Consider the following 50,000-nt stretch of genomic DNA (forward strand, 5'->3'; position numbering starts at 1 on the left):
TGCAATTAATACTGTACTTTGCTCTTGTTCAAGCAATTCCATATAATATTCTTCTGGCATAACACTCTCTACTTGGCGAAATACCTTACCATCCCCTTTAACATGATCATCATGTCCTTGCCTTACTAAACGATTTACTTCTATATAGTGTTGTTCCGTTGCCTCTTCGATTTTAATACCCATTAAACTCTCCTCCTTTACTTAATTCAGTTCGATCCAAAATTATATTTTCCTGCAAAAATAAAAAAACCAGTCAACTATAGTTGACTGGTGAATGATTTTACATTGAACCGACCGTACCTAAATAAATCAGGAAGAGTACTGCGAAAATATACATAATCGGGTTTACTTCTTTCGCTTTACCTTTTAACACCATTGTTAATGGGTAGAATACGAAACCTACTGCAAGACCCGTTGCGATTGATGATGTTAATGGCATCATTAACATTGTGAAGAATGCTGGTACAGCTACTTCGAATTTATTCCACTCAATTTGTCCAAGCGAAGATACCATTAAAATCCCTACAACGATTAATGCCGGTGCAGTAACTGCGTTTGTTACAACACTTAATACTGGTGATAAGAATAGTGCCAACAAGAAACAGATCCCTGTAACGATTGAAGCGAACCCTGTACGTGCGCCTGCTCCAACCCCTGCTGAAGATTCTACATAAGATGTTACTGTTGAAGTCCCAAAGATCGAGCCTGAAATAGAAGCGATTGAATCTGAGATTAACGCTTTACCTGCACGAGGTAATTTATTATTTTTTACAAATCCCGCTTGGTTGGCAACAGCCATTAAAGTACCCGCGTTATCAAAGAAGTCTACGAATAGGAATGATAGAATAACTGATACCATTGTTAGCGTATAGAATTCAGGATCAGTGAATGCTGAGAATAATTTACCGAAAGTTGGTTCAACACTTGGAGGTGCCGAAACAATCTGAGATGGTAAATCAACTAAACCAAAAATCATACCGGCTATTGCTGTAATGGCCATTGCTATAAATACGCCAGCTTTCATTCCACGAACTAAGAAAATGACTGTAAGCAGAATACCAAAAATAGCTAACAATACTTCAGCATCGTGCAAGTTACCTAAACCGACAACTGTTGCCTCACTTGCAACGATAATACCCGCGTTTTTTAAACCGATGAATGAAACAAATAATCCGATTCCCGCTCCAACAGCAATTTTAAGCTCCATTGGAATGGCATTGATTAATTTTTCACGTAATCCTGTAACTGTTAATAGTAAGAAGAATACGCCTGATACAAATACTGCAGCCAAAGCATGTTGCCAAGGGCTTCCATTTGTTAATACAACCGTATAAGCAAAAAATGCGTTTAAGCCTAGACCCGGTGCTAAAGCTAAAGGATACCTTGCAATAATCCCCATAACGAAACATCCAATTGCTGCCGAAACAGCTGTTGCCACAAATACCGCACCGTAATCCATGCGTAGTGCATCTGGTAAACCTTCAATATCAGATAGCGTTAAAATGCTAGGGTTTACTACTAAAATGTAAGCCATTGCCAAGAATGTTGTAAAGCCACCTAAAATTTCTCGGCGATAATTAGTTCCAAGTTTATCGAACTCGAAATACTTTTTCATAAGAAACTTTCCTCCGTGTTGTCGTCTTCAACATCTAAAGAACACTTAACCTTAAAAACAAAAAAGACACGCAAAGCATAAATGCCGCATGTCCACGATTTAAGGAAAATAAGTATATTACACTCCCATTACAGTAGTGTTGTAACAACTTATTTATAAATCGTAGTCGAATCATTTACGGTGATTCGGTAGAAACTCACGGGCCATATTCCCGACATTATACGACGACGTATTTAATTTACGTTAGTAATATATCATTTCATTTTTTAAATTACAAGCTATTTCCGAACGTTTTTTATATATTTTAGATCATAGTTCGTAAAAACATCCGTAAATTAGCCATTTTCTTCTATTGATGTGTATTTATTTGTTATTAATAAACTTGGCATAATCAAAGATTCAATCTAAAATTCTAGTATATTCATACAAAATAGGGGGACTTTAACTTGAATGAAATTAAGGTTGTTGTAAAGGGTGTTCTTATTAAAAATAATAGATTACTCATCGTGCAGCGTTCTCAAATTGAAACTGTCGGTGCCGGCACATGGGAGACTGTCGGTGGGAATCTTCATTTCGGCGAGTCATTTGAAACTGCACTAAAAAGGGAATTTTCAGAAGAAGTAGGACTGAATATTACTGTTAAAAATCAATTATTTTCAACAACATTCCATACGAGCAAAACACGCCAAATTGTACTACTCACTTTTTTATGTGATACAAAAGAAGAGCAAATTACGGTTTCCGATGAACACGAACAATATTTATGGGCGACAAAGGATGATCTGCTCACTTTATTGCCGCAAGAGATTATCGAAGACTTCTCCCAGCATAATGTATTAGATTTATTAAACTAATAAAATAATTTTATAAAAAGTTTATAGAAATGTTATATAACTCCTCTATAGTAAAGTTTGAACAAATAGAGGGGGGATTTTTTTGCACCAGCAACGAAAATGGGCAATGCATTTAATTCGCTTTGCAGCTGTTTCCGGTTTTATCGGTGTATTAATCGGATCAATTATGAGCGGTAACATGAACTTCGCTTTACGGCCAGTCCACGCACACATTGTATTAGTAGGTTGGTTATCAGTCTTTGCTTGGGGGATTTTCTATTATTCAGTACCTGTCCGCAAGCTAATCTTAGTTAAAATCCAAAGTATTTTAGGCATGATCGGAGCTTTTGGTTTATGTGTAGGAATGTGGTTACATTATTTAAACCCGCTGCACACAAATGAAACAATGAACATGGTGTTCTTCATCGTAGGCGGCACTCTTTTACTAATCGCATTTTTCCTATTTATAATTGTGACATTTTTTGTCGAAAAGAAAGAAAATTAATTATATCTAGCTCTATTAATTAAGTGCATTTTCCTTTAATATGTTAAAATAATAAAAGTAACATCGAGAATGTTAAAGGAGGTTTTTAAATGCCCTATTGGTTACATAACACATTATTTGTACTTTTAATAATCGTTACTTTTGGATGTGTTACTAGTGGAATTGAGTGGAAATCTCGCGAAAAAGCCACAGTTGAAGAATAATTTAAGCTTAAACGACTTACTATAATGTAACTAACATACAAAAAAGGAAGCCTGCGCTAAATAGGCTTCCTTTTTTATGGTTATCTTATAATCCGCGGTTAGTACGTTTTAACGGATCATCATCCAAATGGTCTACATCATTTAAATGATTCGTAGTATTAGTCGTATCTTTAACATCCGCTTCTTCACGACGAACCGTATCTGATACAGTTTCCGTATCTGTTACTTTTCGTTTGCCGACAACAATTTCTTCTGTCACGACATCTTTTTTCGTAACCTCTACCTGTTCTTCAGTTACAGGGATATGGATTTTCCCCTGCTCTTCATAAGCATGAGTGATTCCGTCACGCAGCTGACCATTTGCATTAAGTGTTGTGTCCTCATTAACAGGACGTCTTTCCACATAAACTTCTTCATGTTCTACCGGCACCTCAATCGTTTGCTGCTCTTCGACTACATGTTTATCGACCTGCACCTCACCCGTTTGCACGCGTTTTTTATCTACTTGCAAGCGTTCTTCATGAAGCGCTAAACGTTCTTCATCCGTTTTCTCATAATCACGCTCATAATGATCATTCAAGCCATAATTTTTAGTACCTTCATCAAAATAAGTACCATAATCTTTATCTACATACAATAAGTATTTCCCAGCCTGTAATTCATCATAGTAACGGTTTCGTTCTTCCTCAGAGATACCCATTTGCGTAAAGTGCTGATCGCGTACTAAGTCTTCACCCATCATGAATGCTTTAAAGCGATCCCACCAAGAACCTTCTTTGTAATCAGTGCCATAGCCATCCGTGTTAGTGCTGTAACCTTTTGAGTTTCGGTACATCGATAGTTGATCATTGCGATTAGATACAATATACATATCCTCTTCACCATAACCTTGTGCACGAAGGCGATCCATTTCTGCCTGTAATTCTGCTTCATTATCATAAATACCATATAATTTGTTATCACGTGTTTCCATGTTTCATTCCTCCAGTTTCATTAATTTAATTTTGTATACCTACTGTCTATACTTGTTTGGCATACTATACAATACCTTTCCTCCTAAATAATAAACGTGAGGATAGTAAATTTAACATTCTGTAATAAAAATGAAAGAAAAAGATACACTGCTATGACAATAATTTATTATTAATAAGGGTAAGGCGAAATCAGGGCACAAAAAAACATAGAAAGGTGTTACTCTTCCTATGTTGCCATTCAACCTATTCATCGTTTTGCTTTTGTTTCTTTTCCAAATACTGTGCACGCAATTTTTCAAGTTGCTGCTTTTTATCGAATTGGGCAGGCTTGTTTTTTTCATGATACTTCGCAACAGCTGCCTTACCTTTACTATCCAATTGATATTTCCCCATTTTGTTCACCTACTTCTTTTCGCTTTTTCCACCAATGTTCGTACTCTTCAACTGTCAATGGCTTTGAATAATAGTAGCCTTGGACGATCGGCACTTTCTCCAAGCCCATAATAAACTGAACTTGCTCCTTCGTTTCGACACCTTCTACCAGAACATTTAAATCAAGTGAATAGCACAAGTGAATAATCGATTTTAGGATTGAGGCATCTTTTGCGGAATTGGGCACACCATCTATAAATGATTTATCAATCTTAATAGTGGATATCGGTATTTCTTTCAAATAAGATAGAGACGATAAACCTGTTCCAAAATCATCCAGTGCTACAGACAAGCCCTTTTCCCTGAAAGTTCTTACTGCTGATATAGCATTATGAATATCATGAATGACACTTGTTTCAGTAATTTCCAATTCAATTTTAGATGCTTGAATTTTATACTTAAGCAAACTCCTATTGATTACTTTATTTAAACGCGGTGATGTCAAATACATACCCGGAATATTAATCGATATTTGTGGCAGCTCTATCCCTATATTAGTCCATGCGGCTAATTGTTGGCAAACTCTCTCGATTAGCCAATCTGTCACATCTGAAATACGATTAGCATTTTCTAATATGGGTATAAATACCGCCGGAGATATTATTCCGTACACCGGATGCTTCCAACGCATAAGTGCCTCTATTCCTACTACACTATTTTGCTCCGGATGCACTTTCGGCTGATATACAATGAACAATTCATTTTCATCCATCGCCCGTTGAATATCAAGGCTTAATTGACGTTCAAAATTAAACGTATGAATTTTTGGATCGTACTTAATTATTCCATGCCTGGATTGTGTCGACGGAGCATGTAATACCGCAATTGCATTGGTAAAATGTTCATGAACCGCCTTTTTTTCATCTGACTGCGAAACAGCAAAAACTGCTTCTATCGAAACCATACGTTCATCGATATTTAACGGACGCTCTAACAAAAGACAAATACTCCGCAATCCATTTATTGTATTTTGCACACTTTCAGCAGGTGCATGTATCACCGTAAAGCGATTAGCTTCCGTGCGATACAATTTCGTCTCCTTTGGCAGACTGGTTTGCATTATTTCTATTACACTTTTCACAATTGCATCCCCAAAAGAATAGCCATAAGCTAATATATACTTCTCTACGTTGTTTAAATGAACAATGGCCACCATTTTCGTATTCTTTTTAATATGCTGGTCTTCTGTAAATTGATTATGGTTTGGCAATTGTGTCAACGCATCAAAATATTTCATACGGAAGTCAACATAGCTATCTAGGCGACTGGCTAAAATTGCAAGTCCAAACAAACTGCCAATTCCAATTGTCACAAACAACGCGACTTCAATCATATTGGAATCATGCGTATGTACACGGATCGGCCCCTCCACATAAAAACTCATCGCTAACATACCTGTATAGTGCATGCTTGTTACAGCGATAGCCATTAAAAAAGCGGCGATACTTTTCACCAAAACCTTTTCCATTTTAGTATCAGTAATCGAAAAGATGTACAAAGAGGCAAACGATGCCACAATTGCTATCAAGATCGATAAGCCAAACAGGACCGGATTATAAACAACCTTTGCATCCATTTCCATAGCAGCCATACCTATATAATGCATAAGTGCTATACCGCATCCCATAAAAAAACCAGCTGCGATAAAGGTTTGAACTTTTTTATAGTCGCTATTGATTAAATAAAATGCCATATACGATGCACCAATAGCAGGGATGACAGATATAATCGTCAGTACCAAATTATACTTCATAGGTATGGATATGACGAACGCACTCATTCCAACATAGTGCATTGACCAAATTCCAAGCCCCATTGCCAGTGAAGCCAACACTAACCATATATTTTTATGAAAAAAACCCTTTCCATTGATGCGCCGATTAATATAAATCGCTGTATAGGATGCACCAAAAGCGATAATGAAAGACAATAGCATTACTAAGGGATCATATGTTCCTTCAATAATATGCATGCTTTCCAAGTCAGGTTTTGTAAACAAAGAAATTCGCTCCCCTTATCTGATTGGTAATTAATGTTCCAATTATTCATGTTGACCTCAATTGCTGCATCTTGATAAGAAGTGCATGTTGGCTTCATAAAGTTTAATACATCCAATTTAAATTGAACAGAATAAAAATAATTCTTTTTTTAAGGATAATCTTTGCGAACAAATTCCTCTCTTTCACATCCGATACACACTAGCACAATTGAAGTATGTCTCCCTGTTCTTTCGCATTACCGAGACATAAAAACCCCTGGAGGTTAGATTTTTTCTAACTTCCAGGGGCATTATCATTAAAAGAATGTTTTTTTGTAAATGTAATAGGACTAGAATGATGAATGAGACATTAGACAACTAGTACTATTCCCACTCAATCGTTGCTGGTGGCTTAGAAGTAATGTCATACAGCACGCGGTTTACGTGTTTTACTTCGTTGACGATACGTACAGAAATCTTCTCTAGTACATCGTAAGGGATACGTGCCCAGTCAGATGTCATGCCGTCGATTGATGTTACACCGCGGATACCGATTGCGTAGTCGTACGTACGGCCATCGCCCATTACACCTACTGAACGGATGTCAGGTAATACAGCGAAGTATTGCCAAATGTCGCGCTCCAGGCCGGCATTTTTAATCTCTTCGCGCAGGATGTAGTCTGCTTCTCGAACGATTTCCAGCTTTTCTTCTGTTACTTCACCAAGTACACGGATACCTAAACCAGGACCCGGGAAAGGCTGACGCCATACAACTTCTTCAGGTAGACCTAATTCAAGGCCTAAAGCGCGTACTTCGTCTTTGAATAGTGTATTTAATGGTTCGATTAATTCAAACTTCATATCTTCCGGTAAACCACCAACATTATGGTGTGATTTAATTGTTTGGGCAGTTGCTGTACCTGATTCAATAATATCTGTGTAAAGGGTACCTTGCGCTAAGAAGTCCATATCTTTTAGCTTTGATGACTCTTCATCAAATACGTAAATGAACTCATTACCTATAATTTTACGTTTTTGCTCTGGGTCAGAAACACCGGCAAGTTTATTCATGAAACGCTCACGAGCATCGATTTTGATCAGTTTCATATCGAAATCTTCTGTGAATGTTTTCATTACCTGTTCAACTTCACCTTTACGGTTTAAGTTGTGGTCCACGAACATACAAGTTAATTGGTCACCGATTGCTTTGTGGATTAACACTGCTACTACAGATGAATCAACTCCGCCTGATAATGCACAAAGTACTTGCTTATCTCCAACTTGCTCACGGATTTTCGCAATCTCGATTTCAATGAAGTTCGCCATCGACCAGTCGCCTTTTGCTTCACAAACATTGAATACGAAGTTTTTCAGTAAATCATTTCCGTATACAGAGTGGCGTACTTCCGGATGGAATTGTACTGCATAAAATTTACGAGAAGCATCAGCCATTGCCGCGATCGGGCATGCAGGGCTTGTCGCAATTACTTCAAAACCTTCTGGCACTGCTGTTACATGGTCACCGTGGCTCATCCATACAACTTGATTTTTTGGTAATTCCGCAAATAATTTATTATCTGAAGTAATGTTAATTTCAGCTTTCCCGTACTCACGAGTTGCTGCGCCTTCCACTTTACCGCCATGTGTTTGGGCCATTAACTGCATGCCATAGCAAATACCTAAAATCGGTAAACCTAATTCAAAAATCGCCGGATCTACATGGAATGCTGATTCATCATATACAGAGTTTGGACCACCTGAAAATACAATACCTACAGCATTCATTTCTTTAATTTCTTCAGCAGTAATCGTATGTGGATGTAATTCAGAGAATACACCGAATTCACGAATACGACGAGTGATTAATTGGTTGAACTGACTACCGAAATCAAGAACGACAATCTTTTCTTGTTCTTTTAACAAAGGAGTTGACACTATTTCCACCTCTTCTAATTTTATGCGGCCTATATTAAGAAAAAAAACGCGTAAGAAAATAATTTCTACGCGTTCATATTTCATCTCTTCTTCAAGTGGGTAAACCTATCCCTTATAAGGATATAGTGGGACCCACCGTCATAGATAAGTTATTTAGGGTAACTTAGTAGAAACATCTGGACCATATTACCAGACTTATATGAAGGCACAATACTATTTATTTTTCTAAATTTTACTCTTTCGTCGAGTTAAAATCAACCACTCGTACGATTGATTAAATATTCCCAAATTTCTTTCATTTCAGTCGTGTTCATTTGGTCGGTCTGTTTTGCATAAATAAGTCGCTCATAAAATGCCGTCAACTCACTCATTTTAGCGGTATCCAGCTGTCGATCAACACGCATTGCAAACTGTTGCAATGTTTCGTCTTGTCCTCGTTTCAAATGAACCCGCTCCAACTGTTTTAATAACACAAAATATGCTTCTTCAAATGTTGCTGCTTTATCTAATTTCGATTTGTTCATTTGAACTGCAAGTTTTGGTTGCCATTTTCCGCGTTTTTTCCAAGCAATAATTAACCCAATCACAACAAGAGCCAGTAATCCGTACAGCACCCATTTAAATTTTGACCAGTCCATTCTACTTGTCCCATTAGTTGATTGCTTAGTTGTATCTTGTTCTTCCAACTCCGGCTTTGGTGCTTCCGGTTCTTCCATATCAGGTAGCTGCTCTTCTTCGGGAGCTTCGAAATCTACATCATAATTAATATTCATCGGATTACTAAAGCCAATTGTCGGCTCAAACGGCATCCATCCAATACCGTCAATATACGCTTCCACCCATGAATGGGCATCATTATTCGTCACTTGATACGTAACCATACCGTCTTGTGAATCGATTCGGTCTCCACTTGAAAAACCTTTTACCCAACGTGCCTGAATCCCTATCGAACGAAGCATGACGACCATCGAAGTAGAGAAGTTATCACAATATCCAAGCCTTGTTTCAAACAAAAACTGATCTACATAGTCTTCATCTGCTGATGGAACTTGTACATTTGTCGTTTCATATTGAAAGCCACTACGCGCAAAGTAACCTTCAATTGCACGAGCCTTGTCATATACACTGTCATACATGTCGGTAATTTCAAGAGCTAAATCAGTTACACGCTGCGGCAAATTATCCGGAAGCTGTAAATAGCGCGAATCATTTTCAGTTGAGGATAATGATTCTTTCAAAGCAACGTAACTATATTCCGGCTGTTGAAATGTCATCTCGTATGATGCAGGAGCTACAACATCGCTGTTTATAAGAGGCAGAATTTTTTCATTGCCTGTATTAAATCTCAATCCAGTTTGTGTACCGTCTAGATTATAAGAAGTAATGCCATATGCCTGCAATAAAAACAAGTATTCTTCATTTATAGCCTGCACTTCCACCGACTGAGGCTCTTCACTTCCAGGCTTGATTGAAAGCGGGAGAGGATCTGCAAACTGAAGCGTTTGTTGCAATGACTCATCATCTGATTGCTCCCAACCTTTAGACGTATAAAAATCTTTCGTCTCAACACGCCAATATTGACGGATCGGTGTTTTTATTTCATAGACAATCGTATTATCCCCCGCAAACGGTCCACCCAGTCGCTCATCATTTTCCCCGTAACCAACTGTTGCAACCGATTGACTGGCATTACCCCCAATACCTGCAATATTTTTTACATATGGAACCGGGTCCGACCATTGAGGCTCTGCTTTCGGCATGACTGTTGCAACAATTCCTGCAATCATAACAAAAATGATAATCGGAGTCGCATATTTCAAATAGTTCATCCAATCTTTTTGCATTTCCGCGGCCTGCATAAGTCGTTTTATAAACAGCAACGATGTAAGCACAAGACCTAGTAACATTACTTTAACAATCGCCGCTGTGCCATCGTATTCTGTAAAAGTATCGAGTGTCCCGATGAAAAATACTGTAAGCAGCAGGAAATAGTAAATGCTATAGCGCACACTTACCCAATGCTGAATTAAATAAATAAGCATCCAGATCAATATAAAAAACAAACTTGTCCGAAATGGATCACTCACATAAATCCACTCACCTGCAAGCAATATATCCAAATTGTATTTCAGTTCTTCCGATAAAAATTGCGTCGTCGTCAATGCTTCATCTTTATACACACTGACAACAAACCATGTAATGTATGCAAACTTAATAAACCAATTAACAATAAACGGCAGCGAAAAAATCCCCAGTACTAAACATATCCCTATGAATAATACAAACTGCGTAAAGTAGCCTGTGTTCGTTAACTCCATTACCGGTATTAACCATTCTCGTAAAATCAGAAAAACAATAAAATAAAAAATAGCGAGTTCTATTTTTTCGGCTGTGCTGCGTCTCATGCGTGCTTCACCTCCGAATACGTTCGCTGTAACTCGTCCATACCGACATAATGCAATTCATTATTTTGGCTTATATGCTGCACCGGATCTTTTTGGTCACTTACGACAAAACATATAATTTTGCGAGCATATTTCGTTCCGGCATTTAATACTTCCTGCAGTTCAGGAGTCATTTCCCCAGTAATGATAACAACAACAGAGCGGCTCATCATTTTCTGTTCTTCAAACAATAAACGTTCTACACCAAACTGCGCATCCGGTACGACCGTTGCTAAATGCTGCAGGACCGTTTCATACTGTTTACCTGTTTTAATCACCGGCGTAAAATAACGTTCGACCCCGACACTTAAAAATGAAACATCGCCCTGTTTTTTTACAATTTTATTAATATAGGATGCCGTGTAATCGACAACATCATCGAAGTTCTTCTGCACTGCGCGATCAATTAGCACAAATGTATTTTGTGATTTTTGATCTTCAAATTCCTTTGTACGCAGTTCCCCATTTTTTGCAAAGGATTTCCAGTGAATCCAAGAAAAGCGGTCACCCGGTACATATTCGCGGACACCAGTCGCAACCGTCGTATCCTTAATTAAAGAATAGCGCGATTGACTTGTACCTTGGTCATATTGCATTCCAATCGGCAATAATTTGACATCGGATACTTTTGGATATACTAAAAACAGCTGCGGGTGATTCATTACAACATTCCGTATTGTCCATCCAAAAAAGTCCGTACATGTAAACAGCAATCCTCTAAAATGATGCTCTCCTCGTTTTAACTCCTTCAATTCATAAGTCCACTTAAACTCGCGCTTCCACCCAACCAAAAATAGTTTCGTTACATTTCCGTTCGGTTTTTCAAAATGTTCCTCCCTCATAGGTAATTCTCGGACCATCATAAAAACAAACGGAAACCAGCTCGTATTGCGGAATGTTACGGTAACTTGAACATTGCCCCCACGTTCAACTCGTTCTTTCGATAAAGTACGGGATATTTCTTTAAAACGAATCGGAATAATTGCCAGTAAAATCGAATAGACCAAAAACGGTAAAATCGTGAAGAAAACAAACCAGCTAACAAAGCCCCCTTGGAACATTGCATAGCAATACGTAATTATAAGCAACGAAACAACGGTAATTAAACGCCCGCCATGCTTTAGAAACTGCTTGATTCCCTTCATTACGGCACGTACCTTTTTACTGGAACATGGACATAACGAAGAACACTTTCAATCACTTGTTCTTCCGTAATTCCTTCATAGCGTGTTTCTGGTTTTAAAATAATTCGGTGGCCGAAAACGAATTTCGCTAAATATTGAACATCATCCGGAATAACGTAATCTCTCCCTTTCATAAAGGCATAGCTTTGCGCAGCACGCATTAATGCGATGGAAGCACGAGGACTTACACCTAAATACACATTTTCATGATGACGTGTATGTTGTGCGATGGACACAATATACTCTTTAATATTATTTTCTACATGTACTTGTTTTGCTTGTTCTCTTAAATCGTTCAACTGCTCGATTGTTAATACCGGGAAAAGATCATCTATCGGAACCGATTTTTCGGCACGATTCAGCACTTCAATTTCCTCTTCTTTCGTAGGATAGCCCATCTTTATTTTCAGTAAAAAGCGGTCTAGTTGCGCTTCTGGAAGCGGATATGTCCCCTCATATTCAATCGGGTTTTGTGTTGCCATTACAAAAAAAGGCTTTGGCAGCTGAATCGTTTCACCGTCCACCGTAATTGACCCCTCTTCCATACTTTCCAACAGAGCGGCCTGTGTTTTTGGTGATGTACGGTTAATTTCATCCGCTAACACAATATTGCCGACAATCGGCCCCGGACGGAACTCAAACTGTAATGTTTTCGGATTATATATCGAAACGCCAATTACATCAGATGGCAGTAAATCCGGTGTAAATTGAATACGTTTAAAGCTTGCACCCAGTGACTTTGAAAGCGCACGTACCATCATTGTTTTCCCAACGCCCGGCACGTCTTCCAGTAATACATGCCCTCCTGCTAATAACGAAACAATACTTAGCTCGGCAATCTCTCTTTTTCCTATCATTACTTTTTCGATATTTTTAATTATTCCCTCGATCTGCTCATTCATGAATAGTCCCCCCACCTGAAGTCGTTGCATCTTTGGCATATAGTTTAAGCATAACGAAAACAAAATGCGAGCACAACTAGTTTACCCGGAAATTGGAAAATCACCTTACTTTTCCAGAGAGAAGTAAGGTGATTTATCAGATTTTATCGAATACTATTGTTTCCAGAAATCATCGAAAACTGTAATCGGCATATTGCGTTTATGCATGGAGCGCAAGTAATGTCCTTCAAGCTTTTCACGAGCCTGCTCCGGAATTTCCTTACCTTCCAAATAATCATCAATTTGTTCGTACGTTACACCAAGCGCCGCTTCATCCGGCAATGCAGGGCGGTTTTCCTCTAAATCTGCCGTCGGGACTTTTTCATATAAATGTACTGGACAGTTTAAATGCTTTAAAATCGCACGACCTTGGCGTTTATTTAAACGGAAAATCGGCATTAAATCTGCACCACCGTCGCCATACTTTGTATAAAAGCCTGTTACTGCTTCTGCAGCATGATCTGTACCAAGTACGACACCATCATTCGATGCTGCAATCGAATATTGTACTTTCATTCGTTCACGCGCTTTTTCATTTCCTTTGGCGAAATCACTCAACGTAATTCCTGCTTCCAAAAGTGCATTTACACTTGCATCTACAGCATTTTTGATATTAACCGTATACACTTTTGTCGGCTGAATGAAATCGAGTGCATCTTGGCAATCCTTTTCATCAAATTGTTTGCCATAAGGTAATCTTACCGCCCAAAACGAGTAATAGGATGCTCCCGCTTCTTCGTTCAGCTCATCGATAGCCATTTGTGCAAGCTTACCCGTTAACGTAGAGTCTTGCCCACCGCTAATTCCAAGCACAAATCCTTTTAAGAAAGGATGATATTTTGCATATTCCTTTAAAAAATCAATGGACTTACGGATTTCCTGTTCTACATCGATTGTCGGCTGTACTTTTAACTCTTCAATAATTTGTTGTTGCAACATAGCCAATGTCCTCACTCCTTATCGTTCTTCGAGTTCTGTTACCATATCGCGCACTTCCTGGATATTTCGCATTTTATTATCCCAGCATTTTTGGCTTAAATCGACCGGATATTCCTCAGGATTTAACGAACGTTTATACTCATCCCAAAGTAAATCCAAGTTATTGGACGCATATTGACGGATCTCCATTAAGGTTGGATTTTCATAAACAATCTCACCCTTGTCAATCACTTTCCGATGCAATTCCTTCGCTTCAAAGTTTGTTACGAATTTCGAGACAAATGTATGCACCGGATGGAACATTTTAATTCGTTCTTCAGCAGCAGGATTTTCATCAGCCATTGCGATATAGTCCCCTTCTGATTTCCCGCTTTTCTTATTAATAATCCGGTAAACTCTTTTTAAACCAGGTGTCGTTACTTTTTCAGCATTGGCTGAAATTTTGATCGTATCTTCCATTTCACCATGATCATTTTCAATGGAAACCATTTTATAGACAGCACCTAAAGCAGGCTGGTCATATGCAGTGATGAGTTTTGTACCAATTCCCCACATATCCACTCGGGCACCCTGCGCTTTTAGGTTTAAAATTGTATATTCATCCAAGTCATTTGAAACGATAATTTTTGCATCCGGGAACCCTGCTTCATCAAGCATTCGGCGTGACTCTTTTGAAAGGAAGGCAATATCCCCGCTATCTAAACGAATTCCGATAAAGTTTATTTTATCGCCAAGTTCTTTAGCTACCTGTATCGCCGTCGGGACACCTGACTTTAATGTATTGTACGTATCCACCAAAAACACACAGTCTTTATGACGCTTCGCATAAGAATGGAATGCATCATAATCGTTTTTATACGCTTGAACCAATGCATGTGCATGTGTACCTGATACAGGAATATTAAACAACTTTCCAGCCCGAACATTGGATGTCGATTCAAAACCGCCGATCACTGCTGCACGTGCTCCCCAAACAGCTGCATCCATCTCTTGCGCACGACGTGTACCGAATTCCATCGCAATTTCCTTTTGGACAACTTGCTTGATACGGCTTGCTTTTGTCGCAATCAGCGTTTGGTAGTTTACAATGTTCAATAGAGCTGTTTCAATCAGCTGGGCTTCCACTAGCGGTGCTTCGATTCGTACAATTGGTTCATTCGCAAAAACAAGTTCCCCTTCTTCCATCGAATACATAGAACCCGTAAAACGAATTGTTTTTAAGTATTCAATAAAATCCTCTTTATAATGGAGTTCATCACGTAAATAAGCGATATCTGTTTCACTGAAACGAAAGTCTTTTAAATAATTCAGCATGCGCTCCAAACCCGCAAAAATTGCATAGCCATTCCCAAACGGTAATTGTCTGAAATACAACTCAAATACAGCTTTACGGTTATGCATCCCGTCTGCCCAATAGCTTTCTGCCATATTGATTTGATATAAATCGGTATGCAAAGCAAAACTGTCATCTACATACTTTTCGTTCATCGTAAGTTCCCTTCTTCCAAAACATAATTTAGTCATAGTATACACCATCTTGAATTAATTCGAAGTATGAAGATTCTTTCTTCCATGTTATCTACTTTTACATGGCAGTTAATTTTGCTGTGCTGGTTATATAGTTTTCCCCAATTGACTAAATAAAAAACGTTTCGGAATTTTGTCGGGCAGCCTACTACCGGATTTCACCTGCTTAAAAGCCCTATTCCCCCTTCCTTTTTTTGACATCATCTCACAATGCGATAAAACCAATCGAAAATACATGTTAATTTTCCTAACATTAGTTATTGATTTATCTTAAAATTCAATTTATCATGTTAGATAACATAACACAAGGAGTTGTTGAGCATGAAAAAGATTGAAGCGATTATTCGACCTGAGGTGTTTCCACAAGTTCGAGAAGGGTTAGCTCTTGAAGGAATTGATGGTTTAAGTATTTCTGAGATTGCTGGAGCTGGGCGACAGGAAGGTAAAATCGGATTGTTTCGCGGAAATTCTTTCTCAATGGAATTTTCGCAAAAGCTCAAACTCGAAATGGTTGTTGACAATGCCAAAGTTCAACCGATTATTGATGTATTATTGCGCGAAGCTTCTACAGGGGAAGTTGGTGACGGTAAGATTTTTATATACCCTGTAGAACAGGCGATACGTATCCGCACTAAAGAACTTGGTTCTATTGCAATTGACTAAAAATGTTCCTAAAAGGAGGAGTTTTTAATGACGAATGAAGCATTGGAATTATCGATTAACCTAGTTTGGGTAATGCTCGGGGCGTTTTTCGTATTCTTCATGCATGCGGGATTCGCGATGGTAGAGGCAGGGTTTACACGCTCAAAAAATGCAGTCAATATTTTAATGAAAAACATTTTAACAATTTCAATCGGAGGCCTTGTCTACTTTGCAGTCGGATATGCCATTATGTTCGGTGAAAGTTCAGGCGGATTGATTGGTTCTTCCGGTTTTGCTTTAAACGGTGTAGATGATATCGCATTTTTCGTTTTCCAGGCAATGTTTGCTGCGACATGTGCAACAATCATCTCAGGTGCTGTTGCTGAACGTACAAATATTACGGCGTATATCGCATTGGTCGTTATCATGACAGCTATTATTTATCCTGTTGTCGGCCATTGGGTATGGCAAGGTGATGGATGGTTAACTTCTTTAGGCTTCGTCGATTTTGCCGGATCAACAGTAGTACATTTAACCGGCGCTGTTGGTGCTCTAGTAGTCGCAGCAATCGTTGGTCCTCGTATCGGGAAATATGCTAAAGGTGTCGTAAACGTTATTCCAGGTCACTCCATTCCGCTTGGCGCATTAGGTGTTTTCATCCTTTGGTTAGGTTGGTACGGCTTTAATGGTGCATCAACATTGGCAGCAGATCCGGCATTAGTTCCAGGCGTTATTGCAAATACTTTCTTATCCGCATCTGCCGGTGTAATTGCTACCGCCCTTTATACACGACTTCGTTACGGCTTTATCGATGGTTCTTTAACATTAAACGGTGCCCTAGCCGGTTTAGTAAGTATTACCGCCGGCGCTGCTAACTTAAGCATCGTCGGATCTATTATCGCAGGTGCTGTAGGTGGTGCTGTATTAGTAGAAGCCGTCCGCTTTATTGAACACAAACTAAAAGTGGATGATCCGGTTGGTGCTGTTGCTGTACATGGTGTTGCTGGTATTTGGGGTACATTAGCAGTCGGATTATTCGATACTGCTGGCGGTGGTCTATTTTACGGCGGCGGTGCTGAATTACTAGGCGTGCAGGCATTAGGTGTAGTCGCAGTAATCGCATGGACTGCAAGTACTGTTGCCATTGCAACGTACATTATTAAAGCATTTATTCCTCTACGTGTTACACATGAAGAAGAAGTCCAAGGTTTGGATATTTCCGAACATGGCGCATACGCTTATGAAATGCAGGAAACTTTTAAGGGTCTTTCAAAAACAAATGACAGTTTTGCCCAACGTCTAACGAACCTAGGAAAAGTATCATCTACTTCCAATGTACAGGATAGCGGGACTAAAACTAAAGCTAAAACTGGGTTCCCGAATTCTTTAAGCTCAACTAAGAGCTAAAAGCGAAATGTGTGCCCCTTTCCCCCACACATTTTCGAACCATTCTTTCAATAGATTATCAGCTGAACAAGGAGCTGTTCTGAAAGTTTTTTTCAGGCAGCTCCTTGTTATTTTGCTTTCTACACTTAATAAATATATAGAAATTGACAGTGAAGGAGCAACATATAATTGAACAAGCTATTCACTTTAACAATGTATCGTTTGAAGTGAATCAATCAAAAACTATTCATCCTAATTATTTAATAATCGCATGCAGAAAATCAAAGTGGGTATAGACTAAGACCACTTCGAGTAATTTACGAGAATAACACTATGGTATAATTTTAAGAAAATGACGAATTTTAAGGAGATGTTTTTTATGGCATTACGTGACTTTTTCATTTCATTATCTGAAAACCAAACTCTTAGCAATGCAGCAGGGCAATACGGTTTAAAATTAGGCGCACAAAGCGTTGTTGCAGGGACAACAATTGAAGAAGTAATCGAAAGCATTCGAAAATTAAACGAGCAAGGAATTTCTTGCACCGTCGATAATTTAGGCGAATATGTTACTGATGAATCAGAGGCAACACAAGCAAAAGAAGAAATTTTAGCTATGATCGAAGCCATTCAGGTTGAAGAATTGGATGCACATATTTCCTTGAAACCTTCACAGCTAGGGTTGGATATCGATATCGATTTCTGCTACGACAACTTGTATGAAATTGTAGAACGCGCCCATGAATATGGAATCTTCGTCAATTTTGATATGGAAGATTATAAGCGACTTCAGCCATCCTTCGATATACTGGAGGAACTTGCAAAGTCATTCGATAATGTCGGAACAGTTATTCAAGCATACTTCCACCGTGCAAAGGACGATATAGAAAACTTTAAGGATTACCGCCTTCGAGTTGTAAAGGGTGCCTATAAAGAATCGGAAGAAGTAGCGTACCAGGATAAGCTTGATATTGATATTAACTTTATTGAGCTGATTGAATACCATTTGGCACACGGACATTTTACATCGATTGCCACACATGACCACAATATTATTAAGCATGTGAAGTATTACGTCGAGCAATATGATATTCCGAAAGAAAAATTCGAATTTCAGATGCTTTACGGGTTCCGTAAAGACTTGCAGCTGGAACTTGCACGTGAAGGCTATCAAGTATGTGTGTATGTACCCTACGGTAAAGACTGGTACGGCTATTTCATGCGTCGCTTAGCTGAACGTCCACAAAATATTAGCCTAGTGACAAAACAAGTATTCAATAGAAAGACAAACACTTTACTGGCAGTAGCAGCTGGAGCATACCTCCTTGGACGATTAACGAAAAAGAAATAACTGCCTTGCCTCAATTTAAAAAGACCCCTCATTTTGTTCACAGACAAAACGAGGGGTTATTTAGTAGTGAATTAATTTCATGCGCTTACAACAATCACATTTTCTTTTTATTCCAGCCTTTTTCTTTGAAGCGGGCGATTGCTTCGATTCGGTTGCCGACACCAAGCTTATCAAGTATGACGGAAATATAGTTTCGCACAGTACCTGCAGATAAATAGAGCTCTGCCGCAATTTCCTTTGTTGTCTTCCCTTCCGCAACAAGTTCCAGCACTTGGCTTTCTCGTTCCGTCAGCGGATTTTCACTGTCGTCTTCATAAACAAAATCCACTAGCTCCGGCGCGTAAATGCGACGTCCATCCATAATGATCCGTATGGAATTGACAAGCTCCTCAATTGGACTGTCTTTCAATAAATAGCCGCGCACTCCCGCTTTTCTTGCACGTTCAAAATAACCCGGTCGCGCAAACGTTGTTAAAATAATAATTTTGCATTCGCTTCCTCTTAACGCTTCGGCAGCATCTAACCCCGTTTTAATCGGCATTTCTATATCCATAATACAAATGTCCGGATTCAGTTCTGTCACCATCTCGATGGCTTCTTCCCCATTTTTGGCAAGCCCGACTACTTCCATATCCTCTTCCATACTAAGCAGTGACTTCATCGCCCCAAGCAGCATTCCTTGATCTTCTGCAATTACAATTCGAATCATTTCACGTTCTCTCCCTTTTGATGCGTGATCGCCAACGGTATTTTCAGCACGACCGTCGTCCCTTCATCGCTCTCTATTTCAAGTGAACCATTGATAAATTCAATACGCTCGTACATCCCTTTTAAACCGTTTCCACCAATTAATGTATTGGAGCGTTCAAAGCCAATCCCATTATCCTGAATCGTCATCTTGAATTCATCTTCGCTTTGATAAAAGCTAATACGGCAAATCGTTGCTTCACTATGTTTGACGATATTTGTAACTGCTTCTTTCAAGCACATACTAATAACATTTTCCGCTAAAACCGGCATTTGAATTTCACTTTTATCTCCATTTAACCGCAGCTTAATCTGTGCTGCTTTTAAGATTTGTTCGACCCGGTAAAGCTCTTCTTCAACCCTCACAGCGCGCATATCAGCGACAAGCTCACGTACTTCTTTTAACGCGACACTTGCGGTTTGACGAATATCCCTTATTTCCAAAATGGCTTGTTCAGGATTTTTTTCCACTAGTCGTGCAGCTAAATCACTTTTTAAACCAATCATAGAAAGTTTTTGACCAAGTGTATCATGTAAATCACGGGCAATACGCTGACGTTCCTCAAATACAGTCAATTCAGAAATACGTTCCCGCGCTGTTTCCAGCTCACCTTCCAAGTTTTCCCGTCTCGTTCTTGAAAAGAGCGTAAACGGTAATAGCACAACACCTAGCATATTAATAATAATAAATGGTGTTTGCGATAAGAATAAGTCAAGGAAAATAAAATACCCCCCAACAATAGAAATAACGGTAAATCCTATATGTAAGCCATACATAATATAAAATCCAACCGGCTGTTTAATATTACCAATGAAAAATGCCGTAAACAATGCCAAATATACGTAACCAAAAACTAGTGTCATTACGATATTCAGCAACATTTGAAAGCTGATCCACATATATTTCAGCCCAGGCCTTGCACTGAAAGAGAAATAATGACATAAGAAATAACTCAAAATTAAAGTGATCCCTAAAATAATCTGCCATAATGCGAACGATTGTATAATGAAGAAAAATGGCATTATACAAAAGATTATCCATATATATATACTCAACATCGGACTTTTCGGGATGATACTATACCATGTTTGCATAATTGCCTCGATTCTTTTTTACCTATATTCTATAATAAAACAGGTACCTCAAGCTATAAATTGAGGTACCTTATCTTTTGTATAAAGTTAGTTCGTAACAGTTCGGTCACGCGTTGCCTCAAGTTCTGCCGCTTCTTTAAATGTAATAAAGCGGTAATTTTCGGCATCGTATAATTTGTAGCGAATTGATTCTAAGCTTGTCTTTATTGTAATCGTCGTTGCCTGTTGAAGCGGCTTGATCGACTCATGTGCATCTTCCAGCTTATAGTTCGGTACACGCGGTGACAAATGGTGTACGTGGTGGAATCCGATATTTCCTGTAATCCATTGTAGTACTTTCGGTAATTTGTAGTATGAACTTCCTTCTACTGCAGCTTTTACATAATCCCACTCCGAATCAACTTCAAAGTATGAATCTTCGTAAGTATGCTGAATATAGAACAGCCAGATCCCTAATGAACCTGCAATAAACAATGTTAAACCATGTACTAATAAGAATGTTGACCAACCAAATATTAAAATAAGGGTTGTACAAATAACTAATAATGCGATGTTATTGAAATACGTGTTTAAGCGCTCTTTACGCTTTGCATCTTTACGATTAAAACGATTCAGTATAAGTACCATAAATAGTGGTCCTAAACCGAACAGGACAATCGGGTTACGATATAAACGATAACCTAAACGACCTAATTTTGACTTTTCAAGGTATTCATCAACTGTCAGCATATCGATATCGCCAATCCCGCGCTTATCCAAATTTGAACTTGTTGCGTGGTGAATCGTATGCTCACGTTTCCACTTTTCGTAAGGGAAAGATGTCACAATACCTGTAATATTACCGATAATGGCATTCGCCTTTTTGCTTTTGAAGAATGAACCGTGTGTACAGTCATGGAAAATAATAAATGCACGAATAACAAATCCTGAAGCAAGGATACTACATAACGCCGTATACCATGGAGAGTACTGCAGTAATACATAACCTGCTCCCCAAATTAATAAAAGTGGTACAAGCGTATTTAATATTTGTTGAATACTAAGTCGCGTTTCTGACTTTGCGAACGGTGCAACATCTTTTCTCAGTTGCTTTGTTTTATCTGCATGTGTGCTTACCATGTGTCGATCCCTCTTTCCACAAAAATTATTAACCTAATCATATAAAAAGGAGAATCATGATAAAATGCTCAAACATCATATATTTTTTATGACAGTTGTCATATGACCTGGTAACAACAAGTATTGCTTCTAATTTTCCTGTGGAATTTTTGGTCCATCCAAATCTAACTGGTAAAACACCAGATCCAGCCATTTCCCGAATTTATAACCCGCATTGCGGATTGTTCCGCTATATGAAAATCCGAATTTCTCATGTATTTTAATACTGGCAATATTTTCTTTATCAATACAGCCAACCATCGTCTTTACACCTTTTACTTTTGCTTCTTCAATAATTGCATTCATTAGTTTACTCGCAATCCCTTTTTTATAATGATTTTTATGAACGTATACTGAATGCTCTACTGTATATCGGTTGGCTGGATAGGCACGGAAACTGCCGTATGTCGCATAGCCCGCAACCTCTCCGTCTTCTTCAAATACGAATAGCGGATAATCTGAAGCCTGCTTTTCTTCAAACCATTGCAAACGGTCTTCCAATGTCTGTTCCTTGTACATGTAAATCGCTGTGGAATTAAGAATATTATCGTTAAATATTTCCAAAACAGTCGGTATATCTTCTTTTGTTGCACGTCGAATCATCATTTCTTCCTCCTAAAGGTCGCAAAACCGCCTTACCTCTAAATAAGGTAAAGCGGTATTTTTAAATCAATTATACATTAAAATAACGAGCATCCGGGTGGGCAAATACAATAGCTGATACACTTGCTTCCGGCTCCATCATAAAGCCTTCTGTTAAATGTACGCCAATCTTTTCCGGTTTTAATAAAGAGAACAGCTTCTCCTGATCTTCCAGGTTCGGACACGCCGGATAGCCAAAGCTGAATCGCTGCCCTTGGTATTTTGCCGCAAATCGATCACGCATCGTAAAGTCTGTTGCATCCGGGAAGCCCCACTGGTCACGGATTTCCTGGTGGATACGCTCCGCAAATCCTTCCGCAAGTTCAAGTGCAGTCGCTTGTAATGCATGGCTTTCCAAGAACTTCCCTGCTTGTTTCAGTTCATTTGCTTTTTCACTTACCCCTTTACCTGCTGTAACAACCATTAACGCAATATAGTCCATTTCACCGCTGTCTACCGGCTTTAAATAATCCGACAAACATAAAAATGGGGCTGCTTGCTGGCGAGGGAATGTAAAGCGTTTGATTTCAGTTTTTGCATCGTCCGGGCTGTATACGACAACATCATCGCCATCGGATTGCGCCGGGAAAAATTGATACATTCCAGAAGCACTTAATCCGCCGCTTGTTAAATAACCATTTACTAAATCCGTTAATAAAATCGCGCGTTCATCTTGGTCTGCAAGCAATTGTTCCAAGTTCCCTTTAAGCCCTAAATGGTGTCCGATCAATGTACGCATATTCACATACGGATGTAAATGGGCTACCGAATAATCCGGTTTAATATGCGGCACTAAATCTTTTGGCTTCCATACCGCCGCATCCCCAACTGTTCGTACCGGCTTTTCGAGAACCGCCACCGCTGGACGTGCCGCACGTTTCGCATCTGATTCCAGACGCTTTTCTCGTGCATCGCGCAGTTCTTCTATGAATACATGACGCTCGTTAGTATTCATTAAGCGATTCGCCTGTTCTAAACCTTGCATTGCATCTTTTGAATAGATTACCGGTCCATCATACTGATCGGCAATTTTCGTCTCAGTAAAGCGACGTGACAATGCCGCGCCTCCTACTAATATCGGAATATCAATACCGGCTTCTTTAAAGTCTTGTGCCGTAATGACCATTTGCTGAGCCGATTTTACAAGTAAACCTGACAATCCAATAAAGTCGGGTTTTTCTCTTCGAATTGTTTCAATCAGCTGTGCAGGTGTTACTTTAATCCCTAAATCTACAACACGATAGCCGTTATTGCTTAAAATAATGTCGACCAGGTTTTTCCCGATATCATGAACATCGCCTTTTACTGTCGCCAAAACCATTGTCCCTTTATTGGCACTCGTATCGCCCTTCTCCATAAACTGCTCTAGATGAGCGACCGCTGCTTTCATGACACCGGCACTTTGAAGTACTTCTGCCACAATCAGCTGGTTTTCGTTAAACAGCTTGCCGACTTCCGCCATCCCTGCCATTAATGGTCCATTAATAATATCAAGCGGTGTATCGAACTTTTCGAGTGCTGCATTTAAATCTTCAATTAACCCTTCCTTCGTACCTTCCAATATGTAATACGCAAGACGTTCTTCCACTGTCGCCGGTAATTCTTTTACGACTGCATCTTTCTTTTTATCACGGTAAAAGTCAGTAAATACAGCGAGTGTTTCATCATTTGTATTGAAGATTAAATCGTTCGCCAGCTTGATTTCTTCTTCAGGAATCGATGCATAGCGCTCCAGTTTTTCAGTATTTACAATCGCATAGTCCAGGCCTGCTTGTGTACAGTGATATAAATACACCGCATTTAATACTTCACGCCCAACTGGCGGTAAGCCGAACGAAACATTACTTACACCGAGCACTGTTAAGCAGCCAGGTAAATGTTCTTTAATGAGGCGAATTCCTTCGATTGTTTCCTCAGCGGCACCAATATATTGCTCGTCACCTGTACCTACCGGGAACATTAACGGGTCAAAGATAATGTCTTCTGCTGACATGCCCCATTTTTCTGTTAACAGCTTATAAGAACGCTTCGCTACTTCAAGCTTTTGCTCACGTGTAATAGCCATTCCAGTTTCATCAATCGTACCGACAACAAGTGAAGCCCCATATTTTTTCACTAGTGGCATAACAGCATCGAAACGTTCTTCTCCATCTTCCAAGTTAATCGAGTTAATAATGGCCTTCCCTTGCGAAAACTTCAGTGCGACTTCCATTACTTTTTCATCTGTAGAGTCAATCACGAGCGGAACTTTAACTTTTTTCACAACTTCCTGCATGAAGTTTTTCATATCTTCTACTTCATCACGGTCAGGGTTTGCTAAACAAATATCGATGACATGCGCCCCGTTTTTCACTTGTGCACGCGCAATTTCCGCTGCTTCTTCAAATTTCCCGTCAACAATCAGGTTTTTAAATTTACGAGAGCCGATTACATTCGTACGCTCCCCGATAAATAACGGACGCATCGATTCATCATATTGCAATGGTTCGATACCTGATACGACATGTCCGTGTGTTACATCTTTCGGCTCACGCGGTTTATAGCCATCTACAGCTTCACGGATCGCCGCGATATGTGCTGGCGTTGTACCACAGCAGCCGCCGACGATGTTCAACCAGCCTTTTTCTGCGAAGCCTTGCAGTTTTTTCGATAATGAATCCGGCGTTTCATGGTAGCAGCCTTCTTCGTCCGGTAAACCTGCATTCGGATAACAGCTAATATAGCCATTCGAAAGCTCTGCCAATGAACGGATATGATCGGTCATAAATTCCGGACCTGTTGCACAGTTTAATCCGACAGACAACGGCTTAATATGCTCAATAGAAATATAAAATGCTTCGATTGATTGCCCGGCAAGCGTTGTTCCCATTGGCTCAATAGTCCCTGAAATCATGACAGGCAGCTCTTTGCCAAGCTCTTCGAATGCACGGTGAATTGCAATCGTTCCCGCTTTAACATTGAGCATATCCTGGGAAGTCTCCATTAAGAGCAAATCCGCTCCCGCTTCTATTAGTGCTTTTGCCTGGATATAAAAGTTTTCTTCCAACTCTTCAAATGTAATACCGCCTGTTACCGACAATGTTTTTGTAGTAGGTCCGATTGCACCTGCGACAAAGCGCGGCCATTCTGGTGTCGAAAACTCTTTTGCAGCCTCTAGTGCAATTTCAACCGCCCGCTTATTAATTTCAACCGCTTTGTCACCTAAGTCGTATTCATCCAATACGAGTGGTGTACCGCCAAACGTATTGGTACAAATAATATCAGCGCCAGCAGCTAAATATTCACGGTGGATTTTACCCAATACATCAGGTCTTGTAAGTACCAGGTTTTCATTACAACCGTCTAAGTCTTCTCCGCCAAAATCTTCATATGTTAGGTTTTCTGCCTGAAGCATTGTCCCCATGGCACCATCGATGATAAGTATTCTTTTTTGTAATTGCTCATGAATCGGGTGATTATACATTCGACTGAACTCCTTTACTTTCCACATCATATTGTTTTACATAGTCCATTAATTCCAGCGTCATATCATAGCGTAAAAACGGTGTAATTAAATAAATACCGTTAAAGTATTCACATGCTGTATCGAGCAGCTCTTTAGCAATCGCGATTCCTTCTGCTGTCGATGCTTCCTTGTCATCCCCACAGGCAGCCATGCGCGCAAGTACTTCATCGGACAGTTTAATGCCCGGTACTTCATGATGTAAAAATTCCGCGCTGCGTGAAGATGTTAGTGGCATAATCCCGATATAAATCGGTGTTTCCAAATGCTTCGTCGCCTCATAGATTTCGATAATCTTTTCTTTCGTATAAACCGGCTGTGAAATAAAGTAATCTGCTCCATGCTCGATTTTCTTTTCTAAACGGGCTACAGCACGGTCCAATACACGAACATTCGGATTAAAGGCAGCGGCTACCGAGAAATTTGCCTGTTTACGCAGCGATTTCCCAGTAAAAGAACCACCTTTATTTAACTGCTTAATTAGAGAAATCAGTTCCATTGATGAAACATCATATACGCTCGTCGCCCCCGGGAAATCCCCTACTTTTGTCGGGTCTCCTGTCACGACAAGAATATCATGAAGTTCCAGTGCATCAAGTCCCATTAAATGTGACTGAAGCCCAATTAAATTTCGGTCACGGCACGTCAAATGCGGCAATGAACGAATTCCTTGCTCTTTTAAAATCGCAGCCATCGCGATATTACTGATGCGCGGTGAAGCAAGGGAGTTATCAGCCATCATAATGACATCGGCTCCTGCTTTAGATAACTGTTTTGCCCCTTCTACAAATCCGTCAATTTCCAGATGACGTGGCGTATCCAGTTCCACTATAACTGAACGTTCACGTTTTGCTTTTTCGTGGAGCGGCTCCTGTTTACGTGGCTCCGGAATTCGGACAAATTGTGTAGACCTGTGTTTTTCTTCTTTTGTTTCAATTGGCTGCATATTCACCAAACGTTTTTTTACGGCTGCAATATGCTTCGGTGTCGTCCCGCAGCATCCGCCAATTAAACGGACACCTTGGTTTACGAGTTCAACTGCTGCACGTGCGAAATAATCGGTTTCCGACTCATAAACTACTCGACCATCTTCAATGTCCAATAATGATGCATTCGGATAAGCTGATAAAAAAGCTTTATTCGGTAAATTAACCCCTTCAAATGCCTGAATTGTATGGAAAGGACCTAATCGGCAGTTACTCCCAACAATATCTGCACCTAACCTTTCCAAGTCTTGAAACGCTTCATTTAACGTCATTAAATTTTGAAGGACACCCGGTTCCTGCATCGTCATTTGAGCAATGATCGGCAAATCGGTCATCGAACGTAATAGATGGACACAATGCGATAATTCTTCAAAATCGTAATACGTTTCCAATAAAAATCCATCCGGTTCACCTGCTAGTAATACTTCCGCCTGTTCTTGGAACGCAGCTAAAATTTCATCTAATGTTGCATCACTTTTACGAATTCCCCGAATACCACCGATCGTTGCAAGAACATATTGCCCATCCAGGGAAGCTGCCCGCTTTGCGATCTTTAACGCTGCTTCATTAAACTCCTTCACACGATTTTCATAACCATAACGTGCAAGCTTAATGCGGTTAGCTCCATATGTATTGGTCTGAATAATATCTGCACCTGCCGCAATATATTCACTATGAATTTTCTCTATAATATCAGGACGGGCAATATTCATTTCTTCATGGCAATAATCCAACCCATATGAATAAAGAAGTGTCCCGATTGCTCCGTCGGCTGTTAAAACCCGTGTTTGTAATTCTTCAAGTAAACCCATTGCCTTCACTCCATCATTTACAGTATTTTCAGTATTTTTACGATACAAAAAAGCCTTCTTTCATTAAAGAAAAGAAGGCATAGTAGTTATCGACTTAATCCCTTCTCATCTTCTGGCATTCGCCACTGGATTTAGCACCTGACTTAATGTTGGTTGCTGAAGTTTCATCGGGCCAGTCCCTCGACTTCTCTTGATAAGAAATAATATGAATTTTTGAAATATTTAAATGAATCATAACGTTATCTAATACGTCCGTCAATACCCTTTAGCTGAATGAAGTATTTCTTTACATAATTCGACTAATAATGTGTTCAGCTGTTTTTTTGCCGTTTTGAATACAAGCACCGATTCCTACTCCGAAATAGGCACATCCCGCTAATAGAACATTCGGGTAATCCGTTGCCAGTTGCTGTATAACTTTTGATAAGGCTTCATTATGCGCCAAATCATAGCGCGGCATTTGGTCAATCCACTTTGTTACATTAATGACAGTTGGATCCGCTTCAACACCTAAGCTGAGACGAATGTCTTCCAATGCAACTTTTGTCAGTTCTTCATCTGACATGGCTGCCAACTCTTCATAGCGCGGATTAATATCTTTATAAAACAAGCGAACGAGTAAATTGCCTTCTGCTGACGTATGCTTCCATTTACGGCTCGTCCATGTCGATGCATTACAAATTAAATCACTATTATGCGAAACGATAAAGCCGGTACCATCAGCCGGTAATATATCGTCCGGTACATCAAAGCCAACATACATCGTTAAAGTAGATGCCGTCGTGAACTTTTTCAGCTGTTCCTCTAATGAATCATCCTGTATTACATGACGTACCGTCTCATTTGGAACGGCCAGTACAACAATATCTGCCAATATTGTTTCATCTTCCAGCACGACTTCATATTGCTCACCTTTTTTTAGAATTTGCTTTGTTACTGTCTTTCTCATGAATTCAACTTCCGGCAGCTGTTCTTCTAAACGATTGATTAATGCTGATAAACCCGGACGGAAAGAAATAAACTTCTTATTCGCAGCTTTTTCGAATTGCTCGCGATGTGCCTCGAAGCCTTTAATAATCGATCCGTAGTTGTTTTTATAATCCACTAAATACGGCAATGTAGATGCCAGGCTTAATTGATATAAATCGCCTGAATAAACTCCTGCCAATACTGGAGCAATTTGCTTTCGAACAATTTCTTCACCTAAAAAATATTCTAAAAACGTACCGATAGAGCTTTCTTTAGTAAATTTAGTATTCGGGATTTCTAAATCTTGAAGGGCCCTCTTCTTTCCTTCTTCTGAAATTAACGTACTCGACATGAGCGATTCTACACTCATCGGAATACCGAATGTCGAACCTGCCGGAATAGCATGCAGCTCGTTATTCGTATGAATGTAGGAAATACCTGTTTCGTTATAGACAAGCTCTGATTCAAAATTAAGCTCCTTAACAAGCTCCAATACCCCTGGATGGCGTGCTACAATTGAATCAGCCCCTGTTTCCATAATAAATCCTTTATCGTATTCGGAATGAATTTTTCCGCCTAAATATGCGTTCTTTTCAATCAGTATTAACCGCGCTTCCACGTTTTGCTCATGCATTTTATTTTTCAGATAATGCATCGTACATAACCCGGTAATCCCTCCACCTACAACTACTACTGTTTTCATATCCATTCTCTCCTATTTCGTTCGCTTCTCTTCTTATAGTATAAACTTTTTCATACGAAATATGGTCAGCTGGGTATTACAATTTTCAGAACTCCATAAGAAAAGCCACCCTACCTCGACAGATTCCCAGGTAGGATGGCCTCTATTTTACTTATAAGAAAGTTGCTTTGTCAGGGAAATTATTTCTGCTTCCAAAGATGTAGAACGTTTATCAAAATAGCGTATACGTTCATTGCTGCGGTTTTCTAAATGTTTGTTAAGATCTAGCATATTTACAGCGTCGCTGGCAAATAGCTTTAAAGTACGAACACCAGATTCAATTTTCCGAACTTCTTTTCCATATACAAGTGCGGAATTGTCTGTTGTTTTACCTTTTTTCAATTCCAAAATATTCGTATTAATAAGCTCATCAATTTGATCGTAACGTTTGTTTTGTTTATCAGTCATCATTTGAATTTTTTGTTTGTATTTAATAACATCTTTATGGTCTAATCCAGTTTGGACATAGCTTTTTAAATATTCGACAATTGTACATAGCGTCGTCAGATTCTCTCGCTGTTCTAATAGCATTTGTTGTAGTTTTTGAATACTATCCTCATTATGATCAGAAGAGAATTGTTGGACTGCAAACATATACATAAAAATTCCCCCTTCTTAATACTTTCCCCTTATAATATATTTCCTATTTTCCCTTAAAATTAAACCTATATTTATCAATGAAATAGGTCTAATTTATGACAAGGAAATAGAAAATCAAAACTTTTTAGTATCTATTACATTATTATTCATATATATCGTTATTTAGAACTTTTAGCTTTTCTTTCCACTTAGCAGCTTCTGCTATATCCCTCTGTTCGTAGTAGCTTACTACTTTTTTTGTTGCTTCCATGTCTCCCAGCAAGCTTGCTTTTTTATAGTAATGGATTGCTTTTTCATTATTTCGTGCTACCCCATGACCATTTTCATAGCAGTAGCCGATATTAAATGTTGCATCAACATGAAACTGTCCGCTCGCTTTTAAAAACCATTCCAACGCTTTTTCATTATCTTGCTGTTGACCGAGCTCTCCTGAAAAATAAATCATACCCATTCGGTACATTGCTTCTTCATCTTGCTTTTCTGCACTTCGGGAATAGTAAGCAAAGGCTTGTGATTCATCACATTCGGTACCCAATCCTTGTTCATACATGATCCCGAGTGTAAACATTGCTTCAGCAATACCGAATTGCGCAGCCATCTTAAACCAGCTGAGCGCTTGTTGCTCGTCGACTGCTGTTCCCTCACCGTTCAAATACATATCTGCTAAATTATTCATTGCATCAGGGTGGCCTAAATGTGCAGCACTTTTATAAAGTAAAAATGCCTGCTGCTCACTCCCTTTTTCACCAAGCTCCTCAAAATAGCAGTTTCCCAGTTCATACATAGCTTCTCTGTTCTGCTGCTCACTCGCCTTACACAGCAATCCGTACATTTCGTCATATTGCCCATACTCTTTATATAATAAGGCAGTATTAACCATCGCCTGTTCGTCTCCATTACATGCTGAGATAAACTGCTCAAGCCACTTTTCCTCATGCTCTATTTCATGTTGTTTAAGCCATATTCTAAATTGACTTTGCTCCATATTGTTCACTCTTCTCTTTGCTGAAAATACTGCAGTAAATATTGTTTAAACTCAGATGCTGCTGGAGGCAAATAACGATTTTTTGCCCATGAAACACAAACGGAGCGGTAGCAAGGCGGATCTAACTTCAAACGTTTTACTTTATAGTGATCTAGTCCTTTAATATTCGGAATTACGGATATGCCCATTCCGGCACCAACAAATCCTGCTACTGTATGCATTTCTTCAGCAGCAAATGTTGTATTCAACACGATGCCCTGCTCTAAAAACAGCTCATCCACTAATTGACGGAGCGAATTTCCCTTTTTAATCGCAATAAACGGTTCATTCTTCACTTCATCATATTTAACAGCATCTTGCTGTGCTAACGGATGTGTTGTCGGGACAATGACAAAAAGCTCTTCCACAAATAATTCTTCCGTCTCTATTTCAATTACCCTTGATTCTATTTTTTGCGAAAGACATAAATCGATTGCCCCCTCTTCAAGTCGCTTTAATAAGCTTAACGAAGTCGCCTGCGTTAAAGAAAACTGCATGTTCGGAAACGCCTCGCTCGTTGAAGCAATCAGTTCTGGCACTATTTCCATACCTAGTGTATGAATAAAGCCAAATGACACTTCTCCAGAACCCGGTTTGATAATATCTTCAAATTCTTCTTTAATCCGATCGTATTCATCCAAAATGACATTGACACTTTGCAGAAAAAGCTCGCCAAAACGGTTCAGATAAATCGATCTTCCTTCACGGTTAAAAAGCGGTACACCTAAATGTTGTTCGATGTTCGCAATCGATTTACTTAACGCCGGTTGGGAAATGGCTAAAACCTCTGCCGCACGTGTCATATGTTGCATTGTAGCAACGGTTTTGAAATATTGAAGCTGTTCAATCTCCATTTTACATACCTCACATCATTCATAACTTTTTTGCATCAATATAATAAAAATAATAAATTGTACTTATATGTTTATACTCTTTATAATAGTCGATAACAACAGGTTTTCATATCAAAATTATTTTTAAATTTCAAGTGTTTTTTTGAAGTTTTGTAAAATTGACATAAAAAAAGGAGTCTAATTGACAATGAAACTCATCGCGCCGAAACCTTTTACAATTGAATCCGGAAAACGTGCCGTATTATTGCTGCATGGCTTTACCGGCAATACAAATGATGTAAAACGTTTAGGAAAATATTTAGCGGATCGTAACTATACAGTACATGCACCATTATATAAAGGCCATGGTGGTGGCCCTGACTTATTAATTCAATCTCAACCCGCTGAATGGTGGGACAGTGTTATAGAAGGCTATGATGAATTGCGTAATCGTGGCTATGATGAAATTGCAGTAGCAGGTGTTTCTCTAGGCGGCATCTTCTCTTTAAAGCTTGGCGAAGAACGTCCGACTAAAGCGATTGTCACAATGTCTGCTCCAGCAACAGCCAAATCAACAGATAGTTTACAAAATCGGATTATTGACTATGCTATTAACTATAAAAAGTTATCGGGCACTTATGATGAATCAGTTGATAGCCGTAATAAAATTGCGGAACTTGTGAAAATGCCTTCATTAAACTATTTACAAAATATGATTAATGAAACAAGTGAAAAACTAAATGTTATCAACACTCCGGTCCACATTTTACGTGGCTTGGAAGATGATGAATATTATTGTGAAAGTGCAGATCTAATTTATAGTTCAGTAAATTCACGAATTAAATCAGTTAAAACTTTCATTAATTCCGGACATATATTAACATTAGGTAAAGAACGTGAATTAGTGTTTGAAGAAATTTACCGTTTCTTTGAAGGGTTAAAGTGGAAAGAATAATTATCACCACTTTAGCTGATAATTGACATTGTGTCCCCTTGCAAAAATCCCCGTTTTTGCAATGATATAGACGAGTTTGCTTTTGTTTACTCGTCAGCAAAAAACGAGCGTTAAATGGATCCCCGTCCATTTAACGCTTGTTTTTTATTGTTTATTTATTGCCAGCACTAAAATTTTCGCTATTTGAGCACGTGTGACATTGCCTTTAGGTGAAAATGTTGTTACACTTGTTCCCTGCACTACGCCCGTATCATATAAAAAAGTAATCGCTAACTGTGCTTCACGATCATAGTTCGCTATATCTTGGAAAGGCGCCAGTTTTGCCGGTTCGTATTGCTGCCCAGCTTGAACAGTTGAAAGACGCATTAAAATTAATGCCAACTGTGAACGTGTAATTTTGCCCTGTGGATTAAAATTTCCGTTGTTTTCTTTAATTAGCCCCGCTTCATATGCAGCGGCAATCCCATTTTGAGTTTGCTGTGCATAATGACTAATATCATTAAAAGGTGCTTTATTTTTTGCAGTTAATCCAAAGGCCTGTGAAATGACAGATATTACTTGAGCACGCGTCATATTGGCATTCGGCTTAAAGGTACCATCCTCATACCCATTCATAATACCCTTTGCATAGACAACATCAATATAATCTTTGCCCCAATGGTTTTGAATATCAGTAAATGGCGCTTTTACAATCTCGCTATCTGTTGTATCTTCTTCTGTTTCTTTAAACAAGGCATTCAAATAATCCTTCATCATCGCATCCGCAACGACTTGATAACCTGCTTCACTTAAATGAATATTTTTAGGGTTCGGTAAATACGTTTTTACGTCCGTTGCAATCTGTGCTGCCACTTCAGTAAATATACCACCATTATCTTCTACAATACGCTTCATTGAATTATTCAAATTCGTTACTAGCATGTTTAGCTGTTTCTGAATTGCCGGATCTTCAATATAAGGAAACGGATTGTAAAGTCCCATGACGATCATATCAACTTCAGGATTAATTTTATAAATGTTGTCGAAAATCTTTTTATAGTTTACCGCAACATCCTGAATGCTCTTAATAACACCTGCTGTATCAAAACTAAACTCACCCGTTTCAGAGCGATTTACATTCTTTAAAATATCATTTGCTCCAACACTTAATGTAATCAGGTCTGCCTGATGAATCGCTTCCTGGATTGCTACTGATTTTTCCGAAACACCATTTAAATCGTAAATAGGTTTAGTGACATTTTTTTCAATACCCTTTAAAACGTCGACTGTTGTATAGCCTGGATAAGAAAAACCTTTATTGAATACAATTTGGCTTTTCTGATCTTGGTACTGTTTAGCAAGTAAGTCGGCATAACCAAAACCAATTTCACCGTTTTCATTCATTCCCGCTGCCAGTGAGTCACCAAGCGCTACATAATGAAATGACTTACTTTCATCTTCTGCCTGCACTATATTCGTGAATGGTAAAACGAGTTGTAAAACGAGCACAAGTGCCAGTAAAACCGAAAACTTTTTCATCCAATTCCCCCTTATTTTGGAACATTTCTATATTATAATTTATCGATTATTAAAATACAAAACAATAAAAAATCGATTGCTTTGCAAAGAACAAAACAATCGATTTTTATAAATAATTCGGATACTTATCGGATTACATCATTCCTGGCATACCCATGCCACCCATGTCCGGCATACCGCTGCCTGCTGGTTCTGGAATATCTGCAACTACTGCTTCTGTTGTTAAGAACAGTGAAGCTACAGAAGCTGCGTTTTGTAATGCTGAACGTGTAACTTTCGCTGGGTCAACTACGCCTGCATCAACCATGTTTACCCACTCGCCTGTTGCCGCATTGAAGCCAATACCTACTTCTTCACGTTTTAAACGGTCAACGATAATTGAACCTTCTAAACCAGCGTTTTCAGCAATTTGACGAACTGGTTCTTCTAAAGCACGTAAAATAATACGTACACCTGTTGCTACATCGCCTTCTACTTGATCCAATACTCTTTCAACTGCCGCATAAACATTTAGAAGTGCTGTACCACCACCTGATACGATACCTTCTTCTACTGCTGCACGAGTTGAGTTCAATGCGTCTTCAATACGTAATTTGCGCTCTTTTAATTCTGTTTCTGTTGCAGCACCAACTTTAATAACTGCAACACCGCCAGCTAACTTCGCTAAGCGCTCTTGTAGTTTTTCTTTATCAAATTCAGAAGTTGTTTCAGCAAGTTGCGCACGGATTTGGTTTACACGACCAGCTACTGCATCAGTGTTACCAGCACCTTCAACGATTGTTGTGTTATCTTTTGATACGATAACTTTAGCAGCACGACCTAAAGTTGATAAATCAGCTGATTTTAAATCTAAGCCAAGATCTTGTGTAATTACTTGACCCCCAGTTAATACAGCAATATCCTCTAACATTGCTTTACGACGGTCACCGAAACCTGGAGCTTTTACTGCTACAGCGTTGAATGTACCACGTAATTTATTTACTACCAATGTTGCAAGTGCTTCACCTTCAACATCTTCAGCAATAATTAAGATTGGGCGACCTTGTTGAACCACTTGTTCTAATACTGGTAAAATCTCCTGAATGTTTGAGATTTTTTTGTCTGTAATTAAAACGAATGGATTATCAAGTACTGCTTCCATCTTATCCGTATCTGTTACCATATAGTGTGATGCATAACCACGGTCAAATTGCATACCTTCTACTACATCTAATTCTGTTGTAAAGCCTTTTGATTCTTCAATTGTAATAACGCCGTCGTTTCCTACGCGCTCCATCGCATCCGCAATGTATTGACCGATTTCTTCATCAGCCGAAGAAATTGCCGCTACTTGTGCGATAGATTCTTTATTTTCAACTGGACGTGCAATTGCCTGAAGCTCTGTTAATGCAGCAGCAACCGCTTTATCCATACCTTTACGAATACCTACTGGGTTAGCACCAGCTGTTACGTTTTTAAGTCCTTCACGAATCATAGCTTGTGCCAGTACTGTTGCAGTTGTTGTACCATCACCTGCGATTTCATTCGTTTTAGAAGCTACTTCCGCTACTAATTTTGCACCCATATTTTCATATGCGTTTTCTAACTCAATTTCTTTTGCGATGGATACACCGTCATTTGTAATAAGTGGAGAACCGAATTTTTTCTCTAAAACAACGTTACGTCCTTTAGGTCCTAAAGTTACTTTTACAGCGTTAGCTAATTTATCTACACCAGATGCCATTAATGAACGTGCTTCTTCTGAAAACTTAATATCTTTTGCCATAATTCATTTTCCTCCTAAATTTTACGATCTATTTTTTTGATTTATTGTTTATGAAGATGTGCAGCTAGCAAAGCTTAGTATGTATAACTAGCTGCAATTTTCTTTTGATTTTGTAATTATCCGACAATTGCAAGTACATCGCTCTCACGCAGGATTAAATATTCTACGCCGTCGTACTTCACTTCCGTACCAGAGAATTTAGAGAAGATAATTTCGTCGCCTTCTTTTACGTCAAGCTCAAGACGAGTGCCGTTGTCAAGAACACGACCTGTACCTACTGCCACTACTTTACCAGTTTGTGGTTTTTCTTTTGCTGAGTCGGGTAAAACAATACCAAATGCAGTTTTTTCCTCTACCTCAACAAGTTCGATAATGATGCGATCTCCTAATGGTCTTAACAATTGAAACAACCTCCTAAGAAATTTTCTATTTTTAGCACTCTCGTTTGTCGAGTGCTAACACATTTATTAGTTTAATGAATTCCATATTTTTTTGCAAGTATGTGCACTAAAAAATTTTGATTTATTGGCAAATTCCTCTACAATAATGTTAAATGTATAACAGTGGGCTATCATAATAGCCCATATTAAACTCTATAATAGAAGGTACAGCATTCCACATACTTTTTTGGGATGTGTAATTCTACTAGTCAGTAAGAGAAAGAAGGTTTTTCATCCGTGACTTCCCGTTCATCAGATAAGTTCAAAACGCAGAAGACCGCATTCTATGTGTTAATAACTTATATCATCTGTCAGTTATCAGTCTTATTACTTATATTCATCCCAGGCTTAAAAGATTCCCTTTTACAACTATTTTCTGGTATGTCTGAGCAGGATCAACTTATAAAATTATCTGCTTGGTGGTCAACTATTTCATTTGCGGTTGCTTTTATTGTGAGTTTTATATTAATCTCCCGAAATAAGCAATTTTGGGATGTATTTAAAGGGGAAAAGGCATCAATTGGTGCTTCTATTGGGTGGGGTATCATCGGTTTCTTCCTTGTCTTTTTAGGGCAGACAATCGGCGCATACATTGAGCTTGCTTTAGGAATTGATATGGGCTCGGAAAATACCGAAGCCATTATGAGTGTCACAAAGGTAGCGCCGATTATGATTATTGCGACTGTCTTATTAGGACCAATCTTGGAAGAGCTTGTATTCCGTCGTGTAATTTTCGGTTCAATTATACAAAACTATAATTTCTGGATTGCGAGCATTATTAGTGCTATTGTATTTGCTGCGATTCATATGGATTTTACGCATATTTTACTGTATACAATTTGCGGTATGATCTTCGCATTTTTATATCATAAAACAAAGCGCCTTCTCACACCGATTATCGCGCATATTCTATTAAATGGTTTCGTCACATTTATCCAAATGAATGCCGATAAGTTTCAAATATAACTTTTACCCGCTATTTTACATAGCGGGTTTTTTAGATAACCTTCTTTAAAAGGAAACTAAAAAAAACGCTACCAAATTCGATAGCGTTACCATTAACTGTTATTCATCTGCTCCATTTGCCGACGCTGCATTTCGAGTAGCTCTTCTACCTGCAGCTCACGCTCTCGTTCCTCTTCTGCTAAAATTCGCTCTTTTTCTGCCACTTCATATTTTCGATAACCAAGACGTGCAATGACAATACTTACTTCATATAAAATAAATAGTGGTATTGCAATAATGATATTCGATACTAAATCAGGCGGCGCGAGCAATACCGAAATCACGATTAATACAAAATACGCATATTTTCGGAATTTCACCATGAGTTTCGGATTAATAATTCCGAGACGTGAAAGAAACAGTGTTACAACAGGCAATTGAAACAGCACCGCAAAAGGCACTATTAACTTAATTAAAAATGAGAAGAATTCATTAATACCGATTGTTTGCGTAATATTCAAATCATTGGATAAATCCGTCATAAAGCGCATAATAAATGGAAATAACACAAAATAAGCAAAGGCTATTCCCCCTATACACAGTGCAAAAGCATACGGAATATATTTCAATGTTGCCTTACGTTCAGCCTCATGCAAACCAGGTGTTATAAAAGCCCATAGCTGGTATAGCAGTATTGGCGATACAATAACGGCAGCTACAATAAATGTAACTTGTAAATACACGGTTAAAGGATCTGCCGGACTAAATGCATTCATCGAAAAACTGGCAGCTAAATCGCTGCGTTGAATGTATCGAATAAGTGGTTTCGCCGTATAGAATCCGACGAAAAGAGCCATCACGAAGAAAATCGCCACGAAAAATAAGCGCTTTCTAAGCTCTTCCATATGTTCAACTACGGTTAATTCTCTTGAATTCATAGCAATACATCCTTATTTTACTTAACTTCGTTTTTTTCGTTCTCTTTATGTTCAATCACTTTTTTCTTTGTATCAAAATCGTCGTCGTCGTCCGTCAAGCCTTTCGTAGCGCTACGGAATTCACGTAAAGTTGTCCCCATTGCACGACCTAATGATGGCAATTTTTTGGGACCGAATATTAGCAAAGCAATCAGTCCAATGATTATTAGGCTCACAGGTGTAATCGCATTTAAATGTACAATCACTATAGCCACCTCCTCTATTATTATGTATATTTTACATTAATTAACTAGAATTTGCTATTTATAGTAATGAACATTTTGTTACTTACCTGAGTTTCGTACTAAATACGTAAGTGCCTGTAATTCTACCGATAGATCTATGTTCATCACTTTAATCGTGTCAGGAACAGATAATCGTACTGGTGTGAAATTTAATATACCTTTTGCATTTATTTTAACGAGTCGGTCTGTCATCATTTGTGCTGAGCGGGAAGAAACCGTTAATATTGCTAACTCCGCGCCAAATTCCTCATACATTTCCTCCAAACGATCTGGATGGAATACTGGAATATCACTTATCGTCGTTCCTTCCATCGGTGCTTTCGAATCAAATGCAACAACGATACGCGTGTTGTGATTTTTTTGGAAGTTATACTTTAGTAAGCCATTCCCCAGATTCCCGACTCCTATTAATGCAACATTCATTACCTCGTCCTGGTCTAAAGTTTGTCGGAAAAACTCCAGTAAGTACTGGACATCATATCCATACCCCTTTTTACCGAGTGCCCCAAAGTAAGAAAAGTCACGTCGAATCGTAGCAGAATCTATTTTCATCGCATCACTTAATTCCTGTGAAGAAATACGCTTTTTACCTTCAGTTGCGAAGTTTTTCAAAAATCGATAATAAAGAGGAAGTCTTTTTGTTGTTGCTTGTGGAATTTTTACTTCTTGTTTCACACATTCTCCTCCTATGTACATTGGGAAATCTTTTTCAAGTAATGCCTCTGTATAACGTGTCGAGATGACCTGCTCGATTTGATCAAGTAGTTGTCGCCAAGCGATATGGCACGCTTAACATAAACTCCACTCTTTGTGCAGAAGCAAGTTAATCTTACTAAACAAGGAGCGACAAGTAAAGTATCCATCGTTGCGTACAATGTTCCCATCCATTAAACTAAATAGGAGAAACTGAGGTGTAAACAATGATTGTCTTACAAGTAAATCAATTATATAAATCCTTTATTACAGATGAAATATTAAGCGGTGTAAAATTAGAAGTTCAGCACCGTGATCGTGTGGCATTAGTAGGGCGAAACGGTGCCGGCAAGTCCACATTATTAAAAATAATTGCCGGACAAATGAGCTACGACTCTGGTGAAATTATTATTCCAAAAGATATTCAAGTCGGCTATTTGGAGCAGCATGCAGGTATCGACTCTGAACTTTCAATTTGGGACGAAATGATGACAATTTTTGCAAACTTGCAAAACCAGGAACAAACGCTGCGTCAACTTGAACAGCAAATGGCCGATCCTGCCATTTATGAAGATAGCGAACAATATGCACGTATCATGGCAGAGTATGACCAGTTGCAGCATGATTTCAAAGATGCAGGCGGTTATCAGTATGAAGCCGATACCCGTTCTGTTTTGCATGGTATGCAATTTTTCCCTGAAGATTATCAAAAGCCGATTCGTTCTCTATCCGGGGGACAACGGACACGACTGGCTCTCGCAAAGCTTCTTTTATCAAAGCCCGACCTCCTTATTTTAGATGAGCCGACCAACCATCTTGATATTGAAACACTATCATGGCTGGAAGGCTATTTAAAAGGTTATGATGGAGCTATTTTAATCGTCTCACATGACCGTTATTTCCTAGATCAGGTCGTGTCGATCGTTTATGAAGTATCCAGAACAAAAGTGTCGAAATATGCAGGGAACTACAGTGCTTATCTAGATGAAAAGGCGAAGAACTATGAACGTGATTTAAAAATGTATGAACGTCAAATGGATGAAAAAGCCAAGCTCGAAACTTTTATTCAAAAAAACCTTGCCCGGGCTTCAACTACAAAGATGGCACAGTCACGTCGCAAAGTGTTGGAAAAGACTAGTTGGATGGAATCTCCTGATGGCGATGAAAAAAGTGCCAACTTCGGCTTTACAATTGAGCGCCAAAGCGGAAATGATGTACTGTCGGTGGATGATTTAACAATTGGGTTCACGAACAAGGCGATTTCCGAAAATATTGGAATGCGTGTCTTTAGAGAAGACCGTATTGCACTTGTCGGTCCAAACGGTGTTGGGAAATCTACTTTATTGAAAACAATCGTTCAAGATATCGAGGCACTTGCCGGAGATATCCGTTACGGTACGAATGTGCAAATTGGCTACTATGACCAGGAACAGGCGAAACTTCATTCAAATAAACCTGTTCTTAATGAACTTTGGGATGAATGGCCGTTATTAAATGAAAAGGATATCCGCAACATCTTAGGCCGCTTCCTTTTTAGCGGGGATGATGTATCAAAAACAGTGAGCTCCCTATCTGGTGGAGAAAAAGCACGTCTTGCACTTGCAAAATTAATGATGCAAAAATCAAATTTCCTAGTACTTGATGAGCCGACGAACCATTTAGACTTGGATAGTAAAGAAATATTGGAAAATGCTTTAATTGATTATCCTGGAACATTGCTATTCGTTTCACATGACCGTTATTTCATTAATCGTATTGCCACTAAAGTTGTTGAACTATCAAGCACGGGTTCGTTCGAATATTTAGGTGACTATGATTATTATGTTGAAAAGAAAGAGGAACTTGAAGAATTAGCTGCAATGAAAGCAGCAGCCATTGAAAAAAATACGACTGAATCGACCGTTCAAACAAAGTCTACATCGATGATTGATAAGGACGCGAAAAAAAGAGAACGTCAAATTCGTCGTGCTATTGAAGATATTGAAAAGCGGATGGGGGCTTTAGATGAAAAAATCGCCGTCTTTGAAGAACAACTTTGTGATCCTGCCATTTTTTCAGATCATGAAAAGACATTATCGATTCAATCTGAGCTGAATGATTTGAAAGAACAGCATGAAACATTTGAAATGGAATGGCTTGAACTAAACGAAGAGCTCGAACAGCTATAATTTTGGAGTGTCCATCAACATATGGGCACTCTTTTTTTAGAGGCAGACGAAAAGCTTGTTTCTCCAAAAACTTATATTTTGTATTGCTATTGTATAATATTAACCCTTTCTATCATCCAATCTACATAATAATCATATATATAGGTCAATACGCCAAATTTCAACAAATTTCTCCACAATTTTATTCACAATATAAATCTAGTAATATCAACATATCAACATAGTTTTCCACATTATCCACATTTAAAATCAAAGTTATGCACATTGCTGTGTGAAAAAGACACTACTATATATAGATAAGTCACATGTTACCCACAAGTTATTCACACTTTGTGTATAAGTACGCATGTTCGCAAGTTTTTTTGTGGGTATTTAATTTTATCTGTGGATAATTTTCAGAAAAGTTGAACAGTCAATAAAAACTTGTTATAAATGAGATTTATCCATCATAAATTACTAGATTCGACTTTTTTATATTATTGAAAGAAAACAAATTAAATAATTTTTTATTTTCTCTATAAAAAAAGCATGGTGAAAGGATATACTGCTACATCCTTTCACCATGCTTCTATACCCTATTTCCAGCTCATGAGCTCCATCCCAGGTCGCCCATTCATTGCTAAATTCCCACGAATCCCTGCTTCATACATTTCATACGCAGCTGCACCAATCATTGCAGCATTATCTGTACATAATTTTAAAGGTGGCACATAAAATGGAATACCTTCTTCTTTAAAGGCTTTTTCCAATGCTGTCCGTAATCCTTTATTCGCTGATACACCGCCAGCTGCAATTACTTGTTTTACCTGAAACTCACGTGCTGCTCGTACTGTTTTACCCGTTAATACTTCCACTACACTGTCTTGGAAGCCTTTTGCAACATGCTCGGCAATAATTTCTTCACCGCGCTGGTCCATATTGTGTTTATAGTTAATCACTGCAGATTTTAAGCCACTGAAACTAAAGTCGTATGAATCCTCCTCCAACCATACACGAGGGAATGGCACGGCTTCTGTTGCTTCATGGGCAAGACGATCAATATGAGGACCACCTGGATATGGCATATTCAAGACACGGGCTACTTTGTCATATGCTTCACCTGCCGCATCATCACGCGTTTCACCAATAACTTCAAAAGAACCATGTTCACGCATTAGGACAAGCTCTGTATGTCCACCTGATACAACGAGTGCCAACAGCGGAAATTCCATTGGCTGTACTAGATTATTCGCATAAATATGCCCGGCAATATGATGTGTCCCGATCAATGGCAATCCGTGTACAAAAGCGAAAGCCTTAGCCGCATTAATACCGATTAACAATGCACCGACTAACCCCGGCCCTTCTGTTACGGCAACAGCGGTTAAATCTTTCGGTTCCATATTTGCCTGTTTTAATGCTTCTTCTAAAACAATTGTCATTTGTTCAACATGATGACGTGATGCGATTTCCGGGACAACCCCGCCAAAACGCTTATGACTCTCAATTTGCGATGATACTACATTCGAAATAATCTCCGTGCCATTTTTAATGATGGCCGCTGCTGTTTCATCACAACTTGTCTCAATTGCTAATATATAGTTATCCATTATAAATTCACCCACATTACTAACGCATCTTCCTGGTTATCCGTATAGTAGCCTTTACGAAGACCTCCGTCTAGGAAACCAAGTTTGCGATATAAATTTTGTGCAACAGTATTCGTTACACGTACTTCTAAACTCATGACATCCATATTAGCTTCTTTCGCTACTCGCATCGCTTCACGCATAAGTGTTTCACCAATGCCTTGACCACGTACAGACTTTACAACCGCTACATTTGTAATCTGTGCTGCATCAATAACAAGCCAAATTCCACAGAAGCCGATAATTTCACCTGTTTCGTCTTCAGCGACTAAATAATGTGCATACTGGTTTTCCGTCATTTCGTAATAAAACGAATCCAATGTCCATGGTGTAGGAAATGATGCGAGCTCAATTTTATGAACGGCCTGAACATCATCTATTGTCATTCTGCGATACCGTACCATTAAAGTTGCTCCTTTTTCTGTTCCTTTATCCAATTCGCTTCTGCTTCTGCAATACGGCGATATTGGGGAACAAAAGCATGAACAGCCTCAATTGTCGGTAATGGCATTTGTTGTGCCAAAGCAATTAATTCGGACGCACGCGGTAAATCCATCGTAAATGGAGCACGGATAGCAAAATCACCTAATACTTGCTGAATTTTTTCCATGTATAAATCGACATCTGTTCCGACAAAGAATATTGGCTGTTGTAATTGCTGAAGCTTCTGTAATAATCCGTCTATATGATCATGGTGATCTTCAATAATCGGTTCCATAGTATCTGCTTTATATATTCCGGCATATACATTTTGACGACGAGCATCGATTAATGAACAGATTGCATAATTAGCAGTACGGGCATTCGCAGCCAATGCTTTCAAGCTTGATACGCCTACCAATGGCTTTTGCAGTGACCATGCCAAAGTTTTGGCAAGAGTGACACCAATACGCACTCCTGTATAAGAGCCGGGACCTTCAGAAACGGCAATCGCATCAATCTGTACCGGTGTAATGCCTGCCTTGTTTATTACTTCTTCAATTGCCGGCATGGCACCAACCGAATGTGTTAATTTTATATTTTGCACGACTTCTGCAATTACTTTATTATCTTGTACTATGGCGACAGAAAGCGGTGCATTTGCTGTCTCTATTCCTAACCAAATCATTTTAATAACTCCTTACAAAGACGAACATATTTTTCGCCTATCGGTTTCAATACAAATTTACGTTTCGTTTCGTCGATGCGTATAATTTCAATTGCTAAACGCTCTTCAGGCAAGTCTTCCTGAATAAGATGTGCCCATTCCACAACTGTTACAGCATCCCCATAAAAAATTTCTTCCCAGCCTAAATCTTCATCGCTATCTTCCAGACGATATACATCCAGGTGATTAAGCGGAATACGTCCTACATATTGCTTCATAATCGTAAATGTCGGGCTATTGACCGTTCTTTTTACGCCAAGCCCTTTTGCAAAGCTCTGTGTAAATGTCGTTTTACCCGCCCCTAAATCACCTTCAAGTGTAATCGTATATTGTGGCTCGACTAATTCTGCCAGTCTCATCGCAAGTGCTTGCGTTTCTTCCAGCGTATTTATATCTTTTTCAAATATCATTTGATTGCTTCCTTCCACAAAAAAATCCATTATCTCTAGTTTACTTGAACTGAGGCAATTGTTCAAAATGTATCACTTTTATATTGACCATACTCAATAACGTTAATATAAAGTAGCTGTGAAAAAAAGAAAAACACTCATTTTTTTCTGAGAAAAAGTGAATGTTCCTGAACTTCCCTTTATTTGATTTTCATTATCTGGAACAATAGGATAGTTAAGAAGTATTATGAGAATACATACATGTAACCTCATTTGCTGTAATCACTAACGCTTTGATTTTCCTTTGCGTTCCACTATTTCTTTTTTTACCAATACATCATCCTCAAATTTTAGGCGATATCCTTTCGTCAGAAGAATTTCATCATTCCATTCATAAGTACCGTTATTAATTTGCTGACCGGCACCCCCGGAAATACGTACTACGTCTAAATAAGACATCCCTTCTTTTACTTCTTTATACTCTTCTTCATTCATGTATTTTTGCCATACGTATGTATTGCTTTCTTCTATCTCTAAAACTTCATCATGACAAGCTGTTATTAGCATTGTCAGCAACATAACGAGACAAATAGATAGGAAGACATAAAAACCCTTTTTATTCATTTGTATCCCCCTCAATTATCCTTATAAAACCATTCCCGAAATTAAGTGGTTCAAACATTACTAAAATGAAAAGGAGAATACGAACGTATTCGCATCCTCCTTATTTAAATAAACTTAAATTCTTGTATTCATCAACTAGCCTTTATTAACTTATATACCGGGAATCCAACCTGGTCTTGACAGTATTTTCTCCATTAAAGGACCTGGAATTACAGTATCGATTTTCTTATCATAAGCTGTTACTACACTTTCCCCATTCTGTACCTTTTCCACCCAATGAGGTTCAATTAATAAGGCACGACCAAGTGCTACTAAATCTGCTCCTAACTGTAATGCCTGATCTGCTTCTTCACGAGTATAAATTGAACCTACACCAATTAATGGTTTACGGCCATTTAACAAGCTGTGAATTACAGAAATACGATTTTGTTGGCCGTTTTTATAACGATGTGTTTCAGATTTAAAATCTCCAAGTGAAATATGCAAATATGTTAGCGCTGTTTTCGCTAATTCGTCTACTAATCTTACTGTATCATCCATCGTAATACCATCTTCTTCAGGCTCTTCCGGGCTGAAACGGTAACCGACAATAAATTTTTCATCAGCATATTTGTTTTTTACTTTAATTACTTCCTCTACAACTTCCAATGGGAAACGCAATCTATTTTCAAATGTTCCCCCGTATTCATCTGTTCTTTTATTTGTAAAGGCAGAGAAATACTGTTGAATTAAATACGTATTTGCACCATGGATTTCAACGCCGTCAAAACCTGCTTCAACAGCTCTTCTTGTTGCTTCAGCATATGCTTTAACCATTTCTTTTGTTTCTTCAAGAGTTAATGCACGTGCTTCTTTTTTCTCAATTGTAACGGCTGTACTTGCACTAACAACATCTCCATTTGGTACTAAATGTTGTAGTGATTGTCGGCCTCCATGATGAATTTGTAAAACCGCTTTAGCACCGCCTTGTTGAATAGCCTGTGCAATTCTTCGCAAGCTTGGAATATAGCGATCTTCATGAGCGGCGATTTGTCCGGGGAATGCTTTTCCGTTTGCTGCAACATATGCGCATGCTGTAATGATCATTCCTGCTCCTTCAGCACGTTCTTTATAATATGTGATTTCCTCATCGGAAACTGTATCATCTTCATTTGCAGAGTAAGTTGTCATAGGAGCCATTACTAAACGATTACGTAACTCAACCTGTTCATTCAATTTAAACTTGTCAAAAAGTGCTTTCATTACAATTCCTCCCTTTTGCTATGTATGTACTTTAACGAAACTGCATTTTATTTTCAAGTTAGAGCTCCTCATAAATTTAAATGAGGTTTTTAAAAAAACAAAAAAACCCACTGATTCCTCAGCGGGTTTGCGTTGTGCGAAGCGACGTCCTACTCTCACAGGGGGAAGCCCCCAACTACCATCGGCGCTAAAGAGCTTAACTTCCGTGTTCGGTATGGGAACGGGTGTGACCTCTTTGCCATCATCACTTCACTATTTTCGGCTTCCAATTCACGGCGCTATCCTTCGTCAACTTCCCTCGTTCTTTCAGTCACGTACTTAAGTACGCTCCTTCAATCACTCAGTCGTTTCCTCGACTAGCTTGTGTCTTGAAACCCTTAGAAAGATCATTCTTTCAAAACTGGATAAACGTTTCATTGAATTGAGCAATAAAATGTGGTTAAGTCCTCGACCGATTAGTATTCGTCAGCTGCATGCGTCACCGCACTTCCACCTCGAACCTATCTACCTGATCGTCTTTCAGGGGTCTTACTTACTTGCGTAATGGGAAATCTCATCTTGAGGGGGGCTTCATGCTTAGATGCTTTCAGCACTTATCCCGTCCATACATAGCTACCCAGCGATGCCTTTGGCAAGACAACTGGTACACCAGCGGTATGTCCATCCCGGTCCTCTCGTACTAAGGACAGCTCCTCTCAAATTTCCTACGCCCACGACGGATAGGGACCGAACTGTCTCACGACGTTCTGAACCCAGCTCGCGTACCGCTTTAATGGGCGAACAGCCCAACCCTTGGGACCGACTACAGCCCCAGGATGCGATGAGCCGACATCGAGGTGCCAAACCTCCCCGTCGATGTGGACTCTTGGGGGAGATAAGCCTGTTATCCCCGGGGTAGCTTTTATCCGTTGAGCGATGGCCCTTCCATGCGGAACCACCGGATCACTAAGCCCGTCTTTCGACCCTGCTCGACTTGTAGGTCTCGCAGTCAAGCTCCCTTATGCCTTTACACTCTACGAATGATTTCCAACCATTCTGAGGGAACCTTTGGGCGCCTCCGTTACTCTTTAGGAGGCGACCGCCCCAGTCAAACTGTCCGCCTGACACTGTCTCCTACCCCGCTAAGGGGCATGGGTTAGAAGTTCAATACAACCAGGGTAGTATCCCACCGACGCCTCCTTCGAAGCTGGCGCTCCGAGATCTCTGGCTCCTACCTATCCTGTACAAGTTGTACCAAAATTCAATATCAGGCTACAGTAAAGCTCCACGGGGTCTTTCCGTCCTGTCGCGGGTAACCTGCATCTTCACAGGTACTATAATTTCACCGAGTCTCTCGTTGAGACAGTGCCCAGATCGTTACGCCTTTCGTGCGGGTCGGAACTTACCCGACAAGGAATTTCGCTACCTTAGGACCGTTATAGTTACGGCCGCCGTTTACTGGGGCTTCAATTCACAGCTTCGCTTGCGCTAACCGCTCCTCTTAACCTTCCAGCACCGGGCAGGCGTCAGCCCCTATACGTCACCTTACGGTTTTGCAGAGACCTGTGTTTTTGCTAAACAGTCGCCTGGGCCTATTCACTGCGGCTTCTCTAGGCTATGCACCCAAAGAAGCACCCCTTCTCCCGAAGTTACGGGGTCATTTTGCCGAGTTCCTTAACGAGAGTTCTCTCGCACACCTTAGGATTCTCTCCTCGACTACCTGTGTCGGTTTGCGGTACGGGCACCTCTCACCTCGATAGAGGCTTTTCTTGGCAGTGTGAAATCAGGAACTTCGCTCATACGAGCTCGTCATCACAGCTCAACGTTAAAGTATGCGGATTTGCCTACATACACGCCTTACTGCTTGAACACGCGCAACCAACGGCGTGCTTACCCTATCCTACTGCGTCCCCCCATTTCTCAAACGGTGAGGAGGTGGTACAGGAATATCAACCTGTTGTCCATCGCCTACGCCTATCGGCCTCGGCTTAGGTCCCGACTAACCCTGAGCGGACGAGCCTTCCTCAGGAAACCTTAGTCATACGGTGCATGGGATTCTCACCCATGTTTCGCTACTCATACCGGCATTCTCACTTCTAACCGCTCCACCAGTCCTTCCGGTCTGACTTCAACGCTGTTAGAACGCTCTCCTACCACGCATACTCAAAGTATGCATCCACAGCTTCGGTGAATCGTTTAGCCCCGATACATTTTCGGCGCAGCGTCACTCGACCAGTGAGCTATTACGCACTCTTTAAATGATGGCTGCTTCTAAGCCAACATCCTGGTTGTCTAAGCAACGCCACATCCTTTTCCACTTAACGATTACTTGGGGACCTTAGCTGGTGGTCTGGGCTGTTTCCCTCTTGACTACGGATCTTATCACTCGCAGTCTGACTCCCGTGTATAAATATCCGGCATTCGGAGTTTGTCTGAATTCGGTAAAGCGAGATGCCCCCCTAGTCCAAACAGTGCTCTACCTCCGGTATTCTCAATCACGAGGCTAGCCCTAAAGCTATTTCGGAGAGAACCAGCTATCTCCAGGTTCGATTGGAATTTCTCCGCTACCCACACCTCATCCCCGCACTTTTCAACGTGCGTGGGTTCGGGCCTCCAGTGAGTGTTACCTCACCTTCACCCTGGACATGGGTAGATCACCTGGTTTCGGGTCTACGACCACGTACTAATTCGCCCTATTCAGACTCGCTTTCGCTGCGGCTCCGTCTTCTCAACTTAACCTCGCACGTAATCGTAACTCGCCGGTTCATTCTACAAAAGGCACGCTATCACCCATTAACGGGCTCTAACTACTTGTAGGCACACGGTTTCAGGATCTATTTCACTCCCCTTCCGGGGTGCTTTTCACCTTTCCCTCACGGTACTGGTTCACTATCGGTCACTAGGTAGTATTTAGCCTTGGGAGATGGTCCTCCCGGATTCCGACGGAATTTCACGTGTTCCGCCGTACTCAGGATCCACTCTGGAGGGAATGAACTTTTGACTACAGGGCTTTTACCTTGTTTCGCGGACCTTTCCAAGTCGCTTCGTCTAATTCATTCTTTTGTAACTCCGTATAGAGTGTCCTACAACCCCAAAGAGCAAGCTCTTTGGTTTGGGCTCTTCCCGTTTCGCTCGCCGCTACTCAGGGAATCGAATTTTCTTTCTGTTCCTGCAGGTACTTAGATGTTTCAGTTCCCTGCGTCTGTCTTCAACACGCTATGAATTCACGTGAAGATACTATCCGATTAAAGATAGTGGGTTCCCCCATTCGGAAATCCCCGGATCA

41 protein-coding genes, 2 rRNA genes and 3 riboswitches (2 of these 46 running past the window's edge) are annotated in these 50,000 nt (G+C 39.5%); of the genes, 8 read left to right on the top strand and 35 right to left on the bottom strand.

Going from position 1 to position 50,000, the window contains the following annotated elements:
- Positions 1 to 183, bottom strand: the 5' end (the start) of a protein-coding gene (locus tag MKY07_RS17880) for a GNAT family N-acetyltransferase (protein WP_339263297.1). Its footprint begins 294 nt before the window's first position; the window shows 183 of its 477 coding nt (coding positions 1-183); its start codon is at positions 181 to 183; the stop codon falls past the left edge of the window.
- Between the two features lie 97 nt (positions 184 to 280).
- Positions 281 to 1,615 carry an NCS2 family permease gene (locus tag MKY07_RS17885; protein WP_008408515.1) on the bottom strand — a complete coding sequence of 445 codons (1,335 nt, stop codon included), beginning with the start codon at positions 1,613 to 1,615 and terminating at the stop codon, positions 281 to 283.
- Between the two features lie 143 nt (positions 1,616 to 1,758).
- Positions 1,759 to 1,860, bottom strand: a riboswitch (purine riboswitch).
- Positions 1,861 to 2,061: 201 nt separating this feature from the next.
- Between MKY07_RS17885 and MKY07_RS17890 the strand changes: the two genes are divergently transcribed.
- Both MKY07_RS17890 and MKY07_RS17895 read left to right on the top strand, forming a co-directional pair.
- On the top strand, positions 2,062 to 2,469 hold the full coding sequence (locus tag MKY07_RS17890; protein WP_008408514.1) for an NUDIX domain-containing protein: 408 nt from the start codon (positions 2,062 to 2,064) through the stop codon (positions 2,467 to 2,469).
- A gap of 82 nt (positions 2,470 to 2,551) precedes the next feature.
- The gene (locus MKY07_RS17895; RefSeq protein WP_339263298.1) at positions 2,552 to 2,953 is read left to right on the top strand and encodes a hypothetical protein; all 402 of its coding nucleotides are present in this window, start codon (positions 2,552 to 2,554) and stop codon (positions 2,951 to 2,953) included.
- Between the two features lie 288 nt (positions 2,954 to 3,241).
- On the opposite strand, the gene MKY07_RS17900 is transcribed toward MKY07_RS17895, so the two are convergent.
- From MKY07_RS17900 to MKY07_RS17940, 9 genes are all read right to left on the bottom strand, one after another.
- The gene (locus tag MKY07_RS17900) at positions 3,242 to 4,129 is read right to left on the bottom strand and encodes a DUF2382 domain-containing protein (RefSeq protein WP_339263299.1); all 888 of its coding nucleotides are present in this window, start codon (positions 4,127 to 4,129) and stop codon (positions 3,242 to 3,244) included.
- Between the two features lie 244 nt (positions 4,130 to 4,373).
- Positions 4,374 to 4,523 carry a hypothetical protein gene (locus MKY07_RS17905; RefSeq protein ID WP_008408510.1) on the bottom strand — a complete coding sequence of 50 codons (150 nt, stop codon included), beginning with the start codon at positions 4,521 to 4,523 and terminating at the stop codon, positions 4,374 to 4,376.
- Positions 4,501 to 6,561 (bottom strand): EAL domain-containing protein, encoded by a 2,061-nt coding sequence (locus MKY07_RS17910; protein WP_339263300.1) that lies wholly within the window; start codon positions 6,559 to 6,561, stop codon positions 4,501 to 4,503. Before MKY07_RS17910 ends, MKY07_RS17905 begins: the two co-directional genes overlap by 23 nt.
- Positions 6,562 to 6,924: 363 nt before the next feature.
- Positions 6,925 to 8,478, bottom strand: a complete 1,554-nt coding sequence (gene guaA, locus MKY07_RS17915; RefSeq protein WP_041865823.1) for a glutamine-hydrolyzing GMP synthase — start codon at positions 8,476 to 8,478, stop codon at positions 6,925 to 6,927.
- A gap of 118 nt (positions 8,479 to 8,596) precedes the next feature.
- A riboswitch (purine riboswitch) is annotated at positions 8,597 to 8,698 on the bottom strand.
- A 31-nt stretch (positions 8,699 to 8,729) separates the two neighbouring features.
- Positions 8,730 to 10,880 (bottom strand): transglutaminaseTgpA domain-containing protein, encoded by a 2,151-nt coding sequence (locus MKY07_RS17920; protein WP_339263301.1) that lies wholly within the window; start codon positions 10,878 to 10,880, stop codon positions 8,730 to 8,732.
- Positions 10,877 to 12,064 (bottom strand): DUF58 domain-containing protein, encoded by a 1,188-nt coding sequence (locus MKY07_RS17925; protein ID WP_339263302.1) that lies wholly within the window; start codon positions 12,062 to 12,064, stop codon positions 10,877 to 10,879. Before MKY07_RS17925 ends, MKY07_RS17920 begins: the two co-directional genes overlap by 4 nt.
- Positions 12,064 to 13,005, bottom strand: coding sequence for a MoxR family ATPase (locus MKY07_RS17930; protein ID WP_014822562.1), 942 nt, complete (start codon positions 13,003 to 13,005; stop codon positions 12,064 to 12,066). The genes MKY07_RS17925 and MKY07_RS17930 overlap by 1 nt, the downstream gene beginning before the upstream one ends.
- Positions 13,006 to 13,158: 153 nt before the next feature.
- Positions 13,159 to 13,983 carry an ammonia-dependent NAD(+) synthetase gene (gene nadE, locus MKY07_RS17935; RefSeq protein WP_339264668.1) on the bottom strand — a complete coding sequence of 275 codons (825 nt, stop codon included), beginning with the start codon at positions 13,981 to 13,983 and terminating at the stop codon, positions 13,159 to 13,161.
- A gap of 18 nt (positions 13,984 to 14,001) precedes the next feature.
- The gene (locus MKY07_RS17940) at positions 14,002 to 15,471 is read right to left on the bottom strand and encodes a nicotinate phosphoribosyltransferase (protein WP_008408503.1); all 1,470 of its coding nucleotides are present in this window, start codon (positions 15,469 to 15,471) and stop codon (positions 14,002 to 14,004) included.
- Between the two features lie 360 nt (positions 15,472 to 15,831).
- Between MKY07_RS17940 and MKY07_RS17945 the strand changes: the two genes are divergently transcribed.
- The 3 genes from MKY07_RS17945 to MKY07_RS17955 all read left to right on the top strand — a co-directional run bounded on the left by MKY07_RS17945 (position 15,832) and on the right by MKY07_RS17955 (position 18,889).
- Entirely contained in the window at positions 15,832 to 16,173 is a 342-nt protein-coding gene (locus MKY07_RS17945; protein ID WP_008408502.1) for a P-II family nitrogen regulator, read from the top strand.
- Between the two features lie 27 nt (positions 16,174 to 16,200).
- Entirely contained in the window at positions 16,201 to 17,559 is a 1,359-nt protein-coding gene (locus MKY07_RS17950) for an ammonium transporter (RefSeq protein WP_008408501.1), read from the top strand.
- 358 nt (positions 17,560 to 17,917) lie between these two features.
- The gene (locus tag MKY07_RS17955; protein ID WP_339263303.1) at positions 17,918 to 18,889 is read left to right on the top strand and encodes a proline dehydrogenase family protein; all 972 of its coding nucleotides are present in this window, start codon (positions 17,918 to 17,920) and stop codon (positions 18,887 to 18,889) included.
- A gap of 94 nt (positions 18,890 to 18,983) precedes the next feature.
- On the opposite strand, the gene MKY07_RS17960 is transcribed toward MKY07_RS17955, so the two are convergent.
- The 10 genes from MKY07_RS17960 to MKY07_RS18005 all read right to left on the bottom strand — a co-directional run bounded on the left by MKY07_RS17960 (position 18,984) and on the right by MKY07_RS18005 (position 32,020).
- Positions 18,984 to 19,598: a response regulator transcription factor gene (locus tag MKY07_RS17960; RefSeq protein WP_065216319.1), complete on the bottom strand. Its 615-nt coding sequence runs from the start codon at positions 19,596 to 19,598 to the stop codon at positions 18,984 to 18,986.
- Positions 19,595 to 20,731, bottom strand: a complete 1,137-nt coding sequence (locus MKY07_RS17965) for a sensor histidine kinase (protein ID WP_193433814.1) — start codon at positions 20,729 to 20,731, stop codon at positions 19,595 to 19,597. Before MKY07_RS17965 ends, MKY07_RS17960 begins: the two co-directional genes overlap by 4 nt.
- An 87-nt stretch (positions 20,732 to 20,818) precedes the next feature.
- Entirely contained in the window at positions 20,819 to 21,850 is a 1,032-nt protein-coding gene (locus MKY07_RS17970; RefSeq protein ID WP_008408497.1) for a fatty acid desaturase, read from the bottom strand.
- 129 nt (positions 21,851 to 21,979) lie between these two features.
- Positions 21,980 to 22,492: a GNAT family N-acetyltransferase gene (locus MKY07_RS17975; protein WP_065216317.1), complete on the bottom strand. Its 513-nt coding sequence runs from the start codon at positions 22,490 to 22,492 to the stop codon at positions 21,980 to 21,982.
- 70 nt (positions 22,493 to 22,562) lie between these two features.
- Positions 22,563 to 25,994, bottom strand: a complete 3,432-nt coding sequence (metH, locus tag MKY07_RS17980) for a methionine synthase (protein WP_339263304.1) — start codon at positions 25,992 to 25,994, stop codon at positions 22,563 to 22,565.
- The gene (locus MKY07_RS17985) at positions 25,987 to 27,831 is read right to left on the bottom strand and encodes a bifunctional homocysteine S-methyltransferase/methylenetetrahydrofolate reductase (RefSeq protein ID WP_339264669.1); all 1,845 of its coding nucleotides are present in this window, start codon (positions 27,829 to 27,831) and stop codon (positions 25,987 to 25,989) included. Before MKY07_RS17985 ends, metH begins: the two co-directional genes overlap by 8 nt.
- Positions 27,832 to 27,933: 102 nt before the next feature.
- Positions 27,934 to 28,031, bottom strand: a riboswitch (SAM riboswitch).
- 86 nt (positions 28,032 to 28,117) lie between these two features.
- Entirely contained in the window at positions 28,118 to 29,503 is a 1,386-nt protein-coding gene (gene hemG / locus MKY07_RS17990) for a protoporphyrinogen oxidase (protein ID WP_339263305.1), read from the bottom strand.
- 147 nt (positions 29,504 to 29,650) lie between these two features.
- Positions 29,651 to 30,142 (bottom strand): hypothetical protein, encoded by a 492-nt coding sequence (locus MKY07_RS17995; protein ID WP_014822552.1) that lies wholly within the window; start codon positions 30,140 to 30,142, stop codon positions 29,651 to 29,653.
- A gap of 142 nt (positions 30,143 to 30,284) precedes the next feature.
- The gene (locus MKY07_RS18000) at positions 30,285 to 31,127 is read right to left on the bottom strand and encodes a Sel1 repeat protein (protein ID WP_008408491.1); all 843 of its coding nucleotides are present in this window, start codon (positions 31,125 to 31,127) and stop codon (positions 30,285 to 30,287) included.
- 5 nt (positions 31,128 to 31,132) lie between these two features.
- Positions 31,133 to 32,020, bottom strand: a complete 888-nt coding sequence (locus MKY07_RS18005; RefSeq protein WP_008408490.1) for a LysR family transcriptional regulator — start codon at positions 32,018 to 32,020, stop codon at positions 31,133 to 31,135.
- A 187-nt stretch (positions 32,021 to 32,207) separates the two neighbouring features.
- Between MKY07_RS18005 and MKY07_RS18010 the strand changes: the two genes are divergently transcribed.
- Complete coding sequence (locus MKY07_RS18010; protein ID WP_339263306.1) at positions 32,208 to 32,954, top strand: alpha/beta fold hydrolase; 747 nt, start codon at positions 32,208 to 32,210, stop codon at positions 32,952 to 32,954.
- A gap of 144 nt (positions 32,955 to 33,098) precedes the next feature.
- On the opposite strand, the gene MKY07_RS18015 is transcribed toward MKY07_RS18010, so the two are convergent.
- The 3 genes from MKY07_RS18015 to groES all read right to left on the bottom strand — a co-directional run bounded on the left by MKY07_RS18015 (position 33,099) and on the right by groES (position 36,638).
- Positions 33,099 to 34,472, bottom strand: a complete 1,374-nt coding sequence (locus MKY07_RS18015) for an S-layer homology domain-containing protein (protein ID WP_339263307.1) — start codon at positions 34,470 to 34,472, stop codon at positions 33,099 to 33,101.
- Between the two features lie 133 nt (positions 34,473 to 34,605).
- Positions 34,606 to 36,237 (bottom strand): chaperonin GroEL, encoded by a 1,632-nt coding sequence (gene groL, locus MKY07_RS18020; RefSeq protein WP_008408487.1) that lies wholly within the window; start codon positions 36,235 to 36,237, stop codon positions 34,606 to 34,608.
- A gap of 116 nt (positions 36,238 to 36,353) precedes the next feature.
- Positions 36,354 to 36,638 carry a co-chaperone GroES gene (groES, locus tag MKY07_RS18025; protein WP_008408486.1) on the bottom strand — a complete coding sequence of 95 codons (285 nt, stop codon included), beginning with the start codon at positions 36,636 to 36,638 and terminating at the stop codon, positions 36,354 to 36,356.
- A gap of 276 nt (positions 36,639 to 36,914) precedes the next feature.
- Between groES and MKY07_RS18030 the strand changes: the two genes are divergently transcribed.
- Positions 36,915 to 37,643, top strand: a complete 729-nt coding sequence (locus MKY07_RS18030; RefSeq protein WP_008408485.1) for a type II CAAX endopeptidase family protein — start codon at positions 36,915 to 36,917, stop codon at positions 37,641 to 37,643.
- A 92-nt stretch (positions 37,644 to 37,735) separates the two neighbouring features.
- Here MKY07_RS18030 and tatC read toward each other — a convergent pair whose 3' ends face one another.
- The 3 genes from tatC to MKY07_RS18045 all read right to left on the bottom strand — a co-directional run bounded on the left by tatC (position 37,736) and on the right by MKY07_RS18045 (position 39,519).
- Positions 37,736 to 38,560, bottom strand: coding sequence for a twin-arginine translocase subunit TatC (gene tatC / locus MKY07_RS18035; protein ID WP_065216311.1), 825 nt, complete (start codon positions 38,558 to 38,560; stop codon positions 37,736 to 37,738).
- A 17-nt stretch (positions 38,561 to 38,577) separates the two neighbouring features.
- Positions 38,578 to 38,805 carry a twin-arginine translocase TatA/TatE family subunit gene (gene tatA / locus MKY07_RS18040; RefSeq protein ID WP_008408483.1) on the bottom strand — a complete coding sequence of 76 codons (228 nt, stop codon included), beginning with the start codon at positions 38,803 to 38,805 and terminating at the stop codon, positions 38,578 to 38,580.
- Positions 38,806 to 38,883: 78 nt separating this feature from the next.
- Entirely contained in the window at positions 38,884 to 39,519 is a 636-nt protein-coding gene (locus tag MKY07_RS18045) for a redox-sensing transcriptional repressor Rex (protein ID WP_008408482.1), read from the bottom strand.
- A gap of 245 nt (positions 39,520 to 39,764) precedes the next feature.
- Here MKY07_RS18045 and MKY07_RS18050 point away from each other — a divergent pair, with 245 nt between their 5' ends.
- Entirely contained in the window at positions 39,765 to 41,705 is a 1,941-nt protein-coding gene (locus MKY07_RS18050) for an ABC-F family ATP-binding cassette domain-containing protein (RefSeq protein WP_339263308.1), read from the top strand.
- Between the two features lie 575 nt (positions 41,706 to 42,280).
- Here the strand turns inward: MKY07_RS18050 and tsaD are convergent.
- The 8 genes from tsaD to MKY07_RS18090 all read right to left on the bottom strand — a co-directional run.
- Complete coding sequence (gene tsaD, locus MKY07_RS18055) at positions 42,281 to 43,294, bottom strand: tRNA (adenosine(37)-N6)-threonylcarbamoyltransferase complex transferase subunit TsaD (protein ID WP_014822546.1); 1,014 nt, start codon at positions 43,292 to 43,294, stop codon at positions 42,281 to 42,283.
- Positions 43,294 to 43,737 (bottom strand): ribosomal protein S18-alanine N-acetyltransferase, encoded by a 444-nt coding sequence (gene rimI, locus MKY07_RS18060; RefSeq protein WP_008408479.1) that lies wholly within the window; start codon positions 43,735 to 43,737, stop codon positions 43,294 to 43,296. The genes tsaD and rimI overlap by 1 nt, the downstream gene beginning before the upstream one ends.
- On the bottom strand, positions 43,737 to 44,441 hold the full coding sequence (gene tsaB, locus MKY07_RS18065) for a tRNA (adenosine(37)-N6)-threonylcarbamoyltransferase complex dimerization subunit type 1 TsaB (RefSeq protein WP_014822545.1): 705 nt from the start codon (positions 44,439 to 44,441) through the stop codon (positions 43,737 to 43,739). The genes rimI and tsaB overlap by 1 nt, the downstream gene beginning before the upstream one ends.
- Entirely contained in the window at positions 44,438 to 44,890 is a 453-nt protein-coding gene (tsaE, locus tag MKY07_RS18070; protein WP_008408477.1) for a tRNA (adenosine(37)-N6)-threonylcarbamoyltransferase complex ATPase subunit type 1 TsaE, read from the bottom strand. Before tsaE ends, tsaB begins: the two co-directional genes overlap by 4 nt.
- A gap of 264 nt (positions 44,891 to 45,154) precedes the next feature.
- The gene (locus MKY07_RS18075) at positions 45,155 to 45,493 is read right to left on the bottom strand and encodes a hypothetical protein (RefSeq protein WP_087618576.1); all 339 of its coding nucleotides are present in this window, start codon (positions 45,491 to 45,493) and stop codon (positions 45,155 to 45,157) included.
- Between the two features lie 150 nt (positions 45,494 to 45,643).
- A complete protein-coding gene (locus MKY07_RS18080; protein WP_339263309.1) occupies positions 45,644 to 46,735 on the bottom strand; it encodes an NADH-dependent flavin oxidoreductase in 1,092 nt (363 codons plus the stop codon).
- Positions 46,736 to 46,871: 136 nt separating this feature from the next.
- Positions 46,872 to 46,987 (bottom strand): 5S ribosomal RNA (gene rrf / locus MKY07_RS18085).
- A 183-nt stretch (positions 46,988 to 47,170) separates the two neighbouring features.
- Positions 47,171 to 50,000: ribosomal RNA gene (locus MKY07_RS18090) — 23S ribosomal RNA — on the bottom strand; it runs 99 nt beyond the window's last position.

Origin of the sequence: Solibacillus sp. FSL W7-1472, assembly GCF_037969775.1 — a bacterium.
Lineage (GTDB): Bacteria > Bacillota > Bacilli > Bacillales_A > Planococcaceae > Solibacillus > Solibacillus silvestris.

Bases quoted from the DNA above. Each gene is read 5' to 3' on its own strand.
- MKY07_RS17955 (WP_339263303.1), top strand. From the start codon at position 17,918: ATGGCATTACGTGACTTTTTCATTTCATTATCTGAAAACCAAACTCTT.
- MKY07_RS17960 (WP_065216319.1), bottom strand. From the start codon at position 19,598: ATGATTCGAATTGTAATTGCAGAAGATCAAGGAATGCTGCTTGGGGCG.
- tsaD (WP_014822546.1), bottom strand. From the start codon at position 43,294: ATGGATAACTATATATTAGCAATTGAGACAAGTTGTGATGAAACAGCA.
- MKY07_RS18080 (WP_339263309.1), bottom strand. From the start codon at position 46,735: ATGAAAGCACTTTTTGACAAGTTTAAATTGAATGAACAGGTTGAGTTA.
- MKY07_RS18015 (WP_339263307.1), bottom strand. From the start codon at position 34,472: ATGAAAAAGTTTTCGGTTTTACTGGCACTTGTGCTCGTTTTACAACTC.
- MKY07_RS18005 (WP_008408490.1), bottom strand. From the start codon at position 32,020: ATGGAGATTGAACAGCTTCAATATTTCAAAACCGTTGCTACAATGCAA.
- MKY07_RS17950 (WP_008408501.1), top strand. From the start codon at position 16,201: ATGACGAATGAAGCATTGGAATTATCGATTAACCTAGTTTGGGTAATG.
- MKY07_RS17965 (WP_193433814.1), bottom strand. From the start codon at position 20,731: ATGCAAACATGGTATAGTATCATCCCGAAAAGTCCGATGTTGAGTATA.
- MKY07_RS18000 (WP_008408491.1), bottom strand. From the start codon at position 31,127: ATGGAGCAAAGTCAATTTAGAATATGGCTTAAACAACATGAAATAGAG.
- tatC (WP_065216311.1), bottom strand. From the start codon at position 38,560: ATGAATTCAAGAGAATTAACCGTAGTTGAACATATGGAAGAGCTTAGA.
- MKY07_RS17885 (WP_008408515.1), bottom strand. From the start codon at position 1,615: ATGAAAAAGTATTTCGAGTTCGATAAACTTGGAACTAATTATCGCCGA.
- MKY07_RS17945 (WP_008408502.1), top strand. From the start codon at position 15,832: ATGAAAAAGATTGAAGCGATTATTCGACCTGAGGTGTTTCCACAAGTT.
- metH (WP_339263304.1), bottom strand. From the start codon at position 25,994: ATGTATAATCACCCGATTCATGAGCAATTACAAAAAAGAATACTTATC.
- MKY07_RS18075 (WP_087618576.1), bottom strand. From the start codon at position 45,493: ATGAATAAAAAGGGTTTTTATGTCTTCCTATCTATTTGTCTCGTTATG.
- MKY07_RS17925 (WP_339263302.1), bottom strand. From the start codon at position 12,064: ATGAAGGGAATCAAGCAGTTTCTAAAGCATGGCGGGCGTTTAATTACC.
- nadE (WP_339264668.1), bottom strand. From the start codon at position 13,983: ATGTTGCAACAACAAATTATTGAAGAGTTAAAAGTACAGCCGACAATC.
- rimI (WP_008408479.1), bottom strand. From the start codon at position 43,737: ATGGTACGGTATCGCAGAATGACAATAGATGATGTTCAGGCCGTTCAT.
- MKY07_RS17995 (WP_014822552.1), bottom strand. From the start codon at position 30,142: ATGTATATGTTTGCAGTCCAACAATTCTCTTCTGATCATAATGAGGAT.
- hemG (WP_339263305.1), bottom strand. From the start codon at position 29,503: ATGAAAACAGTAGTAGTTGTAGGTGGAGGGATTACCGGGTTATGTACG.
- MKY07_RS17970 (WP_008408497.1), bottom strand. From the start codon at position 21,850: ATGGTAAGCACACATGCAGATAAAACAAAGCAACTGAGAAAAGATGTT.
- MKY07_RS17920 (WP_339263301.1), bottom strand. From the start codon at position 10,880: ATGAGACGCAGCACAGCCGAAAAAATAGAACTCGCTATTTTTTATTTT.
- groL (WP_008408487.1), bottom strand. From the start codon at position 36,237: ATGGCAAAAGATATTAAGTTTTCAGAAGAAGCACGTTCATTAATGGCA.
- MKY07_RS18050 (WP_339263308.1), top strand. From the start codon at position 39,765: ATGATTGTCTTACAAGTAAATCAATTATATAAATCCTTTATTACAGAT.
- MKY07_RS17940 (WP_008408503.1), bottom strand. From the start codon at position 15,471: ATGAACGAAAAGTATGTAGATGACAGTTTTGCTTTGCATACCGATTTA.
- MKY07_RS17985 (WP_339264669.1), bottom strand. From the start codon at position 27,831: ATGGGTTTACTTGAAGAATTACAAACACGGGTTTTAACAGCCGACGGA.
- tsaB (WP_014822545.1), bottom strand. From the start codon at position 44,441: ATGATTTGGTTAGGAATAGAGACAGCAAATGCACCGCTTTCTGTCGCC.
- MKY07_RS17930 (WP_014822562.1), bottom strand. From the start codon at position 13,005: ATGAATGAGCAGATCGAGGGAATAATTAAAAATATCGAAAAAGTAATG.
- MKY07_RS17900 (WP_339263299.1), bottom strand. From the start codon at position 4,129: ATGGAAACACGTGATAACAAATTATATGGTATTTATGATAATGAAGCA.
- tsaE (WP_008408477.1), bottom strand. From the start codon at position 44,890: ATGATATTTGAAAAAGATATAAATACGCTGGAAGAAACGCAAGCACTT.
- MKY07_RS18010 (WP_339263306.1), top strand. From the start codon at position 32,208: ATGAAACTCATCGCGCCGAAACCTTTTACAATTGAATCCGGAAAACGT.
- MKY07_RS17905 (WP_008408510.1), bottom strand. From the start codon at position 4,523: ATGGGGAAATATCAATTGGATAGTAAAGGTAAGGCAGCTGTTGCGAAG.
- MKY07_RS17975 (WP_065216317.1), bottom strand. From the start codon at position 22,492: ATGATTCGACGTGCAACAAAAGAAGATATACCGACTGTTTTGGAAATA.